This is a genomic window from Acinetobacter sp. ANC_7553 (assembly GCF_056779895.1).
Genome location: NZ_JBWYIV010000009.1, coordinates 115,343 through 157,618 on the forward strand (window position 1 = coordinate 115,343; position 42,276 = coordinate 157,618).

37 protein-coding genes (1 of these 37 running past the window's edge) are annotated in these 42,276 nt (G+C 40.5%); 10 read left to right on the forward strand and 27 right to left on the reverse strand.

The genetic code is table 11. The features are described 5' to 3' along the window. Together AC1M9I_RS08860 and AC1M9I_RS08865 are read right to left on the reverse strand one after the other, a co-directional pair. Positions 1 to 593 carry the 5' portion of a hypothetical protein gene (locus AC1M9I_RS08860; RefSeq protein ID WP_481610942.1) on the reverse strand. Its footprint begins 193 nt before the window's first position, so only the first 593 of its 786 coding nucleotides appear in the window; it begins with the start codon at positions 591 to 593; the stop codon falls past the left edge of the window. Next, on the reverse strand, positions 590 to 838 hold the full coding sequence (locus tag AC1M9I_RS08865; protein WP_481610943.1) for a hypothetical protein: 249 nt from the start codon (positions 836 to 838) through the stop codon (positions 590 to 592). The genes AC1M9I_RS08860 and AC1M9I_RS08865 overlap by 4 nt, the downstream gene beginning before the upstream one ends. Positions 839 to 906: 68 nt before the next feature. On the opposite strand from AC1M9I_RS08865, the gene AC1M9I_RS08870 reads away from it, so the two are divergent. Both AC1M9I_RS08870 and AC1M9I_RS08875 read left to right on the forward strand, forming a co-directional pair. Then, positions 907 to 1,878, forward strand: a complete 972-nt coding sequence (locus AC1M9I_RS08870; RefSeq protein WP_481593626.1) for an MBL fold metallo-hydrolase — start codon at positions 907 to 909, stop codon at positions 1,876 to 1,878. Positions 1,879 to 1,953: 75 nt separating this feature from the next. Next, entirely contained in the window at positions 1,954 to 2,310 is a 357-nt protein-coding gene (locus AC1M9I_RS08875; RefSeq protein ID WP_035267298.1) for a hypothetical protein, read from the forward strand. Positions 2,311 to 2,371: 61 nt separating this feature from the next. Here AC1M9I_RS08875 and AC1M9I_RS08880 read toward each other — a convergent pair whose 3' ends face one another. From AC1M9I_RS08880 to AC1M9I_RS08890, 3 genes are all read right to left on the reverse strand, one after another. Further along, a complete protein-coding gene (locus AC1M9I_RS08880) occupies positions 2,372 to 3,490 on the reverse strand; it encodes a DUF6670 family protein (protein ID WP_481593627.1) in 1,119 nt (372 codons plus the stop codon). Between the two features lie 133 nt (positions 3,491 to 3,623). Then, entirely contained in the window at positions 3,624 to 4,247 is a 624-nt protein-coding gene (locus AC1M9I_RS08885) for a LysE family translocator (protein ID WP_481593628.1), read from the reverse strand. A gap of 188 nt (positions 4,248 to 4,435) precedes the next feature. Continuing rightward, on the reverse strand, positions 4,436 to 4,630 hold the full coding sequence (locus AC1M9I_RS08890) for an NF038215 family lipoprotein (protein ID WP_481593629.1): 195 nt from the start codon (positions 4,628 to 4,630) through the stop codon (positions 4,436 to 4,438). Positions 4,631 to 4,774: 144 nt separating this feature from the next. Here AC1M9I_RS08890 and AC1M9I_RS08895 point away from each other — a divergent pair, with 144 nt between their 5' ends. Together AC1M9I_RS08895 and AC1M9I_RS08900 are read left to right on the forward strand one after the other, a co-directional pair. After that, the gene (locus AC1M9I_RS08895) at positions 4,775 to 5,635 is read left to right on the forward strand and encodes a 1-aminocyclopropane-1-carboxylate deaminase/D-cysteine desulfhydrase (protein WP_481593630.1); all 861 of its coding nucleotides are present in this window, start codon (positions 4,775 to 4,777) and stop codon (positions 5,633 to 5,635) included. A gap of 102 nt (positions 5,636 to 5,737) precedes the next feature. Beyond that, the gene (locus AC1M9I_RS08900) at positions 5,738 to 6,937 is read left to right on the forward strand and encodes a BaiN/RdsA family NAD(P)/FAD-dependent oxidoreductase (RefSeq protein ID WP_092766957.1); all 1,200 of its coding nucleotides are present in this window, start codon (positions 5,738 to 5,740) and stop codon (positions 6,935 to 6,937) included. 118 nt (positions 6,938 to 7,055) lie between these two features. Here the strand turns inward: AC1M9I_RS08900 and AC1M9I_RS08905 are convergent, their stop codons facing one another. From AC1M9I_RS08905 to AC1M9I_RS08915, 3 genes are all read right to left on the reverse strand, one after another. Then, a complete protein-coding gene (locus AC1M9I_RS08905; RefSeq protein WP_092766956.1) occupies positions 7,056 to 7,265 on the reverse strand; it encodes a hypothetical protein in 210 nt (69 codons plus the stop codon). A gap of 66 nt (positions 7,266 to 7,331) precedes the next feature. Next, positions 7,332 to 9,011 (reverse strand): mechanosensitive ion channel, encoded by a 1,680-nt coding sequence (locus tag AC1M9I_RS08910; protein WP_481593631.1) that lies wholly within the window; start codon positions 9,009 to 9,011, stop codon positions 7,332 to 7,334. Positions 9,012 to 9,212: 201 nt separating this feature from the next. Beyond that, complete coding sequence (locus AC1M9I_RS08915) at positions 9,213 to 9,464, reverse strand: hypothetical protein (protein WP_092766954.1); 252 nt, start codon at positions 9,462 to 9,464, stop codon at positions 9,213 to 9,215. Between the two features lie 158 nt (positions 9,465 to 9,622). On the opposite strand from AC1M9I_RS08915, the gene AC1M9I_RS08920 reads away from it, so the two are divergent. Then, positions 9,623 to 10,045: a hypothetical protein gene (locus AC1M9I_RS08920; protein WP_035267287.1), complete on the forward strand. Its 423-nt coding sequence runs from the start codon at positions 9,623 to 9,625 to the stop codon at positions 10,043 to 10,045. Positions 10,046 to 10,147: 102 nt separating this feature from the next. On the opposite strand, the gene AC1M9I_RS08925 is transcribed toward AC1M9I_RS08920, so the two are convergent. Then, complete coding sequence (locus AC1M9I_RS08925; protein ID WP_035267285.1) at positions 10,148 to 10,909, reverse strand: ferredoxin--NADP reductase; 762 nt, start codon at positions 10,907 to 10,909, stop codon at positions 10,148 to 10,150. A gap of 84 nt (positions 10,910 to 10,993) precedes the next feature. On the opposite strand from AC1M9I_RS08925, the gene gigC reads away from it, so the two are divergent. Beyond that, entirely contained in the window at positions 10,994 to 11,872 is an 879-nt protein-coding gene (gigC, locus tag AC1M9I_RS08930; protein ID WP_481593632.1) for a LysR family transcriptional regulator GigC, read from the forward strand. 29 nt (positions 11,873 to 11,901) lie between these two features. Here gigC and AC1M9I_RS08935 read toward each other — a convergent pair whose 3' ends face one another. From AC1M9I_RS08935 to ndhC, 15 genes are all read right to left on the reverse strand, one after another. Then, positions 11,902 to 12,891: a hypothetical protein gene (locus AC1M9I_RS08935; RefSeq protein ID WP_481610944.1), complete on the reverse strand. Its 990-nt coding sequence runs from the start codon at positions 12,889 to 12,891 to the stop codon at positions 11,902 to 11,904. A 117-nt stretch (positions 12,892 to 13,008) separates the two neighbouring features. Further along, on the reverse strand, positions 13,009 to 13,644 hold the full coding sequence (gene upp, locus AC1M9I_RS08940) for a uracil phosphoribosyltransferase (protein WP_035267277.1): 636 nt from the start codon (positions 13,642 to 13,644) through the stop codon (positions 13,009 to 13,011). Positions 13,645 to 13,776: 132 nt separating this feature from the next. Further along, entirely contained in the window at positions 13,777 to 15,333 is a 1,557-nt protein-coding gene (nuoN, locus tag AC1M9I_RS08945; protein ID WP_481589068.1) for an NADH-quinone oxidoreductase subunit NuoN, read from the reverse strand. A gap of 3 nt (positions 15,334 to 15,336) precedes the next feature. Then, positions 15,337 to 16,956 (reverse strand): NADH-quinone oxidoreductase subunit M, encoded by a 1,620-nt coding sequence (gene nuoM, locus AC1M9I_RS08950; protein ID WP_092766950.1) that lies wholly within the window; start codon positions 16,954 to 16,956, stop codon positions 15,337 to 15,339. 1 nt (position 16,957) lies between these two features. Beyond that, entirely contained in the window at positions 16,958 to 18,853 is a 1,896-nt protein-coding gene (gene nuoL / locus AC1M9I_RS08955; protein WP_092766949.1) for an NADH-quinone oxidoreductase subunit L, read from the reverse strand. Further along, entirely contained in the window at positions 18,850 to 19,158 is a 309-nt protein-coding gene (gene nuoK, locus AC1M9I_RS08960) for an NADH-quinone oxidoreductase subunit NuoK (protein WP_004695395.1), read from the reverse strand. Before nuoK ends, nuoL begins: the two co-directional genes overlap by 4 nt. Then, entirely contained in the window at positions 19,158 to 19,676 is a 519-nt protein-coding gene (nuoJ, locus tag AC1M9I_RS08965) for an NADH-quinone oxidoreductase subunit J (protein ID WP_171076777.1), read from the reverse strand. Before nuoJ ends, nuoK begins: the two co-directional genes overlap by 1 nt. Then, positions 19,676 to 20,218 carry an NADH-quinone oxidoreductase subunit NuoI gene (nuoI, locus tag AC1M9I_RS08970; RefSeq protein ID WP_035267267.1) on the reverse strand — a complete coding sequence of 181 codons (543 nt, stop codon included), beginning with the start codon at positions 20,216 to 20,218 and terminating at the stop codon, positions 19,676 to 19,678. Before nuoI ends, nuoJ begins: the two co-directional genes overlap by 1 nt. Positions 20,219 to 20,236: 18 nt before the next feature. Continuing rightward, entirely contained in the window at positions 20,237 to 21,247 is a 1,011-nt protein-coding gene (gene nuoH / locus AC1M9I_RS08975) for an NADH-quinone oxidoreductase subunit NuoH (RefSeq protein ID WP_481610945.1), read from the reverse strand. Positions 21,248 to 21,250: 3 nt separating this feature from the next. After that, the gene (gene nuoG, locus AC1M9I_RS08980) at positions 21,251 to 23,929 is read right to left on the reverse strand and encodes an NADH-quinone oxidoreductase subunit NuoG (RefSeq protein WP_035267264.1); all 2,679 of its coding nucleotides are present in this window, start codon (positions 23,927 to 23,929) and stop codon (positions 21,251 to 21,253) included. Positions 23,930 to 23,940: 11 nt separating this feature from the next. Then, positions 23,941 to 25,272 (reverse strand): NADH-quinone oxidoreductase subunit NuoF, encoded by a 1,332-nt coding sequence (gene nuoF, locus AC1M9I_RS08985; RefSeq protein ID WP_035267262.1) that lies wholly within the window; start codon positions 25,270 to 25,272, stop codon positions 23,941 to 23,943. Next, complete coding sequence (nuoE, locus tag AC1M9I_RS08990; protein WP_035267260.1) at positions 25,269 to 25,778, reverse strand: NADH-quinone oxidoreductase subunit NuoE; 510 nt, start codon at positions 25,776 to 25,778, stop codon at positions 25,269 to 25,271. The genes nuoF and nuoE overlap by 4 nt, the downstream gene beginning before the upstream one ends. Before the next feature lie 12 nt (positions 25,779 to 25,790). Next, a complete protein-coding gene (gene nuoC / locus AC1M9I_RS08995) occupies positions 25,791 to 27,578 on the reverse strand; it encodes an NADH-quinone oxidoreductase subunit C/D (protein ID WP_035267259.1) in 1,788 nt (595 codons plus the stop codon). An 88-nt stretch (positions 27,579 to 27,666) separates the two neighbouring features. Next, positions 27,667 to 28,347, reverse strand: a complete 681-nt coding sequence (locus AC1M9I_RS09000; protein ID WP_035267257.1) for a NuoB/complex I 20 kDa subunit family protein — start codon at positions 28,345 to 28,347, stop codon at positions 27,667 to 27,669. A gap of 6 nt (positions 28,348 to 28,353) precedes the next feature. Further along, the gene (gene ndhC / locus AC1M9I_RS09005) at positions 28,354 to 28,902 is read right to left on the reverse strand and encodes an NADH-quinone oxidoreductase subunit A (protein ID WP_035267255.1); all 549 of its coding nucleotides are present in this window, start codon (positions 28,900 to 28,902) and stop codon (positions 28,354 to 28,356) included. Positions 28,903 to 29,371: 469 nt separating this feature from the next. Here ndhC and AC1M9I_RS09010 point away from each other — a divergent pair, with 469 nt between their 5' ends. Further along, complete coding sequence (locus AC1M9I_RS09010; RefSeq protein WP_035267254.1) at positions 29,372 to 29,728, forward strand: hypothetical protein; 357 nt, start codon at positions 29,372 to 29,374, stop codon at positions 29,726 to 29,728. A 56-nt stretch (positions 29,729 to 29,784) separates the two neighbouring features. Here AC1M9I_RS09010 and bfmS read toward each other — a convergent pair whose 3' ends face one another. Continuing rightward, entirely contained in the window at positions 29,785 to 31,434 is a 1,650-nt protein-coding gene (gene bfmS / locus AC1M9I_RS09015) for a sensor histidine kinase BfmS (protein ID WP_035267252.1), read from the reverse strand. Between the two features lie 47 nt (positions 31,435 to 31,481). Further along, entirely contained in the window at positions 31,482 to 32,198 is a 717-nt protein-coding gene (gene bfmR, locus AC1M9I_RS09020) for a response regulator transcription factor BfmR (RefSeq protein WP_035267251.1), read from the reverse strand. 603 nt (positions 32,199 to 32,801) lie between these two features. On the opposite strand from bfmR, the gene AC1M9I_RS09025 reads away from it, so the two are divergent. The 3 genes from AC1M9I_RS09025 to AC1M9I_RS09035 all read left to right on the forward strand — a co-directional run bounded on the left by AC1M9I_RS09025 (position 32,802) and on the right by AC1M9I_RS09035 (position 37,383). Beyond that, positions 32,802 to 35,627: a ribonucleoside-diphosphate reductase subunit alpha gene (locus AC1M9I_RS09025; protein ID WP_481589064.1), complete on the forward strand. Its 2,826-nt coding sequence runs from the start codon at positions 32,802 to 32,804 to the stop codon at positions 35,625 to 35,627. A gap of 194 nt (positions 35,628 to 35,821) precedes the next feature. Further along, positions 35,822 to 35,953: a YhgE/Pip domain-containing protein gene (locus tag AC1M9I_RS09030; protein WP_081403264.1), complete on the forward strand. Its 132-nt coding sequence runs from the start codon at positions 35,822 to 35,824 to the stop codon at positions 35,951 to 35,953. Positions 35,954 to 36,099: 146 nt separating this feature from the next. After that, positions 36,100 to 37,383: a ribonucleotide-diphosphate reductase subunit beta gene (locus AC1M9I_RS09035; RefSeq protein WP_035267248.1), complete on the forward strand. Its 1,284-nt coding sequence runs from the start codon at positions 36,100 to 36,102 to the stop codon at positions 37,381 to 37,383. A gap of 814 nt (positions 37,384 to 38,197) precedes the next feature. Here AC1M9I_RS09035 and AC1M9I_RS09040 read toward each other — a convergent pair. Next, positions 38,198 to 42,276: BapA/Bap/LapF family large adhesin (locus AC1M9I_RS09040; protein WP_481610946.1), on the reverse strand; the 4,079-nt coding region annotated here is incomplete at its 5' end.

Below are 42,276 nucleotides of genomic sequence, written 5' to 3' on the forward strand. Positions count from 1 at the left end.
TCAGGTAATGCCTCTAATTCCATATACGTTTGATGTGCTTGTTCTGCTATTTGTCGATAAAAGCCAATTTGTTTAAAACAATAAGTAAATAAAGTAGCTATTACAGCTATTATTGTTAGTTTAGTAGTAATAGCATTACTGACTGATAAATCATCAAAGAATTTGTATGCAAATAGCTGACAAATAACTAAGATTACAGATAACACAATTAGCATCATGATATAAAGTTCATAAACTTCTACAGTTCGTTTATATTTTTCATATTTATCTCTATAAATAAATTTTGTTTTTTTAGATGCGGCTTCATTTTTATATAGTTCTAAATCTCGGATTAAATTTTCGCTTCTTTCGTAATTATCTTTTAATTTTGGCTCTAGCACATTAGATATTTTTTTATTAATAAGTTCTATTGATATAGTACTCAAGTTGCTTAAATTTATGAGATCACTATATATAAATAATATGTTTTGATCTATTTTAAAGAGATATGGAATTTCTCCTCCGCTTTTTTTCCAATCTTTAAACTCCTCGGGAATATAAATAGCAAAACTACGGAAACAATTATTTAATCTATGAGTGGCATTTGAACTCATAGAGAAAAAAAATTCTTAGAGTCCTCGCTTAGAGAGCTGATATTTTTTCTTAAAAAATCATCTTTTTCTTGTATTATTTTAAAATTTTCTTTAATTCTTTTACCAGTCTCCTCATGGCTAACAGGTATGTCATATTCATAATGTTTACTGAAAATTTCACCAATTTCAGTATTACTTTTGGTATCTAGATAACCATTAATACGCTGTATATTGCTACTAATCTGTTCTATATTTAATTGATTCATATTTTTTTATGAAATAGAAAATTAATTAAATTATATTTTATTAATTTTTAAATTTATAGGTGATCTGAATGAAAAATCTAAAACCAATCCTCCTTACAATAAGCCTTTTAACAGCATCATTTACACAAGCAGTGATTCCTGCATCATCACCCGCAGCCAAACCCCAAGTGGCAGGCTATTATCATTACGACTTTTATGGTCATCAGATCACTGCTTTATTAGATGGAACAAACTACCTCAATCCATCTATGTTTAAAGGCTTAAATGACAGTGAAAAAACTGAGATTCTTAAAAAATACGCAGCGATCAATGACAAAGGCATCCAAACCTCAGTCAATGCATTTTTGATTAATACAGGCAATCAGCTTTTAATGGTCGATAGCGGTGCGGCAAGCTGCTTTGGTACACATTTAGGCTCAATCTATAACAACCTCAAAGCATCAGGTTATCAGCCTACACAAGTGAATGGCATTTTCCTGACCCACTTACACCCTGACCATGTCTGTGGTATTTCAAACAATGGCGTGGCGAATTATCCAAATGCGATATTGCATATTTCAAAAACCGAATATGACTATTGGCTGAGTCCAAACACCGTAAAAAAACTGCCAAAAGATAAGCAAGCAGGCTTTTTAGGAACAGTTGAAAAAATCAAAGCAGCACTTGCGCCATATGAAAAAGCTAAAAAGATTAAAGTCTTTTCAGACAAATCTTTACGCTTCGGCGATGTCGAATTTAAACCATCCTTTGGTCATACCCCAGGACATTACAGTTTTAAACTGAAAGCTGATGGACAAGAAGTGGTGTTTATTGGTGACATCGTACATTCACATACCTTGCAGTTCGACAAACCTGAAACCGCGATTGAGTTCGATATCGATCCACAAACAGCAATCCAAACACGTTTAAAACATTTTGCTGAATATGCCAAAGAAGGTCAGCTTATTGCAGCACCACATTTACCATTCCCGGGGCTTGGGCACATTTATTCCAAAGATGGACAAAGCTATCAGTGGGTGCCAGTTCACTTTAAAGATTAAACTAAAGTCACGTAATGGTTGAAATTTCAAGTATTTTTATTTAAAGTTCCCTCGCTTAAAAACGGGGGTAAACTAATGAAAAAATTATTAATTTCAATTATCGCAGCAACTTCAGTATTGGCGACAGGCTGTTCAGTTCGTATGGCTGATATGACAGTTGCTTCAACTAAAAACTATAATCTCAACTCTAATCAGTTCGTGAAAGGTGAACGTGTAACAGGTGAAGATAAGGTCCCAGTTGTCTTGTTCCCTTTAGGGGTTCCAAACTTTAAAACTGCTGTAGATCGTGCTATTGAAAAAAACCGTTGCGCTGTGGCTCTTTCTGATGTGGTGATCACTCAATTGAATCAAGCATTCATTGTTGGTCAAATTGGTTATCGTGTAGAAGGTACACAAGTAATTGACCGTTCACAGCCTGAATGTAAGAAATAAGATTTTAAAAAAGCCTCTAATACGTTTAGAGGCTTTTTTATGGGCATATTTAAATCAAAAATTAGGTGTCTAAATTTACGTTCTGTCTTCGGTCGATATATTCAACATAACCTCGCCCCTTACGTTCAGTTCCATTCAGCAAACCACTCCACTGATAAGAACTCACATAACCTGCAGCTAAACCATAACAATATTCCGTATCTGCCACCGCAAGAATATCTAACACTTTCTCACCTTGATGATGTGCAATCCATCTGAAAGACTGAGGCACCTCCATTTCAAAACCGTCAGGTGTTATTTTCGGATCAGGCTTTAATGCGATCACTTGAAAAGCAACCTCACCATCATATTGAATAGAAGTACCATCAATATGGCGATAAGACACCGCGGTATAAGTAGGTTCACCTGCAAAACCGATATAGGCCAAGACCAATTGTGACTCATCATCTATGTTGATGACTTGATAACTAAAACTGTCTAAAGGCACCAATCCTGTGGTCGGTTTATTGGGAGTCGGCAACATTGAGCTTGAGACTGCTTTCCAATGTTCCAGTGTACATAACCCTTTAACTTCAACACGTTTTCCATGTTGGGTCAAATGACCGTCATATTGCATCAATACACTAAAGTGCTGATATAACATGCTATGTGCAAACCACGTAATGGCAGGCGTCGGGGTTAACCAAATATCAACTTGCAGATCATCACGTTCAGATACTAGATGATAACTCCCTTCAATTTCAGCAAGGAAAGATTCTCGACCAAACTCAACCTTAAATGGCTTTTGATGGAATACAATTTCGTCTTGAATATTATAAATGCGAAAGGCTTCTTCATCTGTCGATAAGGCTGTTCCATGAACCAAAGTAGCGGTATTTTCAGGACTAAGACCAGAAATCGACTTGGGTAAATGCGTTATCTTCGCACCAACATCACCAATGACAGAAGCATAGGACAGATATCGAAAAGGCTCAGGCAAATCTGGAATCATAACTCCATAATGCGTACTCGCGAATTGACGATGAAAAACATGCGCGTCTAAATTATATTCGCGTGGTAAAAGTGCTTGTTCTTCTGGCTCTACTGCACCCAAAAGGTTTTTGGCCATTTGACCCAATTGATAGTAGAACTTTTGTTGTAGACTTTTATTTTTTGAATGACTACTGAGGAGAGAATACATAACAAACTCACAAACAATGAGAGATGTTTACACCCTAAACAACCTCTCCTCAGTTCTTTATAGCTGATCAGGACTGGCAAATGTGAATTCAGGTCAGATCATAAAAATTGTTAGACAAGATTAAAAATGTGATCTACTTCACACCAAAAATCAACTTCAATCCGAGCACAGACATCACAATGCCCGCACCACGATCAAATACTTTCTTAAATTTTAAATACACCGCACGCGGTTTTTCCGCTGATAATGCAACCGCCACCAACGAGCACCAACCAGCATCGATAAAAAAGCACAGCATTGGTAACACAAAGTAAAAATACAACGGAATCTCTTTGGGTAATAAAGCTGTGAAAATACTGGCAAGTACAATCGCAATTTTAGGATTCGACAATTGAGTAATTAAGCCTGTGGTAAATGCACGTCGTAAACTCATCGGATGCAATGCAGAATGATCAGCTTCGATTGGATCTTTGGCATGTTTAATAATTTTATAAGCCAAAAACAATAAATATAATCCACCGCAGATTTTCAAAGCCAAATATGCTGAAGGCACTGCAACTAAGAATGCCTGTAAGCCTAATACTGCCAATAAACCAAAAATCGCAGCACCGAGACCAGTTCCCAGTGCAGTAAATAAACCATGTTTACGCGAAATAGCGATTGAATTTTTAGCGACATAGATTGAAGTCGGCCCCGGACTCATTGCGCCCAGTAAAAGTGCTGCTGCAATCGAACCTAAAATCCAAATTGATTCCACATTAATTCCATAGTAGATGATTGATTTATCGCGTTATTCTACTTGGAAGCCTTATGAATATTTCCCTAATTATTTGAGTGATTTTTTTAAATATTAAAATTATTCACTATTTATTTCATTATTTTTAGCGAATTAATTTACTGTATAAATTAAATACAATTGATTTTATAAAAAATATCCAAGTCATGCTAATCATCATCTGACAGTGCTTCATTATATGCAGTTTCATGTGGAGACAGACGATAGTCCCTTTCCTGTACAGGTACGCCAGCAATAACCATACTTCGAGCTTCTGTTTTAGGTTTGTTTAGAAAATCCTGCTCACAGCCTAAGGCCGTTAAAACGAACAAACCCAATAATAAAATGGATAGAGATTGCTTCATGCCACCCTCCCAAAATTCCGTTTTCTTTCAGATTAGCACTTCTGATTATTTTTTAAACATATTTTTTCACTGTTTTTCAATTTCTCCGAGTAAGAGCTAAGATTCGAAATCCGCTATACTCTTAAAAAACCAAATGCTCGCACTATGTTTGATACGATTGCCCAACAGGTTCAAGATCAGGAAATTTCTTTAAATGGTTTAAACATCACAGTTCGCCGTTTAGACCAAATTCATCCACATATCTCTGGAAATAAGTTTTATAAACTGAAATACAATTTTATTGAGGCAAAACGTCAAGGCTTTCAAAATGTAATGACCTTTGGTGGGGCTTATTCAAATCATATTGCCGCCACAGCGTTTGCTGCGCATCAATTTGGCTTTCAGTCTATTGGGATCATTCGTGGTGAGGAACTCAAAAACTCAGCCCGCAATCACACCCTCGCCACCGCAGAACGTTTTGGTATGGCGCTGCATTTTATCTCACGAGAAGCATATCGACACAAAAATGATCCTGAGTTTTTAGCTCACTTAGCGCAACGCTTTCCTGAAAGCTATTTAATTCCAGAAGGTGGCACCAACTCGCTTGCCATTCAGGGCACTCAAGAAATTTTAAAAGATGCTGATCAGACCTTTGACTTCATTTGTTGTGCTGTCGGAACAGGCGGTACGATTTCAGGATTGATTGAGCGCAGTTTAAACCGTCAAAGAATTATTGGATTTTCTGCATTAAAAGGCAATTTTCTGAATGATGAAGTAAAACTACTGACGGGTAAAAACAACTGGCATATCACTGATGATTATTGCTTCGGAGGCTATGCCAAAACCCGACCTGAACTGATTCAATTTATTGAAAAGTTTGAATATGAATACCGTATTCCACTTGAACAAGTCTATACCGGAAAAATGATGTTTGGCATTCATGATCTTATACAACAAAACTATTTCCCCAAAAACGCTAAAGTTTTAGTCATTCATTCGGGCGGGCTTCAAGGTCGAACGATTTAGTTGATCTTGCTTCTGCTTCTGTTCGCTTGAATTAATCCGATAATGCTCAGTTCATCGTAATTTACCGTTATAATTGCGCTGTTTCGTTTTTTGATTATTTTCATGTCTTCCAAGCAATACGATGTTTTAGTAATAGGTGCGGGTGCATCTGGTTTAATGACCGCATATATGGCTGCTCAACGTGGGCGTCGTGTCGTGGTGGTTGAAAAAGCCAATAAAGTGGGGAAAAAAATTCTCATGTCAGGTGGAGGTAAATGTAACTTTACCAATCTGTATGTTGAGCCTGACAACTATATTTCTCATAACCCGCATTTTGTTATCTCAGCACTCACCCGTTATACCAATTGGGATTTCATTGGCTTGGTCTGCGAATATGGCATTGAATACGAAGAACGTAAACACGGTCAGCTCTTTACCCTTAACGGCGCGAAAGAAATCTTAGCCATGTTACTTGCTGAGTGTGACAAAACTGGTCTAGTCGACATCAAAACCAGTTGCGAGGTGAAAGCCGTCAACGCCCTTGAGGAGCACGGTTTTCAGGTGGCAACCAATTTAGGTTTTTTTGAAGTTGAATCTGTCGTGGTCGCATCTGGTGGTCTCTCAATTCCGACGCTTGGTGGCTCAGGCATTGGCTATGAGATTGCTAAACAATTTGGACACTATGTTTATCCAACTCGTGCAGGTCTAGTCCCCTTTACTTTTTCTGATGGTTTCAAAGAAGTGACGACACGACTTAGTGGCAATGCTGTTGAAGTGACATTAAGCAATCATCTCAATAGCTTTACTGAAGCACTCTTGTTTACGCACCGTGGTTTAAGTGGTCCAAGTTCTTTACAGCTCTCAAACTATTGGGATGTGGGTCAAAGTTTTAAAGTCGACTTTTTACCAAGTATCGATCTCTTGAATTTTTTTAAAACTAAAAAACAAAATCAACCTAAAGTGTTACTTCGCACCTTACTCGCTGAACACTTACCGAAGAGTGTCGTAGTTGAATTACAACAGTTGATTTGGATGGATCAAGCTGAAATATCAATCGGGAATATCAGTGATGAGAAGCTAGAGGCGATTGCCCAGCGCCTTCACGCATTTGAAGTTAAACCTTCTGGGACTGAAGGTTACCGTACGGCTGAGGTGACTTTAGGTGGAGTTGATACCACTGAAGTTTCCTCAAAAACAATGGAAAGTAAAAAGCAAAAAGGGCTTTTCTTCGTCGGAGAAATACTCGATGTAACGGGCCATTTAGGTGGATTTAACTTTCAATGGGCTTGGTCATCTGCACATGCTGCATCTGAGTATGTCTAATTAACAACAAGTATTGTTCATTTTGTAATTAAAGGGGCATCCTTCGCCCTCTTTGACTATCATCCCTATTGATCAATCGAATGCTTCATTATTCATTTATCTTTTCTAAAAGCAGAATTTATGAGGGTCTTTGGGCATTGGTATCAGTTGAATCAAGCATTTGTGTGGTTGGATCTGTTACTGCATCATCAATAGATGGTGTATTGAGTCTGTTGTTTTCAGTAGCTTTTGAATTTGCAAAAACAAAGCGGTAAGCGCTTGCTAAAAAACCCACGGTGATACCTGCAATCACTATTGGGGCGAATAATTTATTAAATTTCTTACTCATAATTTTTACTCTTTTTCATGAGGATCAGCCAAACCATGCTGACTGATCCCGACACAAATTTACATGTTATTTAAGGTCATTTTTAGGCTGTGTATTTTGATCTGACTCTCCTGTAGATCCATAAGGATTATTCAATGGTTGAGTTGGCGCTTCTACATCAATTTGCGTTGGTGGAATATCTTCATCTTGATATTCTTCCGCAACAGTTGAAGCATCCATTTGCTCAGTAAGTGGTGGCGTGACTTGTTCAGGCTGATTTGGTCTTGGCTTATTCGCGTCAGATTTCGCTTTATCGATTAAGTCAGTCAACAATCGCTCTGCAGGTTGGCGACCACCTAGACCAAATGCAAGTGCAAAAGCGACAGCAACCGCTCCAAGTGTTAATCCAAAGGCTAAATTTACGATCGAGTCAGCGATTCCCATTGCACGCAAGCCCATTGCCACAACTAAACCAATGATCAGTACTCGGACAAGATTCGCTAACCAATGTGCGCTATTGGTCTCACCACGTTTCACCACATTGGCAACTAGATTTGCTAGCCAGAAACCAATGACGAGGATAACTGCACCTAAAAGTACATTCGCTCCGAAATAAATGAACATCGCAATCAAATCACTAATTTGATCGAAGCCCAAACGATTCGCAGCTTCAGACACCGCAAAGAGCATGGTGAAGAATACAATCAAATGACCGACAACTTTTGATATTTTGGTTTGACCCAAAAATCGTTGCATATCGAGCTTTTGAGGAATGTTATCAACACCTGTCCCAGCGATCACTTCAACCACAAGATTAGATACGAAACGTGAGACCACATAAGCAATGATCAGGATTAAACCTGCTGCGATGATATGTGGAATTGCATTCATGATTTCATACAACATAGCCGTTGCTGGTTGTGAAATCGCGTCTACACCCAAAGCCTCAAACGCAATAATCAGTGAAGTAATGATGACTAAGGCAAATACAAATGATCCTAATAGCTTAGGCAGATTAGAATTTTTAAAAACTCCGACTTTTTCAGCTTGCTGTTGGACATTCAAACTTGAAAGTAGCCCTTCGACAATACCGCGTACAATTTTTGCCAAAATGTAACCAACAAATAAAATCACACCTGCCATAAAGATATTCGGCAAGTAGGCAACGGCTTCAGTCACCATATTCTGAACTGGATATAACAAACCATTTAAGCCCAAAATAGACAGCACGATCGGTAAGAACAGCAATAAAATGAGCCAATAAACAATTTCACTGATATTTTGGCTAAATGAGCTCACACCAACGTCTTGACTGAGCTTTTCATCCAATTGTGTACGACTGAGTAGTCGAGTTAATCCAACTTTGACCAAATTGGCTACGATCCATCCAATAAAACCAACTGCTACTGCAGCCAATAATTGTGGGATAAATAGTAAGAATTGTTGAACCATATTACTAAAAGGACCACTCACACTGGTCAGGTTTAAAACGTTGAGTGAACCGATAACAGCAATAATGAGGATCAGCCAGAAAACGACTCTGGAGATGATATTTTCTATATTTGAGCGATGTCCTGTCGCGCTACTTAATTTTTGATTGGTATTTAATTTTGCAAGTACCTTCTTAACCCCTGCGGCAACGATTAAAGCGATGATCCATCCTATGAGTAAAATGGCCACTGCAGCAATAATTGGTTGGAATTGCTCCCAATAATACATTGCATCAAAGCCCCCAGTTCGAGTGAAGTCGTTATATTCATCATTCATTGGTTACGCCTCTTCTTATGTTAAGTGTTCTGAATTACGATTGATTTAATTCTTTTCCCTAGATCATTTTTCGATCGCGTCATCACACCATAAATTTCGAATATTTTTTAATCAACTCAAAGCATCATAAATACAACACATTGTTGCAAATCAAGAAAAAACCCAGCCGAAGCTGGGTTTAAACGTGAAAAGTGTAGTGGTTTATTGATCGTTTGCGACCGCAGTAACGGTATTATCCACTGCTGAATCTGTTGCCGTTGCTGTATCTGCATTATCTTGAGTTGCAGGAATAGTCGTATCAGCAGGAATTTGACCTGGTGTTGGATCACGATCAGCGAGCATATAGAAAATGAAGGCTGCTAAAAAAATACCAACGATAATCAGAATATACACTGGGATCTTACTTTTCTTCTTTTGATCATTATGGGTCGGATGATTGGATTGATCTACCATGATGCCCCTCTTATGTATTTTGATGATTTTTTATACTAGCAATCTATCATGTTGTTTTGTGTGAAAAAACATTATCAATTCGTACCGATCAAAGCACATGAGCTGTGATGCAAAATAGAGTATAATATGCACCCTCCTCATTTTTATTGTCGATCTGTATGACCTATCGCCGACAAAGTGTCTCTTTAGATTTAGACACAGATGTCACTCATGCCTGTTCTTTGCATCATACCCGTGATGGGCATTTGATTGGAATTATTGAGTTTACGAAACCAAGCTATGTGCTGAAGTGGGGTGACTTAGAGTATTTCCGCCGTCGCACTGAAGAATTTTCGGTGATGCCCTTTCCTGAATGTGTCAACGGCATGATCATCGACATTCGTAACATCGCTTGCTTCTTAGATAATGAAGTGCCCATTATTCCTTGGCGTTTACTCGAGGAAGAATGCCCAATTCGTTTAGTGGTTCCACACGATCGTTTGGAACATTATGCAGGTTTATTTGAACCGACTTGGCTCACGAGCGATGTCGATACTGCGATTCAAGAGATTCGTCAATTTATGGATATGTTTGTCCATTAAGTATGTCGCATAGTATTCCTATGTAATTTAGAAAAAAACCTCCGAGATGGAGGTTTTTTTGTGCCTCAATTCCCTCTCCTCGTAGGATAGGATGATTTGGACTTACCAATAGTTCTCTACCGCAATATTTCCTTCACCACGACGATTCATGGTCAGGCCACGTGCTTTCAGAGCCTCTTTTGTATCTTCAACCATTTGGGGATTCCCACACAGCATGATATGTGACGTTTGCGGATTAAAATCGACACCTACGGTTTTCTCTAACGCTCTATTTTCGATTAATACTGGCAATCGATCATGCAATGGCGCATTTGGATCACGTGTAATAATTGGCACAAATTTAAATCCTGTATGACCTTCACCAAAGGTATCCGCGACTTCCTGAATTCGGTCTACGTAAGCCAATTCGCTTGCTGTCCTCACACTGTAAACCAAATGAATATTTTTATATTTTTGCCATACTTCAAAGTCTTGCAACATAGAAATAAATGGTGCGAGCCCCGTGCCTGTCGCCAATAACCACAGGTCATTTGGCATAGGTAATTGGTAACGTGCTAAAGTCAAAAATCCATAAGGAATCTTTTCCAAATAAAGTTCATCGCCGACTTTGAGATGTTGTAAATTTGATGTAAAAGCACCATCTGGTACAACAATTGAAAAGAATTCTAAGGTTTCATCAAAAGGCGATGAAACGACAGAATACGCACGTACCACTAAATCATCGCCAACTTTCAAACCAATACGCGCGAACTGCCCTGCGGTAAATTTAAAATGTGCGGGACGCGTCATGGTAAAGCTAAATAAAGTGTTGGTCCAACGATGTACAGAAAGGACTTTTTCTACGCTAAATTTTTCAATTGACATAATTTCTACGTGGCATGACAGACTGCGCTCATGGTAGCATGACAATATAATTTATTAATATTTTTTCACATTAAGGCTTCATTCATGCGCATGACATTACGCCAACTGGCTGTTTTCGTAGCTGTCGCTCAAGAGGGTACGGTAACTAAAGCAAGTGATGCTGTACGACTCACACAAAGTGCTGCAAGTATGGCGTTAGCAGATCTTGAAGATGGTCTCGGTGCACCATTATTTGATCGCTTAGGAAAACGATTACAACTGAATGACTTGGGTCGTTTTTTACTTCCACAGGCGCTTGAAATTTTAGGTCGATGTGAATCATTTGAACAAGCGGCAAAAGGCGAGCTTCAAAGTATTGATCTCCGTATTGGGGCGACTTTGACCATTAGCGATTATTTGATGCCTGATTTAATGGCTGATTTTCTTCAATTACAACCACAAGCACATTTGCAACTTCAAGTGGGCAATACGCGTCAAATGATTGAAGCTGTTAATCAGTTCCAACTTGATTTAGCACTTATCGAAGGTTCATGTCACTTACCTCAATTACAATCGATCCACTGGCGTGATGATGAGCTTGCTGTGTGTTGCTCACCAGATCATCCCTTGGCGAAATTAGACCGCCCTCTGACCATTGAAGACTTTAAACAGGCTGAATGGATTTTACGTGAAGAAGGTTCAGGGACTCGTGAAGTCTTTGACAACGCAATCCTGCAAGACTTACCGAATGCCAATATTCGTTTAACTTTGGGTCATAATGAAGCTATTTTGAAAATTGTTGCTGGTGGTTTAGGCATGTCATGTATTTCAAAATTAGCCATTGAACCATTAAGAGAAAAACAGCAACTGGTGATTTTAGAAACGCCGTTCTGGCAACTCACACGTCCTTTATTTATGTTAGTACACCGTCAAAAATATCAAGGACCTGGTTTAAAAGCCTTTATGAAATTCTGTAATGCTTAATAAAAAAAAGCTCCTCATAGGAGCTTTTTTTATTTCTCAGCTTCTTTCTTTTGTTCTTTGATAATATGTTCTTGTTCTACCGCATAAATTTTTGCTTTTGCATCTTGCTCTTCTCTGTATTGCTCATATTTTTGAAATCCCCAAACACCCAGATTAATGAACACTAAAATAGGGACAATACTTGCAAATATCCATGGATTAAATTGCTTGTTTGGATCTTTTATCTTCTTGGCTTTTTTCTTGGATTTTTTATCAGTTCCGAATTCATCAACACGCGAACTCGTGATGAATTTTTGCGCATTAAACTTTAATTGAAAATGCGTTTTGACATCAGGGACTTCTTTACGTACAACTTTTGGTGGGCGCCCTTTTGCATGGGTTGGCTCGGGTAAATGATCATCTACGTTCTCTTCAGGCGCACTCTCATTCAAAGGTTGAACTTTCGTGAGTGGTACGACAGCTGACTCATCTAAGACTGGCACACGGCGACTTGGCTTTGATTCGAGCATTTCTTTAATTTGCTCTTCCTCAAGAGGTTCACCTAAGGAAATTTTAGTTGCTGGATCTGAAACTTGATCTGCAAGATGTTCCGAGCTAGAACCATCTAGCACGATTGATTCTTTGCTCAACGTATTGAAATTTAGTTCAAAATCTTGGATTTGTTTTGGTGAGTCCAGCGTATTTCCCTGATCTGCAAGGCGCTTTTCGATCAGCTCATCTAGCTCTTGTTCAAACTTCTGAGACTTACCTTCTAAATCTTCGTGCGCACGATAAAAAAGTTGATTCAAGGGTTGCTCGACCCGTGCATGTTTATTGTCTAACCGCACGATAAATTTTGCATGACGTTGGTCGTCTTTATCGACCACGATACATTTCACACGCTCACCAATTTGAGGCGTGATACTGGAATTTGCCATGTCATTCAATACGAAATGTACATCAAAATCATGATCATTGATTTTGATAATTCCTGCTTTCAATGCAGGGTCGTACGAATGTAAAACACCCCTGTAAAACATGTTATTTCCCCAGCATAAAAAAGATTGATTCTTAGTAATTAGTTTTTTAAATTTATCGATGAATCAAAATCTTAATAAAAAAGGAGGCCTTAGCCTCCTCTATAATTTAATCAAATTTTAATCTTTTTGTACAGAACCAAAAATTTTATCGCCAGCATCTCCAAGACCCGGAACGATATAACCATTCTCGTTTAAACCGTTGTCTACAGCTGCGGTAAAAATGACAACATCAGGGTGTGCTTCTTCCACACGTTTAATGCCTTCTGGTGCTGCAACCAAAACCATCACTCGGATATCTTTACAACCACTCGCTTTAAGGACATCAATAGCAGCAACCAATGATGAACCAGTCGCAAGCATTGGATCAATAATCATCGCTATACGGTTTTGTACGTCAGGTACCAATTTCTTATAGTATGTACGTGCTTCTAATGTTTCCTCATCACGCTCTAAACCAAGAACAGAAACTTTTGCACTTGGAATAAGATTTAAGAAACCATCAAGCATACCAATGCCAGCACGTAAAATTGGTACAACAGTAATTTTTTTACCTGCAATACGCTGTGTTGTCACCGGGCCATTCCAGCCATTAATTTCGTGATCTACAACAGGTAAATCTTTGGTTGCTTCGTAAGTCAGTAACATTGTGACTTCTTGCGCTAACTCACGGAAGTTCTTCGTGCTGATATCTGCACGGCGTAATAAACCTAATTTATGACGAATGAGCGGATGACGAATTTCTTGGATTGGCACGGGAGAACACCTGAAGTATAAATGTAAATTCTGTCTATTATAAATGTTTTTAATATAAGAAATAAGAAAAGCCCTCAATGAATGAGGGCTTTTTTTGTTAACAACAATAGTTTTTTTAGATTAATCGATCAACTATTGAAGAACGATATGTAATGGCGCGATCAATTGTGCTTGATTTGCCATCGCAATGACTGGATCTGGATATACACCGATTACAAGCACTGCAAGCGCAGCAAGCAATACCATAATACCACCCACTTTTTGACCCCAATGTTTATCAGCATCAATACGTGGTGTGTCTGGTGGCGTCATATACATGACGATCATGACACGTAGGTAATAGTATAGACCAATACCAGAACCCACAATGATCATCGCAGCGAAGAACCAATGTGCTTCAGACACAACTGTCATGATCAGCATGAATTTACCGATGAAGCCTGCAGTTAACGGAATACCTGCAAGAGATAGCATCATCACAGTCAGTGTTGCCGTCAATACTGGACGACGCCAGAATAGACCACGGTAGTCTGCAAGTGATTCTGCTTCGTCATTGTTGTTGTATGGGCTAGACATCAACGCTACAGCACCAAACGCACCAATCGTCGTTAATACATACGTTAATACATATAAACTTACTGACGTTAAGCTTAAGAAAGATGTCGTAACAACAGCAAGGAATAAGTAACCAAAATGCGCAATTGACGAGTATGCCAAAATACGTTTTAAGTTCACTTGTTTCACTGCAAGCATGTTACCAATCAAGATTGATAACACTGCAATGACGATCAAAATCGTTTTGATCGATTCGATACCAATTACACCTGAAGACAGTAAGTAACGTACGAATAAACCAATCATTGCAACTTTAGCTACAGTAGCAAGGAATGTTGCAATTGGTGCTGGAGCACCTGCATACACATCTGGCGTCCATTTATGGAATGGCGCTAAAGACAATTTAAATGCAACAGCTGCGATGATTAAACCAAGACCTAAGATTCCAAATACAGTGGTAAGTTTCTCACCAAATTGAGGAATATAAGATTGCAGCGCCATCATCAATTGAGGATCTTGAGACTTAGTTAACGCCCAGAACATATCATCCACTTGACCCGCAAATGATAATGAACCTAGAACTGAGTAAACATAAGCCATACCCATCAACAACATTGCAGAAGCAGTTGCTGAAAGTACAAGATATTTAATACCCGCTTCGAGTGACTTACCGCGTTGGTAGGTATAAGCAATCAGACCGTACACTGGAATCGACATTAACTCTAAGCTAATGAAGAATGATGCAAAGTGTGAACTTGTTACCATTAACATTGCCCCTGAAACAGAGATCAACATTAATAGATAAAGTTCTTCACGATTATCTTTATAGGTTTCGATATATGCATGTGACAGTGTGCAACAAGCCAATGCAGCAATCAAAATAATCACTTGATAGAACAGACCAAAAGCATCAACCATAAATAGGTTCATGACATTTGGTGAGATCTGAGAACCTGTAAACAACGTGAATAGAATATTCAACAATGCAAGGTTAAGACCGATAACAGATACTGTCGCAATCAAATTATGATTACGTTTGATTGCAGTCAAAATCATTACGATGATTGCTGTTAAAGCAACAATCATCACAGGAGCTAATGGCATTAGCTCAGAAAATGATAGTGTGAAGTTCATGACTTATTGCATCTCCACATTTTCGAGTTGAGTTGTGGCTTGTTCAACCACTTCAACTACTTCTTGTACTGGAATGTAGCTATTCGCAATCCAAGCCAAACTTGATTCTGAAATATCAAGGAAGCTTTGTGGATACAAACCAAGCCATAACAGACCGAACGCACAAATTAACAAAATACCAAGCTCACGCGCATTAAGATCTTTTAATGGGTTCGCATAGTGTTGTTTTTGCTCTTCGTTTGGCACACCAAATAACGCTTTATGAATCAGGATTAAACCATATAGACCCGCAAATACTAAGCTGATCGCAGCAATAATCGTGAATGTAGGGAATTGAGCAAATGCACCCATCAAGATGAGGAACTCACCAATGAAGTTACCTAAGCCAGGGATACCTACAAGCGCAGCAATAAAGAACATCAAGAAGAATGGTAAATACTGGAATTGACCACGAATACCACCCATCAAGCGTAAATCACGTGTGTGAAGACGCTCATACACTTGACCACACATAATGAATAATGCTGCTGACGATAAACCGTGAGCCAACATCATGACCATCAGACCTTGGAAGGTCAGGATGTTACCTGCGTAGATTGCAAGTAAAACAAAGCCCATGTGTGAAATCGACGTATACGCCAACAAACGTTTCATATCGGTTTGCTGGAAAGCACACCAAGCACCGTAGAAGATACCGATTAAACCGAAAATGATTGCTACATCAGCAAACTGCGCTGAAGCAACTGGGAAGAATGGAATGACGAAACGAAGTAAACCGTAAGCCGCTGTCTTAATTAAGATACCCGCAAGGTCTACAGAACCTGCTGTAGGTGCTTGTGCGTGCGCGTCTGGTAACCAACCATGCAATGGGAAAACAGGAAGTTTGACTGCAAAACCAATAAACAAACAAATCATAAATGCAAAGGCAATTGATGACGTTTGTGGGTTAGCATCCAATGTATTCGCAACAGCGAGTAAATGGTTATAACTGAAGCTGATTGTATCTGTCATCATGAAACCGTAGATCACAAGACCTAAGATACCAATCAACATGATCAGACCAGCCACCTGCGTGTAAATAAAGAATTTAGTCGCAGCGTAAACACGAGATTTACCAGAAGCACCTTTGTGGCCCCAGAGTGCAATCAAGAAGTAGATTGGAACGAGCATCATCTCCCAGAAGAAGAAGAACAAGAACAAATCAACAGCCAAGAATACACCGATCACGCCACCTAAAGACCATAAAAGGTTTAAGTGGAAGAAACCAACGTTCTTCTGAATTTCACCCCAAGAGCAGCCAACCGCCAATACACCTAGTAAAGCAGTTAAACCGACCATTAGAAGTGAAAGACCATCCACCGCTAAGTGGATGTTAATGCCAAGGGTTTGAATCCAAGGTACATAGAACTCTGCAGACCAAGTCGGTACAGTTTCACCAATTTGGTAGCTGTAGGTACCTGATTGCCATAAAGCAACGGTCATGCCCAAAGTAATGAGCATACCCACAAGTGCGATATAACGTGGTAGGTGTTGATCTAATTTATCAACGACCCAACAAATAAAACCAGCAATGAACGGAATGAGGATCAGCGCGGGTAAATACCAGTTATTGATGTTTTCCATCTTATTTCCCCACGATCTGAGTCACGATCAGAATCATGATAATCACCACGATACCGAACGCCATGCTCGATGCGTACTCACGCAAAGAACCTGTTTGACGTGAACTAGTGAAGCTATGACCACCTTTAACAATCGCTGGCAATACAAGCCATACGCCATCAATCGGGTCACGACCAATCATTTTTGCAATAAATAAGTAAGGTTTTACAAACACGAGGTCATATAACGCATCGAAACCAAGCGCATTACGACAGATATTTGCAAGTCCAGCACCCAATGAAGTGCGAGCAAAACCTTGAACTGCTTTATAAGCAAAAGCAAATAAGACAACACCAACCGCTAAACCAGCAAGTGCGATTGCAATAGCGACATATTCTGCACCATGCGCACCAGCTTCTAGCGCTTCAGGAATAACAAATGCAGGGATTTGTGCTGCATCAAGAATACTCATGACTGGCGCTTTAAGTACGATTGCCAAACCTGTAGAAAGGACAGCAAGAATCGCTAAAGGAGCCCAGTAAGTTGCACCTTTGATTTCGTGATATGGCGTTTTCTCTTCGCCAAAGAACACAATCCAAATTAAACGGAAAGTATAGATTGATGTTAAGAATGCACCAGCAACACCGACCCAATACAATGTATTGAATACAGGTAAGCCTGCGATATGGCTTTGTGTCCACACAGCCGCCAAGATTGCATCTTTTGAGAAGAAACCAATCGTTAAGAATGGAATCGCTGCTAAGGCACCGCCACCGATCGCGAAACAAGCAAATAAGAATTTATTACGCTTGAACAAACCACCCATTTTGAAAATGTTTTGTTCGTGATGGTATGCAAGAATCACCGCACCTGATGACAAGAACAACAACGCTTTGAAGAATGCGTGTGTCAACATGTGGAATAGACCAGCTTGGTATGCTTCAGCACCTACAGCCATAAACATATAACCCAACTGACTCATGGTTGAGTAAGCAAGAATACGTTTGATGTCTGTTTGAACCAGTGCAGCAAAACCTGCAACTAATAATGTCACCGCTCCTGTGATTGAGATAAACACCATGACTTCTGGTGCCATTTCAAATACAGAGAACATACGGCAGCATAGGTAAACACCTGCTGTTACCATTGTTGCAGCATGGATTAATGCAGATACTGGTGTAGGACCCGCCATCGCGTCTGCTAACCATGTTTGTAATGGGATTTGCGCAGATTTACCTGCAGCACCCAAGAACAACATTAATGCAGTCCAAATGGTTAACGATGAGCTTTGTGTCATTACCACAGGCGCAGCAGCAACGATTTCAGCAATATTCAATGTTCCAAATTGTTGGAAAATTAAGAACAATGCGATGAGTAAAAAAACGTCACCTATACGTGTCACGGTGAATGCTTTAATTGCAGCAGCACCATTTGCTGGATTTTGGTAGTAATAACCAATCAGCAAGTATGAGCACAAGCCAACACCTTCCCAACCTAAGAATAACAACGCAAGGTTGTCACCCAACACAAGCAATAACATGCTTGCAACGAATAGGTTGAAATAGGAGAAGAAACGTGCAAAGTCTTCTTCACCACGCATATACCATGATGCAAAGATATGAATTAAGAAACCCACACCCGTAATCATGCCAAGCATAAGTAAAGATAAACCATCTAAGTGCAAGCTAATGCCTGGTTCAAAACCACCCACACTGAACCAAGTCCAAAGGTGAGTCACTTGAGATGTTTCACCGCTGTTGATGAAATTCATACCAGCCAATAATGCACATAGTGCAGAAAGACCAACTGAACCCACACCAATAATGGCAGCTACAATTTCAGGAAGCTTATTACGCCCTGCCGCTAAAAGGATAAAACCAATGAGCGGAAATAATATGGTTAATGCTAATAAACTCATCCGCGCATCTCACTAGCAGCATCTACATCCAAATGATGGAAGCGATGATAGAACTGAAGGACGATCGCAAGCCCGATACACGCTTCTGCCGCAGCAAGCGTTAAGATCAAGATAAACATGATCTGACCATCTGGTTGCACCCATGCACTACCAGCGAGGACAAATGCAAGCGCAGCTGCATTCATCATGATCTCAAGGCTCATTAACATAAATAGAAGGTTGCGTCGCACCATTACACCGTAGAAACCGAGTGCAAAAAGAATGGTTGCAACAATCAAACCATGCTCTAAAGGGATATTACCCATTATTCTTTTTCCTCTTCTGCACTTGGTTCACGTTTGCCTAAGTGGAATGCAGCGACTAACGCAGCAAGCAATAACATTGCGGCAACTTCAACCAATAATAAATATTGTGTAAAGAGTGCTTGACCAACTTCTTTAGGGCCTACAACTTCTGTACCCATTAAAGGACCAGAAATGCTGTGCTCTGAAGTCATTGTCCAAACTAAAACCAGACCCATTAAAAAGCTCATCAATGCAGGGTAAGCCCAAGCATCAGATGTTAACCATTTACGTTCTTGTTCAACAGTTTGAGAACCAAGGTTCAACATCATCACAACGAAGACGAAAAGAACCATAATGGCACCAGCGTAAACAATAATCTCAAGCGCACCTGCAAATGGTGCACCAACGATCATGAACATACCAGCAACTGCAAGTAACGAAACGATTAAGCTTAAAAGTGCGTGTACTGGATTCGCATTAGTCACAACACGAACCGTAGAAACGATGGCCACAAGTGCCATCAAATAAAATGGCCACATCATGGTAATAAGCTCCGTACATCGACAGGTGCGCTTTCACGCTGAGCCTGACCTTTGTCTTTACCAGCTACAGCCATACCCGTTACACGGTAGAAGTTATAGTCTGGATATTTACCAGGACCAGAAATGAGCAAGTTTTCTTTCTCATAAACTAAGTCTTGACGAACGTATTCACTGAGTTCGAAATCAGGTGTCATCTGAATAGCAGTTGTAGGACATGCTTCTTCACACATACCACAGAAAATACAACGAGAGAAGTTGATACGGAAAAATTCCGGATACCAACGACCATCTTCTTTTTCAGCTTTCTGTAATGAAATACAGCCAACAGGGCAAGCTACAGCACACAAGTTACAAGCTACACAACGCTCTTCACCATCTGGGTCACGTGTCAATACGATACGGCCACGGAATCGTGGTGGAACGATTTCTTCAGCTTTAACTTCAGGGTATAAAATAGTGTCACGTTTACGTGTTGCGTGGCTAAATACCATCCACAACGAACGTACAATTGACCCAAACCCAGCTAGAATTTTATACATAATGTTCTCCCTGCTGTCCTAGGCCTGATTCATCAGAATCACAGCACCAGTCACCAACAAGTTGACCAACGCTAAAGGCAAACAAATCTTCCAACCAAAGTTCATCACTTGGTCATAACGTGGACGCATTAATGAACCACGTGCCAAGACAAACATCATCACAAAGAATGCTGTTTTCATCATGAACCAAAATGCTGGAGGTAGGAAATCTAGACCAAATGGTGCTAACCAACCACCGAAAAATAAGGTTACGATCAAAGCTGAGATCAGGACAACGTTGACGTATTCCGCAACGAAGAACATCCCCCACTTCATACCACCATATTCGACATGGTAACCTTCCGCCAATTCTTGTTCCGCTTCTGGTTGGTCAAATGGATGACGATGCGTTACCGCAACACCTGCGACCACGAAGATGAGGAAACCTAAGAACTGTGGAATAACAAACCATACATCTTTTTGAGCTTCTACGATTTCACGCATGTTGAATGAGCCTGCAATCGCAACCACACCCATCAAAGAAATACCTAAGAAGACTTCATAAGAAATCGTTTGCGCTGCTGAACGAAGACCACCGAGTAATGCATATTTGTTATTTGATGACCAACCACCAAATAAAACTGCATACACTGCAATACCCGCCATTGCCATAAAGAACAATAGACCGATACTCATGTCTGCAACACCTAAATAAGGTGATACAGGGATAACCATGAACGATAGCACCGCAGTTGCCATCGCAACTGCTGGAGCTAAACGGAAAGTCAATTTATCTGCAAACTTTGGTGTCCAGTCTTCTTTGAACATGATTTTCAGCATGTCGGCAACAATCTGGAACATCCCCCCAGGACCTACACGGTTTGGACCGTAACGGTCTTGCCACAAGCCAAGTAAACGACGCTCAATGAAAGACATCAACGCAGCAATCAAAACTACAACGAGCAAGATCACAATCGCTTGAACTACAGAGTAGGCAATTGGCCAGTTCTCAGCCCAAAGCGGCGTTTGACGGATTAATTCTTGTTCCATGAATTATGCTCCTACCGCGACTGATACAGGCTCAGCTAACGATACCGTTGGCGCGAGACCAATTGGGTAACCAATATAACCTGTAGGTAAATATTCAATGACTTGAACAGGAAGAACGATCGAAGCCTCACCTGCTTTCACAGTAATGTTTTGGCCATCTTTCACATTCAAGCGCGCTGCATCTTGCTCACCCACTGCAAATACCGCTTCTGGAATACGAGACTCCATTGCAGGTGTTTTCACTGTGAATTCACCAGATCCAAAAATATGATGCATTGGAACAAGGCGGAAACTCTCAGCATTTACAAGAACTGGTGCTGGTGCAACGTATGTGCGTGCTGGTAATTTCGCAAGGCGATCAAATAAACGAATACCTGAATCACCACCTTTTAAAGAACCGCCCACTGATTCTTGGAACTTATTCCAAGCTTGTGGCGAGTTCCAACCTGCTGACCATGCAAATGGAACTAACGCTGACGGCGTTTGGTTCCCGACATAACCTTCCATAGAGAATGTTAATGCAGAGTCTTGATCAGTTGGTTGTTTAGGCTCATGGACAGATAACGGCGCACGAAGTGAAGTACGACCAGAGTAACGACGTGGTTCACGTGCCACTTTAAGACCATGGACACGGAATCCTGCATCTGGTGCTACATCTTGAATCGCTTCAAGCGCAGGTACATTCTTGGCAACTGATTCGATGACATCATCAAGCACAGTCCAAGAAATTGCTTTGCCTTTCACGCCAGTTTCAATGGCATGTAACCAACGCCAAGATTCTTTGATCGCAAGTTCTGGTTTGTAGTAACTTGGGTCATATACTTGATAGAAACGTTGTGCACGGCCTTCTTGAGATACCACAGTACCGTCACCTTCAGCAAAGCTCGCTGCAGAAAGAACGATATTCGCTCTTTTCACCGTTTCAGTTTCTGAATGGTCAAGCACGATCACGTCTTTACCAGACAAAGCAGCATCTACTTGCACTGCAGGTAAACGACGATAAAGGTCGTTTTCTACAATCACGACAGTGTCATAGTCTTGTGCAAATGCTTGCTCAAGGCTGTTACCGCCAAAGATTGCTAAGCCCATTGAGTTCACTTCAGGAACAGTCAAAGTTAGACCCGCATTACCCAGATTCTGTGCAACTTGTGCAGCAGCTTCCATAATTGCAGCTTCTTGCAAGCTTGTACCAGAGATAATCAATGGTTTTTTTGCAGCTTTTAAAGTGTCAGCAATGGTTTGAGCAAATGCTTTTGCATCTTCTTCTAAACCGGTAATACTTTCACCTTTCACCGCCGCAGCAACAGCAAAACCTAAACGTGCGATATCATTTGGAGAAGCAACGACTTCACCAGTAGCTACGTCAGATAAACGTGTTTGAGTCGCAGCCAAGATATAAATTGGTGATTTTTCGTCTTGAGCAATACGTTGTACTGGCTCAGCCAACCATTCTTGTGTACGGCGTTCTGCAGCCATTTCTTTGGCTTTGTTTTTCGCAGCTTGACGTACAGACAATGCCATACGTGGTGCAGTTTGAGTTAAATCTTCACCGAGAATTAAGACAGCATCGTAACTTTCAATTTCACGCATACCTGGGTTATATACACCCTCGGTTTGCATAATTGATGCAGCAAGTTCAACCAAGTTTTGCTCTTTTTGAGACATACCTGTTGAATAGTTTGCTTGTCCAACCAATTCACGAAGCGCAAAGTTAGACTCAAGAGATGCGCGTGGAGAACCAATACCCAATACTTTTTTGCCTTGGATTTTCTCAATCACGGTGTCTAACGCTGTATCAACTGAAACAGTCTCTACATTGCTACCTGAACGGAATTGCGGTTGACGTGGACGGTCTTCACGGTTCACATAACCCGTACCGAAACGGCCTTTATCGCACAGGAAGTATTGGTTGACTTCACCGTTAAAACGGTTTTCTACACGGCGTAATTCACCATAACGCTCACCCGGAGAGATGTTACAACCTGAAGAACAGCCTTGGCAGACGCTTGGCGCATACTGCATGTCCCATTTACGGTTATAACGTGCAGAGTGTGTTTTGTCTGTGAATACGCCCGTCGGACATACTTCAGTTAAGTTACCCGAGAACTCAGACTCTAAAGTACCTGATTCTGGACGACCAAAATAAACACGTGAAGCGTTTGCATACACACCGAAGTCTGTACCACCTGCGTAGTCTTTATAGTAACGAACACAACGGTAACATGCGATACAACGGTTCATCTCGTGTGCAATGAACGAACCAAGTTCTTGGTTGTAATGTGTACGTTTCGTGAAACGGTAACGACGACGGTCATGTTGTGTCATCACCGTCATATCTTGAAGGTGACAGTGACCACCTTCCTCACAGACTGGACAGTCATGTGGGTGGTTCGTCATCAAGAATTCAACAATAGATGCACGGAAATCTTTTGCTTCTTTGTCTTCAATCGAGATGTAGGTATTGTCAGCTGCAGGTGTCATACATGACATAACTAAACGACCGCGAGTATCTTCTGGATTCGCGTATTGAGTTACAGCACATTGACGGCAAGAGCCGACAGAACCTAAGGATGGATGCCAACAAAAGTACGGGATATCAATACCCAAAGACAAGCATGCTTGAAGCAAGTTCTCTGAGCCATTGACTTCATACGATTTGCCATCGACATGAATTGTAGCCATAGTCGAATTCCTTAAGCTTGTTCTACGTTGCTAACTTGAGCAGCGGCATTCACCACTTTCGCTTCAAATTCGCCACGGAAATATTTGAGTGCACCCATGAGTGGTTCCATAGCACCAGGAGCGTGAGCACAGAAAGTCTTACCAATCCAAAGCTTACGTGTAAGCTCTTGCAAATGATCGATGTCTTCTTTCTTGCCTGTACCATCTTCAAGTGCTTTAAGCGCTTTCACCGCCCAAGGTAAACCATCACGACATGGTGTACAGAAACCACATGATTCACGCGCAAAGAATTCTTCTAAGTTACGTGTTGCTGAAACCATACATTGAGTTTCATCAACCACCATGAGCAAACACGTACCTAAACGCGAACCTGCTTTCATGATGCTTTCCGCATCCATTGGAAGATCGATGTGTTCAGCTGCTAAAAAGTCAGTTGATGCACCACCTGGTAACCATGCTTTAAGCTTTAAGCCATCACGCATACCACCCGCATGTTCTTCAATCACTTCACGTGCAGTTGTACCGAATGGAAGCTCCCAAAGACCAGGGAATTTCACTTTACCTGATGCACCATAAATTTTAGTGCCTGGATCTTTCGACTTACCTGCAGATAAATTGATATACCACTCAGGACCACGCAGCATAATTGCAGGTAAGTTATTGTAGGTCTCTACGTTGTTCACAATCGTAGGACGACCCCAAGCACCTGCAACTTGTGGGAATGGTGGTTTTGTACGTGGATTTGCACGGCGACCTTCAAGCGAGTTGATCAATGCAGTTTCTTCACCACAGATATAACGACCCGCACCAGTGTGCACATGTAGTTCAAAGTTCCAGCCAGAACCAAGGATGTTTTCACCCAAGTAACCTTTGGCACGAATTTGCTCTAAAGCTTGGTTCAAATACTTCGCAGCTTCGATGTATTCACCACGGATAAAAATATAACCATGGGTTGCTTCAAGTGTATAACCTGCAATTAACATCCCTTCGATCAATTGATGAGGAAGCTTTTCCATCAACAAACGGTCTTTGAATGTACCTGGTTCCATCTCATCGGCATTACAAATCAAGTAACGAGGACCTGAATTGTCATTTGGCGCCATGAGCGACCATTTAATCCCTGCAGGGAAACCAGCACCACCACGACCTTTCACAGTCGCTGCTTTAATGATTTCCAATACATCTTTAGGCGGCATTGTGAGTGCTTTCTTGAAACCCTCATACCCTTCAAGAGATTCATAGTCTTCTACACTATGAACAAATTCTTGCTTGCTCAAACGCCATGTTAATGGGTGAGTTTCTGGGTTACCGTCGCCATAAATCGGTTTTGGTTCAGTATTCATACATACTTCTCCAATAACTGTTTCACTGAAGAAACTTCTACTAGACCGTGAGTATCTTCATTAATCATCAAGGTTGGACCCTTATCACAGTTTCCTAAACAGCAAATCGGGAGCAAAGTAAAACGACCATCAGCAGTCGTTTGACCAAATGAAATCCCGAGTTCGCGTTGGAATGCTTCTGCTAAAGTTTCTGCCCCCATCAAGAAGCAAGCAATAGAATCACAAAGCAAAATTACGTTGCGACCTACTGGCTGGCGGTAAATACGGTTATAGAATGTTGCCACACCTTCCAAATCAGCAAGGCTCATTGACAACATCTGCGCAATCGCATTCATTTGCGCATCATCCACCCAACCATTACGACGTTGAACGCATTTAAGCGCATCTAAACATGCCGCACGTGGGTATGGGTAATGACCAATGTGATGCTCGATTTCGTGGATTTCTTCCGCAGTTAAAATCCCTTCGACATTCACACGTGGCTTTTTATCAGTCAAAATCATCATAATGCGTACCCCTTAGCGATCCACGTCAGCCATTACGACATCAATCGTCGCTAAATAAATGATTAAGTCAGATACAAGACTGCCGTTAATTACAGAAGGAATTTGCTGTAAGTGCGTGAAGGTTGGTGTACGAATACGGGTACGGTAACTCATCGTTGACTTGTCTGAAGTCAAGTAGTAGTTCGATGCACCTTTTACCACTTCCGCCATAACAGATGCTTCACCTGCTGGCATGACAGGACCCCATGACACGCTTAAGAAGTGCGTAATCAAAGTTTCAATGTCTTGTAGTGTCTTATCTTTCGGTGGTGGAACAGCCAATGGGTGATCCGCTTTATAAGGACCAGATGGCATGTTATCCAAGCACTGTTTGATGATTTTTAAAGATTGTTCGATTTCACGGTAGTGAACGATCACACGCGCATATGCATCGCCCTCGTATTCTACAGGCACTTCGAAGTCGTAATTTTCATAACCGCTATATGGACGATATTTACGTACGTCAAAATCAATACCTGTTGCACGTAAACCTGTACCTGTTACACCCCATGCCAATGCAGATTTTGCATCGTATTGCGCAACATTACGGGTACGACCTTCAAATACCGAGTTTTTAAGTGCTGCAGTATGATATTCCTTCAAACGTTTAGGCATCCAATCCAAAATTTCACGGATCAAATGTTGCCAGTTGTTTGGAAGATCGTGTGCAGTACCACCGATACGGAACCATGCTGGGTGCATACGGTAACCCGTGATTGCTTCAATCGCGTCATAGATCTTTTGACGATCGGCGAACATATAGAATACTGGGGTCATACCGCCGGCATCCTGAATCGCTGTACCGATATAAAGCAAGTGGTTATTAATACGGAATAGTTCCGACATCATGACACGAATACATTGCGCACGTTCTGGCACAGTGATCCCTGCCATCTGCTCCACACCCATCACATAAGGCATGTTTTGCGCACAACCACCTAAGTAGTCAACACGGTCAGTATACGGAATGAATGAATGCCAAGTTTGACGTTCAGCCATCTTTTCCACACCACGGTGGTGATAACCGATATCAGGCACACAGTCTTTCACTTCTTCGCCATCTAACTGCAAGATCACACGGAATGCACCATGCGCAGATGGATGGTTAGGACCCAAGTTCAAGAACATGAAGTCTTCATCAGCATTACCGCGTTTTAGACCCCAATCTTCAGGTACAAAACGTAAATGCTCTTGTTCGAAATCTTGTTTCGCTTGGTTCTGACGATAAGGTGTGTATTCAGTCGCACGTGCAGAATATTCTTTACGCAACGGATGACCTTCCCAATACGTTGGCAATAAAATACGACGGAGCATTGGATGCCCTTCGAAGTTAATGCCGAACATATCGTAAGCTTCACGTTCGTACCAGTTGGCATTTGGCCAAATGTTGGTTGCTGTTGGAATATTGAGATCAGACTCATTCAACGCAACTTTAATACGAATATCCGTATTACGCTCTAGTGACAACAAGTGATAGAACACAGTGAAGTCAGACGCAGGTAACCCATCGCGGTGAGTACGTAAACGCTCATCTACCGCTGACAAGTCAAACAACATCACGTAAGGACGTGACACTGTACGCAAGAACATTAATACGTCTTGTACACGTGAGCGCTCAACCCAGACTGTTGGAAAGTCTTCAAAAGTCGTTTGCACGTAGAAATTCTCACCAAACTTGGTTTTGAGCTCTTCTACAATTGCAAATGCTGGGCGTGAATCAACTGGAGTTGATTCTGGCATAGCAATGTCAGTTTCAGCCATTGGCTTGGCTTCCTATTTAATACAAATTCATTCAACCAAAACGACAATTACACCCAAGCGGGTGCATCAATATTATTTGCCGTTAAGATTATTTAATTTCATCCATAGAGCGTAAGTGTTTTACTGCAATACGTTCAGCATTCTTACGGTCACGTTCAGGCTGCATCTTTGGCTTATAAACTGGCTTAAGATCATCACCGATCACCGCAGAAAGCGGACGACGCTCTAATTGAATTTGGTCTTGCAATAACATCAACGCTTGGATTAATGCTTCAGGACGCGGTGGGCAACCTGGAATATACACATCCACTGGAATGATTTTATCGACACCTTGTACAACCGAGTAAATGTCATACATACCGCCAGAGTTTGCGCATGCACCCATTGAGATCACCCATTTAGGTTCTAACATTTGCTCATAAAGGCGTTGAATTACAGGTGCCATCTTGACGAAGCATGTACCCGCAACAATCATCAAGTCCGCTTGACGTGGTGAAGCACGAATTACTTCGGCACCAAAACGTGACAAGTCATGCACGCCTGTTAAAGTCGTTGCATACTCTACGTAGCAGCAAGATGTACCAAAGTTGAACGGCCAAACTGAGTTTTTACGACCCCAGTTTACTGCTGTATGCGCCAAATCCTCTAAACGAGTCATGAACACATTCTTATTCACTTCTTCTTGTAGAAGCGGATCTTCTACAACGATACGCTCTTGAAGTGGATACTGATCAGCATCCGGATTCGCACGGGTTAATGTATATTTCATCCCGTATTACTCCTTATCAGATGATGTAGTCGTTGGCGAAGCTTTTACACGACCAGATGATTGCGCTGGAATTTGACCTGTAGGGTCAACCACCAACTCCTCAATTGAGTTGAAGCGAGTAATTTCTGCGAGATCCATATTTGGCGAACCAATTTTAGGTTTAATCCCTGCTGCTTTACGCTTATCAGATGGCGCCCAATTTAATGCACCAGTAGACAACTCATAAATCAAGCCAACGAGTAAAACTAAAATAAATACAGCTGCTGCTGCAAAACCGATCCAACCCACTTCACGAACTGACGCAGCCCATGCATAGAGATAGAGCGCTTCTAAGTCAAACACAACGAAGAAGATTGCAACCAAATAGAATTTTGCAGATAGACGAATTCGTGCTCCACCAGCACTAACTACGCCTGACTCGAACTGCTCTTGCTTAGCACGTCCCCACGATTTACCCCCTAGGAGTAGCGGGACAGTGAGCATAAAGACGCATAAAAATGTAACGCCGATCACGAAGGCAATTATTGCCCAATCGTATGGAGTAATGGCACTCATGCGGGGATAACTCCTGGCAGGCCTATTTATTAACAAAGAATGTATGTATTGGCCTTCAAATACACCAAACACAAAATTAATCCCGCCAATTGTACCTGATTTATGATTTCTGTTGCTAGCCAATCCCTCTAAGTCTTTAGGATGAATTTTGCCCTTTTTCCAGATTTCATGGTGATTAAAGTCAATAAAACCTTATTTAATCGTAGAAAGTTATTAAGGTGATACAACTGATTATTTTTTCCGAATAATCATTCAAAAAATTCAAGAGGCGTCAATCCAGACACTATCACTTTTTTAGTTTTACCATTCGTGTTAGGTCAGCTTTTTTTGCACCAATATGGCTCAATTATTTTTGATTTATTCTATTTTAAAAGTTTTAAATTTTAATTGCTTACAATGTTTTAATTAACTTTATACAAATCGTGCTGATTTTCGTTATATGCTCAATTAAATAATAAGGAGAAGATCTATGAGTCTAGAATTCACACACAAACCTAACTATTTTTTATTTGCTCAGTTGATCGTCCATCATTTAGACAGCTATATCAAAAAACATCCTGATGCAACGAATGCTATTTTTGATTTACGCGATATTTATCAAATTTTCCGCCAAGACCTCGCCTCTACAACCACTAATCTTGATGCTATTCTCAACATCGCAGATGAATATACAGTTGAGACCATTCACGGCGATCAAAAACTGATAAGCAATTATCATGTTGATGCAACCAATAACAGTTTACTGATCGATTTCAATGCCGATGCCTTAAATGCACTTAAGGAAGGAAAACGCATTATTGAACCCAATGCCAATAATTATCAATAAAAGGCAATAAAAATTATAAGAAAAGCGCTTAATCGCGCTTTTTTTTAATTCTCGCTTTACTCTGACGTTTGACTGGTTTGAACAATCTTCTTCTTTTTAAATCTTTTGGCTGGCCACTGCATGGTGAATCGTGCACCACCCATTTTAGGACTTTGATCTACTTGAATCGTACCGCCAAACCAATAAGCGATTCGACTTACAATAGACAAGCCTAAACCATATCCACCTGAAGCACGTGTACGACTATCATCCAAGCGAGCAAAAGCTTCAAACACTCGCTTACGATCCTCTTCTGGAATCCCCGGACCATCATCTTCAACTGAAATATACGCCATTCCCTGAGCATCAATTCCACCAGTGATCAGCACTGTATCATCGCAGTATCGGATCGCATTTCCGACTAAGTTTTGTACTACACGATGCAAATAACGGCGTTCCGCATCCACCACCAAAGCTTGTGATGGCAAGTGTAATTGAATATTTTTATTGGTTTTTAATGCTTTAGTTTCAATAGCGACTTGCTCAAGCACTTCGTATAGTCGAATTTCCTTAAAATCAATAGAGGGCATGCCTTGCTCAAGTTTAGCATAGGTCATAATTTCATCAATGAGCGTGTTTAAAGCCTCAATGTCTTTATCAATCATTTCTACTTGTTGCTGACGATACTCATAATCCTCTTCATCAACCAACATTTCCATACCAAAGCGAATACGTGCGACTGGCGTTCGCAGCTCATGTGATACAGCTCTCATTAACTCTCGCTGAGCTTCGATCAAACGCTGTATATGATCTGACATACTGTTATAGCTGGCTGCCAAATGTGCTAACTCATCATATCCTTCGACAGGAACGCGAACGGACATATCCCCTTTTTGCATAACATTTAAGGCTGAGTTAACTTGCTTCAACTTGCGTTGCATTGGGACAATCAGACCATACACACCAAGCGACAAAATAAACATACTCAGCAAAGTAATCCCTGCCGCCAATTGGAATGGCATCCAATTGAACATTGGCACTGGTCCCATCACCAAGACATCACCAGACGAATTCGTCATTGGAGAAATGACAGAAATCGTAGTACCACGAATGCTAGCGCTATCCTGATACAGGATAACCCCTTGATCCGCACGTAAACGACCAATTTGCTCGGAATCTAAATTGAGATCAGACAGATTTTGAATGCTTAAATCATAAGAAAAGTGTTGCTTAATTTTTGCAAGATATTCCCTTTCCTGCCCTGGATAATAAACCAAGTATTCCCATACAAAGATTGGCAAGGCCTTCATTTGACGCTCACCGATATTATCCACTTTCACATAAAGTAAATGCTCAGGGTCATCTATTAAACCAATAATGACATAAGCAATACTTTCTTTGGCGTCATACCGCACCACTGCTTTGCGCTTTTCTAAACGGTATTTTTCGGTGCGTGAAAGTTCGACTTTATCAGATTCTAGATAATAGATTGGAAGTTCGAGCAAATCAGATGCATCTGATATCCAATCCATTCTTTGTTGCATGGTTTGTTGTCTTGAAACACCCTCACTGATGACGTACGAAATCCCATCAGTCAATGACTCACGGTATTCCTGCGCGCGTTGATAGTTGATGATTTGCACAAGCAAATAACCAAATATGGCAACCAGCACCACCAAAATGACGAGACCTGCGTAGATGCGCAGGAATATACTGTGTTTAGACACTAAGGTATGACCTTCTGAGGAGTGAGGGCATTACCGCGGGGATGTGATTACATCCCGTTGGTTTCTTTAACGAATAAATATCCTTTACTACGCACTGTTTTAATACGTTTAGGATTCTCAGGATCATCACCAATTTTTGGACGGATACGAGAAATACGAACATCAATTGAGCGGTCTTGACCATCATATTCAATACCACGTAGACGCTCAAAAATGTCTTCACGTGAAAGGATACGACCAGCATTAGATGCCAACAACCATAATAAGTCATATTCTGCACTTGTGAAATCTACAAGCTCACCGTTTAAGGTTACAGAACGACCACCATTATCAATCACTAAATCATCAAATTCGATACGTTGAGCAACTTCATCCTCTGGTGTTTTGTCTGTACGACGAAGCAAAGCACGAATACGCGCTAATAGAACGCGTGGCTGAACTGGTTTCGCAACATAATCGTCTGCACCCATTTCAAGACCCAATACTTGATCCATGTCTTCAGTACGAGCAGTCAACATTAAAATCGGTTGATGATAATGTGGACGAACCTCACGACATACAGTGAGACCATCAGCACCAGGAAGCATAACATCCAGCACCACCATATCCGGTTGCTCTGCGATAATACGACGGATTGCACGATTACCGTCTGGTTCTACCCCAACTTCTAATCCATTACGAATTAAATACTCTTGCGTTAAACGCGCAAGACGCTCGTCATCTTCAACGATCAAAATCTTTGGTAACTTTTCTTCTTGGCTCATAGAATGCCCCTATATTGTTACGATATCTGCTGATTAAACTTCACAGATTTACATCGATATGTTTTGCAATATACACACGTTTACATTGTAAACAAGAGCCTGTTCACGAAACTGATACACGAGCGTAGTCTTTTGTTATCTTTTTATTAACTATTGATAAATAGATAGTTTTGCCAAGTCGATCAATATTTTCAATCAACTTTAAACTTTCAAACACAAATCAATTTGATGATATTTTAAACAAAATATTTCAAAAAAATTATTTTCGAGAAGCAATATGCACTTTCAGAGTTATCCACAAACTTATCTATAAGCACTCTAAAAAGTCTCTGTTATGCTTAGCACCCTGTGACGCTGACTACATAACAAAAATGGCGGAACATGGAAAAAGTTAGGGAAATTTGAGTGTTAAACTCAGAAAAAAAATTATCAAAATGTCAATATTGATCTACCCTGAAATTTACCGTATCTTGTGTCTTAATTTACATTAAACCACTAAGTCTTGTGTTTACCCTCAAATATCGCGATAGCTCATTTTTTGAGTTTGTATCCGATTCAAATGGTCCATAAGCATAAAAATGATGAGAATGGAGCGACGCTGAAATGAGCGCTAATACAACCCCTGGTCAACTTCAAGTGATTAAACGCACTGGTGATGTTGCCACTTTTGATGCAGATAAAATCTCTGTAGCAATTGGTAAAGCATTTTTGGCTGTTGAAGGTCAACCAAGTGCAGATTCGAGCAGAATTCATGATCGTATTACTCAGCTGACTGAGATGGTGATGAATACATTTAAGCGTCGTTTACCTTCTGGTGGCACGATTCATATTGAAGAAATTCAAGATCAAGTTGAATTAGCTTTAATGCGCACAGGTGAACAAAAAGTAGCGCGTGCATACGTGATCTATCGTGAACAACGTGCTGAAGCGCGTAAAGAGTTAGGTGCTCATCATCACCCTACTCTTCAGATCACAGGTCAAAATGGTCAGCTCCAACCATTAGATTTGAGTCGTTTACAAGCGAAGATTGAAAAAGCTAGCGAAGGCTTAGAAGGCATTGATGTTCAAGCAATCATCGATGAAACTGTAAAAAACCTATACAACGGTGTTAAAGCATCAGACATCTCTACAACGATGATGATGGCGACACGTACACGTATTGAACAAGAACCAAACTATACGTATGTCACTGCACGTTTGTTGCGTGACAACTTAGTTGCAACAGGTCTTGAGTTTCTTGGTCTATCTAAAGACACGCTTGAAAATGATGCGCTTGAAACCTTCTTGAAAAAAGGTGTTGAGCTAGAGCTGCTTTCTCCAGAATTATTAAATTTTGATCTTGTAAAATTAGCGGCTGCGATTAAACCAGAACGCTCTAATCAATTTACATATTTAGGTCTTCAAACATTATTTGACCGTTACTTCATCCACTCTGATGGCGTACGCTTCGAATTACCACAATTATTCTTCATGCGTGTTTCTATGGGCTTGTCGCTCAATGAAGACAACCGTGAAGATCGTGCAATCGAATTCTATAACTTACTTTCTAGCTTCGATTACATGGCATCTACGCCAACCCTATTTAACTCAGGTACATTACGTCCTCAATTATCAAGCTGTTATTTAACAACGATTGATGACGACTTGTTCGATATTTATGGCGCTATGCGTGATAACGCAATGTTGTCTAAATGGGCAGGCGGTTTAGGTAATGACTGGACACCAGTTCGTGCCTTGAACTCATACATCAAAGGTACTAACGGTAAATCGCAAGGTGTTGTTCCATTCCTTAAAGTAGCGAACGATACAGCAGTTGCAGTTAACCAAGGTGGTAAGCGTAAAGGTGCGGTATGTGCTTATCTCGAGACTTGGCACTTGGATATCGAAGAATTCCTAGAGCTTCGTAAAAACACGGGTGATGACCGCCGTCGTACACACGATATGAACACTGCAAACTGGGTTCCAGATTTGTTCATGCAACGTGTATTTGAAGATGCTGAATGGACACTCTTCACCCCGTCTGAAACACCAGATCTTCACGATTTAACGGGTGCTGAATTCGCAGAACGTTATGCTTACTACGAAAGCATTGCGAAAGAAACAGACATGCTGCATAAGAAAGTCCGTGCGAAAGACTTATGGCGCAAAATGTTATCAATGTTATTTGAAACAGGTCACCCGTGGATCACATTCAAAGACGTATGTAACTTACGTTCACCGCAACAACACGTAGGTGTGGTGCACTCTTCTAACTTGTGTACTGAAATTACGTTGAACACAAGCAAGGATGAAATTGCGGTATGTAACTTGGGTTCAATCAACCTTGTTCAACACGTTCAAGGTGGTCAATTAGACCGTGAGAAACTTGCTCGCACGATTAAAACTGCAGTTCGTATGCTCGATAACGTCATCGACATTAACTACTATGCAGTACCACAAGCGCGTAATTCAAACTTGAAACACCGTCCAGTGGGTATGGGTATCATGGGCTTCCAAGATGCACTATACGAAATGAAGATCGCTTACGGTTCTGATGCAGCGGTTGAGTTTGCAGATGAGTCTATGGAAGTGATTTCTTACTACGCGATTCAAACTTCAAGCGATTTGGCGGTTGAACGTGGTACGTATGAAACATTTAAAGGTTCATTGTGGGATCAAGGTATTTTACCAATTGACTCTCTTGAGCTCGTTGCGAAATCTCGCCCAGAACGTATGTTTGAAGTCGATCGCACACAACGTTTGGATTGGGACACGTTACGTGCCAAAGTCCAAAAAGATGGTATGCGTAACTCGAACGTGATGGCAATTGCACCAACTGCAACCATTTCAAATATTTGTGGTGTATCTCAATCTATTGAGCCAACATTCCAAAACTTATATGTGAAATCGAACTTGTCTGGTGAGTTCACTGTCATCAACCCTTACCTCGTTCGTGCATTAAAAGAACGTGGTCTTTGGGATTCTGTGATGGTCAATGACCTGAAACATTTCGAAGGTTCAGTACAAAAAATTGCGCGTATTCCTGAAGAGTTAAAAGCAATTTTCGCGACAGCATTTGAAGTTGAAGCACGCTGGATTGTTGATGCTGCATCACGTCGTCAAAAATGGATCGACCAAGCACAATCTCTTAACCTTTACATCTCTGGTGCAAACGGTAAGAAATTGGACATCACGTATAAGATGGCATGGTTACGTGGTCTTAAGACGACTTATTACCTTCGTGCATTAGGTGCGACATCTGCTGAGAAATCTACGATTAACACAGGTGCATTAAACGCAGTTAAACCTGCGACAGTTGCAGCACCAGTAGCAGCAGTTGCTCAAGAAGCTAAACCTGAAGCAGCAGCGTCAGAAGAAGGCTTCGAACAAGCAGCGCCAGTGCCAATGGCATGTTCAATTGACAACCCTGATTGTGAGGCTTGTCAATAATGAATAGTGTTAATCCTGATTTAGTTTTAGGTATATTGTCTATAGTTTTAGGTTTTTCAACGATTGTTGTTCCTATCGTTATAGCTATCATTATTGCAATGAAAAACTAAAACACTCTAAAAGGTTGGTATTAATTATCAACCTTTTAGGCTTATCAGAATTAACACTAATTCATCTACAAAAAGGATTCCATCATGCCACATATGACCCATAACTATATGTTAGGACTTGCGGTATTGATCTTTGCCTTTATTTTCTTCTACACGCCGATGGTCTATGCCTTTTTAGCCATTCGCAAACAACAGAAGCGTAAGCAAAATAAGTAGTGCGGAAATTCAATCTACTCAAACGAACAAATTGAGTACATTCATCGGCAAAACTTAATTTTGCTTACACAATATAAGCGTATAGTAGGATGTCTCACGTTGAGATGTCTGAATAAAAAGATATAAGCAACGTAGAGAGAATTGATATGTCTATCCTCAGTTGGGACGATTTCGAAGATGATGAACCGAAACAAACTGCACAAGCACAGCAGTCTGCGCCCATCGAACCGCAAAAAGCGCCTAATCCACAAGTGGTATCTGATGCACGCAACGAACCGACGCGTGTGGCAGCTGCACAACCCGCTCGAACCAGTTCAAACGGAACAACAAATTCAGCCGATCCGTTGGCAAGAGCATCTAACGCCTTAGAACATTTGGACGTTGCTCCAGGTCTTGAAGAGTTAGAAATGGGCGCTCAACGTGTTCAAGTTGATGATAAAGCAATGATCAACTGTCGCGCTGACTTGAACCAACTTGTACCATTCAAATACGAATGGGCTTGGCAAAAATATCTAGATGGTTGTGCAAACCACTGGATGCCACAAGAAGTTAACATGAACCACGATATCGCACTTTGGAAGTCAGAGGATGGCTTAACTGAAGATGAGCGTACCATCGTGATGCGTTCTTTAGGCTTCTTCTCTACTGCCGATTCGTTGGTTGCAAATAATTTGGTTCTTGCGATTTACCGACACATTACTAACCCTGAATGCCGTCAGTACATCTTGCGTCAATCATTTGAAGAAGCGATTCACACGCATGCTTACCAATACTGCATCGAATCTTTAGGTATGGATGAAGGCGAAGTCTTCAACATGTACCGCGAAGTTCCATCAGTTGCGCGTAAAGCGGCATGGGGCTTGAAGTACACTCAAGAATTAAGTGATCCAACATTCAAAACAGGCACACCTGAAACAGATCAAATCTTGCTTCGCAACTTGATCGCATTCTACTGTGTTCTTGAAGGTATTTTCTTCTACTGTGGTTTCTCTCAAATCTTGTCAATGGGTCGTCGTAACAAGATGAATGGTGTTGCTGAGCAATTCCAGTACATCTTACGTGATGAGTCAATGCACTTGAACTTTGGTATCGATATGATTAACCAAATCAAGATTGAGAACCCACATTTGTGGACTGCTGAGTTCCAAGAAGAAATCATTCAAATGATTCTTGAAGGTACGATGCTTGAAATCGAATATGCACGTGACACAATGCCACGCGGTGTATTGGGTATGAATGCTGCAATGATGGAAGAATACTTGAAGTTCATCGCAAACCGTCGTTTAGCTCAATTAGGTTTACCTGAGCAATTTGCTGGTGTGAACAATCCATTCCAGTGGATGTCAGAAATGATGGACTTACGTAAAGAGAAGAACTTCTTCGAAACTCGCGTAACAGACTATCAAACTGGTGGTGCGTTAAGCTGGTAATAGATCAAGCTATTGTATCTAAAAATAAAAGAGCCTTATATGGCTCTTTTATTTTTTAGACTCAAGTAGGTTTAGTAAGCTACAAGAATAAAAAAATAAAATAGCAGGGTTAAGTTTTCAGATTAAAATTTTCATATTCACATGTGTATTTAAGCATCAAAATCAATCAAAGTTAAAGAACTGAGTTTTAACCAATTTAAGAATATCGAATTATGCAAGCACTCCTTTAAATCCAATGTGAATAATGAGTAATGAGCGGATTATTCTTCAAACTCAGGCAAAATGATCTCTATAACCTAATTCTGCAACACATATCGAGTTATAAACTTAGACATTACTACTACCCCATACTAGCCACCTGAAAACACAAATAAAAATGAGCAAGGTTAACTTTTTTAACGGAGCGAGTGTTTATTTCTATATTCTATTTAATAACGTTCAAAAAACAGGTCTAAATATAGAGATGAAAATCTCTTTGGAGTAGGAATTTAATTTTTTTAATCATTACCATTTTTTATTATCAATAAATCCTAAACAACATTTTTTTATGATTAAGTCTACCCCTGATGACTAACACATAAAGCTCTATAAAATGGTGCTTGGATATGATTTTTTTGTTGCAATCGCGTCTCCATAATGAATTTTATTTTATTAGAATATTTTTCAAATGACGAAATAACAAATAAATTTTTTGTTCTTCAAAAATTAATTTATTCAAATTATTAGAATTTTATTTTTTTCATACCAATTACTTTTGATTTCACATTTTTAAAAATAAAAAGAGGTCTCGAAAGACCTCTTTTCATTTGTTTAATTAAATTTGATTATATTTTAACAGATCATCGATCGCATAAAGACTGCTATCTGTATTTTGCAGAACAATAAGCTCAGTTGGGTTATATTTCGTTTTAGCCCCATCAGTATCAACACTAATCACCGTATTTGCACCATCTTGTTTGATCGTTACAAATTCACCAATGTTAGACGATGTAACATTCTGATCTTTTAATAAAGCAGAAATATCAACTCGATCACCTTCAGCTTGATTAAAGTCAGTCCAAATATCTGGACTTTCGGTATGTTGAGCTTGATTGAGCACATCATAAAGGACTGTATCTGCGCCTTCACCAAGAGTAAAAGTATCGATTGAAGCAGATGCTTGTACGGTATCTGCCTCATCACTTCCAGTTAACGTCATCGAAACATTAATTTCAAGTGTTGCAGATTGTGATGTTCCCGCTTTAGAAACTGTTGTATAGGTGAATGTTTCAAGACCTCCACTTAAACCTGATGGTTGATACTCATAGGTGCCATCTTTGAACATAGTAAGGACACCGTGCTTACCTTGAACTGTGAACTCTTGACCACCTTTAGCTGGATCATTTACATAAAGCTCTTTAGATCCAATTTTCAGAATATCAATTTGGTCGATAGCTGTATCATTTTCAAATAAATCACCCTCAAGCAATGGTGTATCAGTTGGAGTAATATTATTGACCATTATTCCAGTAATTGATGCACTAGATACATTCACTGAATTAAATGTACCACTCGTTGTGTTAATTGAAATAACATAATCACCTGCATCGAGCACTTTGCCATCATCTAAAATAATTTCTGAGGCATAAGTCGTTGATGTCGAAGGATTCAATATTGTTCCAGCTGGCCATGTAATACTAACATTTCCGGTATAAACTTGTTCAAGCACTTGCTGTTCAACGCCGTTGACAAGCTGAGTAGTCACCTTATTAATCACAACACTCATTGAAGGATTATCATTAGTTAAAGTACGAGTGATATTCCCTTGGAGATCTAAGCTACTAATATAAGATCCTTCTTCAACTTTAAATTCTAATGTACGACTTGCAGATCCAATAATTCCAGATTCTACAGATTCATTGAGCGTTGAATAGTTTGCCGCTTGAACGTCTACAACTTCTGCATCGTTAGCTACTGTATTGGTATCAATCTTAATATTGAGAACTTCAATGTAAGTTGTACCATCTGCTCGTTCCACTACAACCTCAAAACGATCAATCTCACCATATGGTGGAGTCCAACCCACTGTGCTTTGTGGAACTGTAACATTGTAGGTATAAGTACCGTCAGTATTAATATTGAGTGAGCCATATTGACCCTGTACAACTAAAGCTTCACCTTCAACCACATCAGTGTTATTTACCAATATTAATTTATCTGTCGTAATCGGAGTCGCATCACCTTGAACTGATCCAGTTATCGTTTCTGGGTTTGCATAATCGTAAATATTGACATCTGTAACTTGAGCTGAAGCTCCTCCAATTACGTTTACACCACTAGTTTGCTTGATAATACCAACGTAAGTACCCTCACCAAAACTCAATGTTACCGGGGTTGAAACACCACCGCCAATGAGCACTTGAACAAAATTTGGAATTTCGTGTACTTGAACCAACTGTTCAGTATTCTCATCTAAACGATAGATAACCAAACTAAATGTTGAAAGTAGCGTTACCCCGCCCGCGGAACCAGTAAAGGTCATTTCTTGGAAAGTACCGTCTTCAACAGTAAAGTCCATGACACCTTCCGTACCAATTACACTTGCAGACAACACATCACCAGCAATACCTAGATCAAGTAAATTCAATGCGACTGCATTTGAAATACCTAATGCTTCGCCTGTGGTTTCAGTTAAATCAGGAGTAACATCAAGTAATACTGTATTATCAATGATGGCATTTTCATCTGTGGCAACACGCACTAATTCAATATTTAATTCAGCTGTGCGTTTTTCACCATTTGGTGCCGTTACCTCATATACAAAACGATCAACTTCACCGTAATCTCTAAATAATGGATCTACTGTATATGTATATTGTCCATTTTCAGAGATAGTTAAAGTGCCATACTCCCCTTTAATTGTTGCAATACCATCTGTAAATTGATTAATGGTATTTTCACCATGAGTAACTCCACTGATTTTACTACCCTCTGGGACGACATCTGTACCATTTTGATAATCCTGATCCGTAATCACATTACCGTTTATTGTTCCTGTCACAGCTTCTGGATTATTAAAATCACGTACAGCATCTGATTCAAATCTTAATGTATACCCCGTAACAGCTGACAACCCTTGGCCGTTACCTAATACAATGAGCCACTCTCCTTCATCTAAAGAACGACTTATCGTTTCTGACACACCACCTAATACAACGAGATACCAATTATCAATTTTTTCTTTTAATTCATATTCACCAGTTGACTCATTTAACTTATACATAAATAAGTTCATCGTCCCTACTGTAACACCACCAGCATCAGCATAGAAACTAATATCTCTTTCGGTGCCTTCTTCGACTGAAAGGGAAACTGAAGAGCTAAATACGCTTTCAAGCACACTTGCATTTAACACTGGACCTAAGCCAACAGAACCCACCGTAAATCCTGTTGAGTTAAGCTCTGTTGGTGTTTCATTAACATCTACAGTCGGTGTGATATCCAATACCAATTGCACATCATTATTCGCTGTTGCAAATGGCTCAGGTACCTCAATATCTACGAGATCATCTATTCTTTCTTGCAATAGAGCTTTTGCAGCTTCAATCGCGTCTGAAGTTTGATCAATATTGTCTAATGCTTGTTGTGCAAGAGTTTTTGCTGCCTGAGCAGCTTCTAGGGACTCTTGCAATCTATCAGCCTCTGCCTGTGTTACAGTACCGTCTTGCAAGGCGTCAGCTAAATCCTCTTCAGCCGTTGTATAAGCTTCTTCAGCACTTTCTATTAAAGCTTCGACCCCCGCTAGTAAAGTATCAATATCATCAGAAATATCATTTTCATTTTGATCATTTACTGTTGGTAAAGTGATATCAACCAGATCATTTAAACGACCTTGTAGCGCATCTTTTTCTGCTTGTACTGCCTCAGGTAACGCTGTCACTTTTGTTTGTGCTTCTGTTTTCGCAGCAAGTGCATCATCACGTGCTTGAGTCAGTGCAGTAAGTTCTGTTGGGGTGATGAGGCCATTGGCATTTGCATCGATCAGTGCTTGTTCTGCCGCAGCATATGCTGCTTCTGCTGCCTCTACTGCTGCTTCGGCATCTGCCAATACTTGTTCGTACTCATCTGCTACGCCATCTTCGTTTTCATCATTTACTGTTGGTAAGGTGATGTCGACTAGATCATCTAAGCGTGCATCCAGTGCGTCTTTGTCTGCTCCTTCTGGAAGTGCATCAACTTTCGATTGTGCATCTTCTTTAGCAGCAAGCGCATCATCACGTGCTTGAGTCAGCTCAGCAAGTTCTGTTGGCGTGATTAAACCATCTGATTCGGCATCTGCTAGTGCTTGCTCTGCCTCAGCATATGCTGCTTCAGCCGCCTCTACTGCCTCTGTCGCTTCTTCAAGTGCTGCAACTGCATCATCCACACCATCTTCGTTTTCATCATTTACTGCTGGTAAGGTGATGTCGACTAGATCATCTAAGCGTGCATCCAGCGCGTCTTTGTCTGCTCCTTCTGGAAGTGCATCAACTTTCGCTTGTGCATCTTCTTTAGCAGTAAACGCATCATCACGTGCTTGAGTCAGCTCAGCAAGTTCTGTTGGCGTGATTAAACCATCTGATTCGGCATCTGCTAGTGCTTGCTCTGCCTCAGCATATGCTGCTTCAGCCGCCTCTACTGCCTCTGTCGCTTCTTCAAGTGCTGCAACTGCATCATCCACACCATCTTCGTTTTCATCATTTACTGCTGGTAAGGTGATGTCGACTAGATCATTTAAACGACCTTGTAGCGCATCTTTTTCTGCTTGTACTGCCTCAGGTAACGCTGTCACTTTTGTTTGTGCTTCTGTTTTCGCAGCAAGTGCATCATCACGTGCTTGAGTCAGTGCAGTAAGTTCTGTTGGGGTGATGAGGC

What these genes read in the sequence shown, in the direction of transcription:
- AC1M9I_RS08865 (WP_481610943.1), bottom strand. Translation starts at nt 838, where the DNA reads ATGAATCAATTAAATATAGAACAGATTAGTAGCAATATACAGCGTATT.
- AC1M9I_RS08870 (WP_481593626.1), top strand. Translation starts at nt 907, where the DNA reads ATGAAAAATCTAAAACCAATCCTCCTTACAATAAGCCTTTTAACAGCA.
- AC1M9I_RS08875 (WP_035267298.1), top strand. Translation starts at nt 1,954, where the DNA reads ATGAAAAAATTATTAATTTCAATTATCGCAGCAACTTCAGTATTGGCG.
- AC1M9I_RS08880 (WP_481593627.1), bottom strand. Translation starts at nt 3,490, where the DNA reads ATGTATTCTCTCCTCAGTAGTCATTCAAAAAATAAAAGTCTACAACAA.
- AC1M9I_RS08890 (WP_481593629.1), bottom strand. Translation starts at nt 4,630, where the DNA reads ATGAAGCAATCTCTATCCATTTTATTATTGGGTTTGTTCGTTTTAACG.
- AC1M9I_RS08895 (WP_481593630.1), top strand. Translation starts at nt 4,775, where the DNA reads ATGTTTGATACGATTGCCCAACAGGTTCAAGATCAGGAAATTTCTTTA.
- AC1M9I_RS08900 (WP_092766957.1), top strand. Translation starts at nt 5,738, where the DNA reads ATGTCTTCCAAGCAATACGATGTTTTAGTAATAGGTGCGGGTGCATCT.
- AC1M9I_RS08905 (WP_092766956.1), bottom strand. Translation starts at nt 7,265, where the DNA reads ATGAGTAAGAAATTTAATAAATTATTCGCCCCAATAGTGATTGCAGGT.
- AC1M9I_RS08910 (WP_481593631.1), bottom strand. Translation starts at nt 9,011, where the DNA reads ATGAATGATGAATATAACGACTTCACTCGAACTGGGGGCTTTGATGCA.
- AC1M9I_RS08915 (WP_092766954.1), bottom strand. Translation starts at nt 9,464, where the DNA reads ATGGTAGATCAATCCAATCATCCGACCCATAATGATCAAAAGAAGAAA.
- AC1M9I_RS08920 (WP_035267287.1), top strand. Translation starts at nt 9,623, where the DNA reads ATGACCTATCGCCGACAAAGTGTCTCTTTAGATTTAGACACAGATGTC.
- AC1M9I_RS08925 (WP_035267285.1), bottom strand. Translation starts at nt 10,909, where the DNA reads ATGTCAATTGAAAAATTTAGCGTAGAAAAAGTCCTTTCTGTACATCGT.
- gigC (WP_481593632.1), top strand. Translation starts at nt 10,994, where the DNA reads ATGCGCATGACATTACGCCAACTGGCTGTTTTCGTAGCTGTCGCTCAA.
- AC1M9I_RS08935 (WP_481610944.1), bottom strand. Translation starts at nt 12,891, where the DNA reads ATGTTTTACAGGGGTGTTTTACATTCGTACGACCCTGCATTGAAAGCA.
- nuoN (WP_481589068.1), bottom strand. Translation starts at nt 15,333, where the DNA reads ATGAACTTCACACTATCATTTTCTGAGCTAATGCCATTAGCTCCTGTG.
- nuoM (WP_092766950.1), bottom strand. Translation starts at nt 16,956, where the DNA reads ATGGAAAACATCAATAACTGGTATTTACCCGCGCTGATCCTCATTCCG.
- nuoL (WP_092766949.1), bottom strand. Translation starts at nt 18,853, where the DNA reads ATGAGTTTATTAGCATTAACCATATTATTTCCGCTCATTGGTTTTATC.
- nuoK (WP_004695395.1), bottom strand. Translation starts at nt 19,158, where the DNA reads ATGGGTAATATCCCTTTAGAGCATGGTTTGATTGTTGCAACCATTCTT.
- nuoJ (WP_171076777.1), bottom strand. Translation starts at nt 19,676, where the DNA reads ATGTGGCCATTTTATTTGATGGCACTTGTGGCCATCGTTTCTACGGTT.
- nuoI (WP_035267267.1), bottom strand. Translation starts at nt 20,218, where the DNA reads ATGTATAAAATTCTAGCTGGGTTTGGGTCAATTGTACGTTCGTTGTGG.
- nuoH (WP_481610945.1), bottom strand. Translation starts at nt 21,247, where the DNA reads ATGGAACAAGAATTAATCCGTCAAACGCCGCTTTGGGCTGAGAACTGG.
- nuoG (WP_035267264.1), bottom strand. Translation starts at nt 23,929, where the DNA reads ATGGCTACAATTCATGTCGATGGCAAATCGTATGAAGTCAATGGCTCA.
- nuoF (WP_035267262.1), bottom strand. Translation starts at nt 25,272, where the DNA reads ATGAATACTGAACCAAAACCGATTTATGGCGACGGTAACCCAGAAACT.
- nuoE (WP_035267260.1), bottom strand. Translation starts at nt 25,778, where the DNA reads ATGATGATTTTGACTGATAAAAAGCCACGTGTGAATGTCGAAGGGATT.
- nuoC (WP_035267259.1), bottom strand. Translation starts at nt 27,578, where the DNA reads ATGGCTGAAACTGACATTGCTATGCCAGAATCAACTCCAGTTGATTCA.
- AC1M9I_RS09000 (WP_035267257.1), bottom strand. Translation starts at nt 28,347, where the DNA reads ATGAAATATACATTAACCCGTGCGAATCCGGATGCTGATCAGTATCCA.
- ndhC (WP_035267255.1), bottom strand. Translation starts at nt 28,902, where the DNA reads ATGAGTGCCATTACTCCATACGATTGGGCAATAATTGCCTTCGTGATC.
- AC1M9I_RS09010 (WP_035267254.1), top strand. Translation starts at nt 29,372, where the DNA reads ATGAGTCTAGAATTCACACACAAACCTAACTATTTTTTATTTGCTCAG.
- bfmR (WP_035267251.1), bottom strand. Translation starts at nt 32,198, where the DNA reads ATGAGCCAAGAAGAAAAGTTACCAAAGATTTTGATCGTTGAAGATGAC.
- AC1M9I_RS09025 (WP_481589064.1), top strand. Translation starts at nt 32,802, where the DNA reads ATGAGCGCTAATACAACCCCTGGTCAACTTCAAGTGATTAAACGCACT.
- AC1M9I_RS09030 (WP_081403264.1), top strand. Translation starts at nt 35,822, where the DNA reads ATGCCACATATGACCCATAACTATATGTTAGGACTTGCGGTATTGATC.
- AC1M9I_RS09035 (WP_035267248.1), top strand. Translation starts at nt 36,100, where the DNA reads ATGTCTATCCTCAGTTGGGACGATTTCGAAGATGATGAACCGAAACAA.